Source organism: Corynebacterium sp. UBA2622, assembly GCF_002339505.1.
Classification (GTDB): domain Bacteria; phylum Actinomycetota; class Actinomycetes; order Mycobacteriales; family Mycobacteriaceae; genus Corynebacterium.
The window spans coordinates 1-44,510 of record NZ_DDJO01000018.1; the positions used below are offsets into that span (position 1 = coordinate 1).

Genomic DNA, 44,510 nt, shown 5'->3' on the forward strand with positions numbered 1-44,510 from the left:
ATCCCACCACCACAACCAGGCCAACCCCCGAAACCCGGGAACAACCTCGCCGCGGCGACGAGAAGAAACAATAACCACCACACCCACAACCACGCAAACCGGCTGCTTATCGCCCCTTTTAGGCCGCGCCAAGTTCAGTGATAAGTGGCGATCGGGCCGTGCGGCCCCTCGATGACCCGCACCTCGGTGTCAAAGATGGCGGTGAGCAGTTCGTCGCGCATGACCTCCGCAGGTGTTCCAAAGGCCGCGATGCGTCCGTCCTTGGCCGCGCAGATGTAGTCCGCGTACCGGGCGGCGAAGTTGATGTCGTGGAGAACGATGACGATCGTTCGCCCCAGCTCGCTGGCGGCGCTGCGGAGATGCCGCATCATGTCGACGGAGTGCGAGATGTCCAGGTTGTTCAGCGGTTCGTCGAGGAGCACGTACTGGGTTTCCTGGCACAACACCATCGCCACGTACGCCCGCTGGCGCTGCCCTCCTGAGAGCTGGTCGAGGTAGCGGTTCTCCAGGGGTGTGAGCCCGAGGAAGTCGATGTACTTCGAGATAATGCGCTCGTCGTCAACCGTGAGCCGGCCGCCCGTGTACGGGAACCGGCCGAAGCCGACGAGCTGGCGCACGGTAAGGCGGGTGACAAAGTGGTTTTCCTGGCGCAGGATTGAGACGATTTTCGCCAGGTCCCTCGAATTCGCGGTGGTCACGTCCATCTGCCCGATTTCGACGGTGCCGGAATCGACCGCGAGGAGACGGCCGATCATGGTGAGCAGGGTAGACTTGCCGGCACCGTTCGGCCCGATCAGCGCGGTGATGCCGCCGGCGGGGATCTCGAGATCGACGGGGCCGATGGAGGTTTCTTTCCCGTAGGTTTTTTGGACGTCGTGAAGCGCGATCACAGCCGGCCCTTTCTGAGGATGACGACGAGGAAGGACAGGCCCCCCACCAGCTCGATGATGATGGAGACCACCCCCTGGGCGTAGAAGATGTGGTTCATGAGGAAGTAGGCGCCGGCGAGGATGACGAACGCGAGCAGGAAGGCCATTGGGAAGACGTACCGGTGGTCGTAGGTGTCCGTGAACAGGTACGCCAGCGTCGCGACGAGGAATCCGAGGAAGGTCATCGGGCCGATCAGCGCAGTGGAGACCGCCATGAGCACCGAGACGAGCACGAGGGTGGCAACCGCGTTCCGCCGGTGGCTGACCCCCAGGTTCACCGCTACGTCCCTGCCCAGCGCCAGGATGTTGAGCCTCTTCGAGTTGAGGACCAAGAGCAGTGCCGCCACACCCACCAGCGGCATGGCCACGGGATAGAAGTGCGGGTCCGCGTTGTTGACGGAGCCGAACATGCGGGCGGTGAGCACGTCGAACTCGCTTGGGGTGAGCATGCGCTGCATGAACGTCGACAGTGACCCGAGACCTCCCCCGATGACGATGCCCACGAGCAGCATGGCGTGCATGTTGTTCGCGGAATCCGCCAGCAGCCAGGTGTAGAGCACGAGGGAAAGGCCGACCATCACCGCCACCTGGGCGAGGAACATCGGCAGCGTCCGCGCGTTATTCAGCCCGGCGACCCCGAGGAAGTAGACGGTGGCCGTGTGGATCGCGACGTAGAGGGATTCGAAACCCATGATCGACGGTGTGAGAATGCGGTTGTTGGTCACCGTCTGAAAGGCCACGGTCGCCAGCGACTGGCACAGGGCGACGATGAACATGGCGATCACCGAGTTCATGCGCCGCCTCGCGATGAGCCAGTAGCCGCGGGTGCCGTAATCCACGGGGTTGCCGTATGCAATCAACCCCGCGACAAACGCAAGCGCGAGCACCGCCAGGACCCCAAGCGCGAGCCAGTATCGCCGCATGCTTTGCGACGTCTGGAACGCGCCCACGTGTCTTTCGTCGCGCACCGGTTTCATCACCCCTGCCCTACCCACGGCGCGTCTGCCTCACGATGAGCGCCACGAAAACCGCCGCGCCGACCACCCCGAGGATGACCGAGACCGGCATCTCGAAGGGCGCGATGATGATGCGACCGAGGAGGTCACACACGGTGACGATGCCCACGCCCAGGACACACACCCAGGGCAGGTTCGAGCGGATGTCGTCGCCGCGCACCATGCTCACCACGTTGGGGACGATGAGACCGAGGAAGGGTAGGTTGCCCACCACCACGGTGACCACACCGGAGGCGACGGCGACCAGGCCGGTGCCCACGAGCACGACCCTGTTGTAGTCCAGGCCGACGTTCGTGGCCACATCCTGGCCCAGACCCGCGACGGTGAGCTTGTCCGCGTAGAGGAACACGGCGACCACCACGGCGAGCACAATCCACAGCACCTCGTACTGGCCGGCGATAACGCTGGTAAAGGAGCCCGCGAACCACACACCGAGCGACTGCAGCAGGTTCGTCTCCAGGGCGAAGAACGTCGAGACCGAACTGACCACCGCTCCCAGCATGATCCCAACGATCGGTACCACGAGCGAGGACCGCAGGGTCACGCGCCGCAGGAAGAGGAAGAAGACCATCGTTCCCGCGAAGGCGAAGGCGACTGCGACGAGCATGCGCACGAGGATCGGGGCGTGCGGAGCGACAACCAGCGTGGTGAGGAGCCCCAGCCCGGCCCACTCCGTGGTGCCCGTCGTGGTTGGTTCCACGAAGCGGTTCTGGGTGAGCATCTGCATGATCAGCCCGCTCATCGCCATCGCCGCGCCGGCCAGCACCAGCGCAATGGTGCGCGGGACGCGGGTGGCCCGGAACATTTCCCAGCCGTCCGGGCTGCGCCAGATGTCGTACTGCCCGACGAACAGAGAGGCGGCCAGGAGGGCGGCAACAATGGCGGCACCCGCCAGGAGCCTCCAGTCGAGGAGCGCCGGGCGGGTGGCGGTGGAGGTCGATGGCATCTACTTGGCGGCCTCGAAGGAGTCGGCGAGCTGGTTAAGGATCTCGGTGTAGGTGATGATCGACTCGTTGGTGTAAGTGTCGGCCGGCGCGACGTAGACGTGGTTGTCCTTGACCGCGGTGACGTTCTTCAGCGGCTGCGAGTCGGCGATCACGGTCTGGGCGGAAGGTGACCCCTCGTCGGAGCGGGTGCCTGCATCACGGTCGAGCACGAGAATCCAGTCCGGGTTGGATTGGGCGATGGACTCGACGGAGATGTCGTCGCCCTGGTGGTCGTTGGTCGCGTTGTCCACCTTCAGGGCGGGCTTCATTCCCAGCATGTCGAAGACGGGGCCCCAGACCCGCCCGATGCCCGGAGCGACGTAACCGAGCTCACCGCCGGAGGCGTTGAGCGCCATGACGGTCTGGTCCGGGTTGTAGGCGGACTTGGCGCGGTCCCGGGCGGCGGTGAAGTCGTCGACAAGCTTTCTGGCGTCGTCCTGCTTGCCGAAGACCTCGCCCAGAGCCTCGGTCTGGCGGATGAGCTCTTCGTCGAGGGGCTTGCCGTCGCGGGGTTCGAAGTCGAGGACGGCGGCGTCGGGGACGAGTTTGCCGATCTCGCCGTCGTACTTCTGGAAGCGCTGGCCCGAGACGACGACATCCGGGTCGGCCGCGACAATCGCCTCGAGATTGGGCTCGCGGTGGCTGCCGATGTCGACGATGTTCTCGTCATCACCGATGCCCGGGATTGTGGTGGGGACGAGCTGGCGGGCCGCTGCGACGGGCTTGATCCCCCACTGGTCGACGATCTCGAAGGAGCGGTTGTCCAGGGCCACGACGCGCTTCGGCGGGCTGGGAACGACCTTCTGGCCCGTGTTGTCCTCCACGGTCACCGAGTCGGTGGCCGCCGTCGCGCTCGCGGAGCCCGCAGCCCCGTCGGCGGAGCTCGAGGCACCGGTTGCGGTCGAGGCCTTCTCCCCGGTCGAGCACGAGGCGAGGCCCAGGGACGTGACGGCGGCCAGCGCGACAACGGCGGTGCGCGCGGTGAAACGGGACATGGGATCCGCTCCTTTGATTCATCCAAAAGTAGGTAAGGCTTACCTGGGTCAAGGTACAAGTTGCAGTTAAGTAAGCCAATCCTTACCCCCGCCCCGTTTCACGCGCCCCGCGTATTTACAGCACACAAGTGTTTTCTAATTCGCGGCCGGGGGTATCGCGGGGGTGACCCGCAGGCCCCCAGACATGGGAGAACCCCCGGCCACATGTGGCCGGGGGTTTAACGGTGGAGATGCCGGGAATTGAACCCGGGTCCTCCATTACCGCACCAGGGCTTCTCCGTGCGCAGTTCGCGCTACGCCTCTGCTCGGCCCTCCGGATCAGGCAAACATGTCCGGATGACGGGCCCAGTCAGTGTGAGAAGTCCCTTCCGAACCCCGCTGACAAGGCCGGAAGGCAAGTCCCCTGAGTCGATGCCAGGTACCGGGACGGGGACGGGCCCGGCCTGACAGACACGCGGTCGCTACTTAGGCAGCGAGGGCGTAGTCACGCTGAGAGTTCTTCTCTGCGTTTATTGTTTGCTGCGACGCTCACGGTGGTCTCCAGCCTGCACCGGCACGCTTCCCCTGGATTGATCAATGGAGTCGAAACCAAAATCATCCCCATTGCGCTACGGCGGGAATCTGCTTGAACCGTAGGAAAGGTAAGCTTAGCCCTCCCCTCCCCCGGCCCGCAAGAGGCCCCGGCGCGCGGCTACCCCAACCCGGAAGGCGCCACGCGGAGAAACTCGACGGTGGCGCCAGGGCCCGCATCGACCGCCAGGCGCACCGCGCGCGCCACGGCTGAGGGGGCCATCTTCGGGGCATCGCCGTGCTCATTGCCGGAAATCATGTCGGTGTCCGTCCGCCCCGGGTGGATGGAGGTGACGCGGACGCGGCCCTTCTCCTCCAGGCTCAGCGCGTCCGTGAAACCCTTCAGCGCGTACTTCGTGGCGCAGTAGGCCGTGCCCTCCTCCACGCCGTGGAACCCGGCCCCGGAGTTGATGGTCACCAGCAGGCCCGAGGAGCGTCGTAAAGCGGGCAGGAGTGCGCGGGCGAGATCGACGCCGGCGAAGACGTTGACCTCGAAGGCCTCCATCCATTGGGCGCGGGTGAGGTCCTCGAAGCGACCCTTCGGGAAAAGGCCGGCGGCATGGACGAGCACGTCGAGCTCCCCGATGCGCCCGGCGGCGCGGGCGAGGGCTTCGGGGTCGCGCAGGTCCACCTCGAAAGGCTCGGCCGAGGGGAGCTCTGCGACGACCTCTGAGGCGTCGCTGCTCGCGCCCACGTAGACGTGGTGGTCTCTCCCCAGCTCCTCTGCGATGGCCCGGCCGATCCCCCGGGAAGCGCCGGTGACGAGTGCCTTCTTCACGCCTTGATCCCCTTCAGCTTCCGGCCGAGGTCGCGGGCGATTTCCCGGTCCTCGGTGCGCCGCTTGATGCTCTGGCGCTTGTCGTAATCCTGCTTGCCCTGCGCCAGGCCGAGCTCCACTTTGGCGCGCCCGTCCTTGAGGTAGAGCGACAGCGGGACCAGGGTGCGGTTTCCGTCCTTGATCCTGCCCTCCAGCGAGTCGATCTCCCGGCGGTGCATGAGCAGCTTGCGCGTGCGGCGCGGGCTGTGGTTCGTCCACGACCCGCGCGAGTACTCCGGAATGTGGAGGTTGCGCAGCCACACCTCGCCGTTGTCGATGGTGGCGAAGGCCTCGACCAAGCTCGCCTTGCCCTCGCGCAGCGATTTGATCTCCGTGCCCACGAGGGCGATGCCCGTTTCGTAGGTGTCGAGGATCGTGTAATCGTGCCGCGCCTTGCGGTTCGACGCGACGACACCGCCGGGGGTCTGCTTTTTCTTCTTCTTGGCCATAACCCCTAGCAGTCTAGCGCGCTAGTTTCGCACGTAACTACGAAGCGCCACCTGCGCGGCGATGCCGCCGAGCGCGACCGCCGCGAGGGTGACAAGCGGCATGACAACCCACACGGTGGAGTCGGGCACGCGCGCGATCAGCTGGGATGAGTAGAGGTCGCTCAGCATCGGGTCGACGACGAAGCGCTTGCTTGCCCACGCCACGAGCGTGCCGACGATCCCGCCGACGAGGACGGAGACGACGGCCTCCAGCACGAACGGCGCCTGGGTGAACCAGCGCGACGCGCCCACCATCCGCATGATGCCGATCTGCTCCCGGCGGTTGAACGCCGCGAGCTGGACCATGTTGGCGATGAGGAACACCGCGGCGACGGCCTGCGCGCCCGCCACGAGGAAGGCGACGTTGCGGAAGGTGTCCATCGTGCCCGCCGCGTGGCGGACGGTGTCGGCCTGGTCTGTCACCACGGCCACCTGGGGCATGTCGCGGATCTCGTCGATGGGCGAGGCATCGGCGGGATCCTTCAGGCGCACGTGGAGCGCGGCCGGAAGGGCGTCCGGGCTGGTCTCGCGGACCAGCTCCGGCTCGGTGTCCTTGAACAGCTCGACGAAGCGTTCGTAGGACTGCTGGCGGGAGCGGAACGTGACCTGCTCGACGCGGTCGTCGGACTGGAGCTTGTCGCGGACCTCCTTGCACTCGGTGCTGGAGCAGTCGGTGTCCGAGGAGGAGATCTGCTCGTCGAGCTCCACCATCACCTCGACGCGGTCGAGGTAGAGGTCCTTCGTCTCGGCCGTGGCCTGCGAGATCATGATGCCCGCGCCGACCAACACCAGGGAAAGCGCGGTGGTGATGATGAGCGCGATGGTCATGGTGATGTTGCGTCCGAGCCCGCGCAGGCCCTCGCGGAAGATAAATCCCCAGTTCATGCTTAGCGCCCTTCCGTTCCGTACACACCGTGGCTGTCGTCGCGCACCAGCTTGCCCAGGTGCAGCTCCATCACGCGCTGACGCATGTCGTTGACGGCGCGCGCGTTATGGGTGGACATCACCACCGTCGAGCCGAGGCGGTTGATGCGGGCCAGAAGGCCCATGATCTCGTCGGCGGTGGCGGGGTCCAGGTTGCCCGTCGGCTCGTCGGCAAGCACGAGCGGGGGCCTGTCGACGAAGGCGCGCGCGATGGCCACGCGCTGCTGTTCGCCGCCGGAGAGCTCGTTGGGCATGCGCCGGGCCTTCGAGTCGAGGCCGACGAGCTCGAGCGCCTCGGGCACCAGCTTGGCGATCTTCGTCTTCGACTTGCCGGTGACCTCCAGGGCGAACGCGACGTTGTCGTACACGTTGAGCTTGGGCAGGAGGCGGAAGTCCTGGAAGACGTAGCCGATGGACTGGCGCAGCCGGTTGATCTCCCGGCCCTTCAGGGCGTTGACGTGGAAGTCGTTGAAGTAGATGTCGCCGCCGGAGACGTTCTCCTCGCGGATCATCAGCTGCAGGAAGGTCGACTTGCCCGAGCCGGAGGGGCCGATGAGGAAGACGAACTCGCCGTCGCCGATTTCGAAAGAGACGTTGTCCAGCGCGGGGCGCGTGGAGGTCGGGTAGATCTTGGTGACATCCGAAAATCTAATCACCCGTCACACCCTACCTGTTACGGGTGTGACACAAAACCACTCGGGAGCACGCCTGTTGCGCTGTCGCGCGTGGGTCGCTCACTCCCCCTCCGCCTGGGACTGCGCCATCCGCCAGCGGATGCCCGCCTCGAGGAACCCGTCGATGTCGCCGTCGAGAACTTTCTGCGGGTCCCCCACCTCGTAGTTCGTGCGCAGGTCCTTGACCATCTGGTACGGGTGCAGGACGTAGGAGCGCATCTGGTTGCCCCACGAGGCGTTGCCCCCGGCACCGAGCGCATCCATCTCCGCCTTTTCCTCCTGGCGCTTACGCTCCAGGAGCTTGGACTGGAGCACGTTCATCGCGGAAGCCTTGTTCTGGATCTGCGACTTCTCGTTCTGACAGGTAACCACGATCCCGGTCGGGAGGTGCGTGATGCGCACGGCGGAGTCGGTGGTGTTGACCGACTGCCCGCCGGGGCCGGAAGAGCGGTAGACATCCACGCGGATGTCGGAATCCGGCACGTCGATGTGGTCAGTCTGCTCCACCACGGGCAGCACCTCCACCTCGGCGAAGGACGTCTGGCGCCGACCCTGGTTGTCAAAGGGCGAGATGCGCACAAGGCGGTGCGCGCCCTGCTCCACCGAGAGCTGGCCGTACATGTACTCGCCGTGCACCGCGAAGGTGGCCGACTTGATCCCCGCCTCCTCGGCGTAGGAGATGTCGTAGACGTCCACCTTGTGGCCGTTCTTCTCCGCCCAGCGCACGTACATGCGCATGAGCATCTCGGCCCAGTCGGCGGCGTCGACCCCGCCCGCGCCGGAGCGGATGTTCACCACGGCCTCGCGCTCGTCGTACTCGCCCGAAAGCATCGTCTGCACCTCGAGCGACGCCACGGCCTCCTCGAGGTCCGCCAGCTCGTCGGCGGCGAGGGAGGGATCCCCCTCCTCCTCGGCGAGCTCGTACATGACGGGCAGGTCGTCGACCCGCGAACGCAGGCCCGTGATCTTGCGCAGCCGCCCCTGGACGTTTGAGAGCTCCGTGGTGACCTTCTGCGCGTGCGAGGGGTCGTCCCACAGGGAGGGGTCGTTCGCCTGCTGCTCCAGCTCGCGCACCCGCGCCCCCATCTCGTCGAGGTCCATCACCTTTTCAATGGTGGTGAGCGTCGAATCGAGGTTTTGGATGCGCGATGAAGTCTCGGGATGCATAACGCCCCACTTTAGCGGAGCGCCGGGAACCCGCCGCCACCGCGAGCCGGGCCTCTCCACCACGCTGACACGGGCTGGCGGCGCGCCCATAATGGAGCCCATGCCGACCACCGAAGAATTCATTCACGCCCACCGGGAATCCAGCGACACACAGCTTGCCGACGCCCTCGTCAAGCACGCGGGCGACCTCGCCCTGCGCATGAGGGGCGAGGGTGTGACCACGGACTACAAGACATCCGTCTCCGACGTGGTCACGGACGCCGACCGCGCCGCAGAAGGGTTCGTCGCCGGGGCCCTCGAGGCGTTGCGCCCGGACGACGGGATCCTCGGGGAGGAGGGGGCCGCCCGCGACTCCGCCAGCGGCCGGACCTGGGTGATCGACCCCGTAGACGGTACGTTCAACTTCTCCCGGGGCTCCGACTACTTCTGCTCCGCGCTCGCCCTCACCGACGGAGAGGACGTCATGATCGGGGCGGTGAACCGGCCGGCGACGCGCACGACCTGGCTGGCGGCGGACGGGCGGGCAACGCGCAACGGCATCGAACTGGGTCGCCTCGAGGGGGCGTCGATAAGCGAAGAGGCGGTGGTGACCTACCTCCACCCCACGTTCATGCGCGACGACGGGGTGCGCGAGACCTGGCTGCGCGTGGTGCGCGACGCCGCGACGATCCGCATGTGGGGCGCGGGCTCGGTGGACCTGGCGAACATCGCCTCCGGCCAGCTCGGGGCGTGGCTGCAGCACAGCGTGGCGGACTGGGACTGGCTGCCCGGCAAGGCGCTGATCCAGGCCGTGGGCGGCGAGGCCGTCAAGGTCGAGGCGGGCGGCGTGACCTGGTGCGTCGCCGGGAACCCGCAAATCGTCGGGGATATTAGGGCTAGGCTTGAGGGCCATGTCTAACTACGCCGACGACCTCGCCCTGGCCCTCGAATTGGCGGACATCGCGGACTCCGTCACCATGGACCGCTTTGAATCCGCCGACCTCAGCGTCGAGTCCAAACCGGACATGACGCCGGTTTCCGATGCCGACCTCTCCGTCGAGGAGGCGCTGCGCGGCAAGTTGGAGGAAACCCGGCCCAGCGATGCGGTGATCGGCGAAGAGTTCGGCGGCGACGCCGTGTTCGAGGGCCGGCAGTGGGTCATTGACCCCATCGACGGCACCAAGAACTTCGTGCGGGGAGTGCCCGTGTGGGCCACGCTCATCTCGCTGCTCGTCGACGGCGAGCCGGTGGTCGGCGTCATCTCCGCGCCCGCCCTCGCCCGGCGCTGGTACGCCTCCGAGGGCTCCGGGGCGTGGCGCACCTTCAACGGCGGCGCGCTCAAACGTCTCTCCGTCTCCGGCGTGGGTGATCTCGCGGACGCCTCGCTGTCCATGTCCTCCCTGGCCGGGTGGGAGGAGCGCGGCTTGCGGGAGCGCTTCCTGGAGCTGACGGAGAAGACCTGGCGGCTGCGCGGTTACGGCGACTTCTTCTCCTACTGCTTGGTCGCCGAGGGCGCGGTGGACATCGCCGCCGAGCCCGAGGTCTCCCTCTGGGATCTCGCGGCCCTTGCGGTCCTGGTGACCGAGGCCGGCGGCCGATTCACCTCGCTCGCGGGTGAGGAAGGCCCCCACGGCGGCGACGCGGTGGCCACCAACGGCCGGCTTCACGGCGCCGCCCTCACCGCCCTCGGCACCCTCGGCGAGGGGTAGCCAACCGGGTGACCGGTGCCGCTGCCGGGGCACTTTTCCCGGTCATCCCCTGACGCGCCGGTGTTAGGGTGACCGGGTGAATCACGCGCAGCAGCCCCCGAGACTCATCGTCCCCGACCTGGCCCGCGGCCTCGCGCTGCTGGGCATCGCGACCGCGAACGCGGCGCAGGCGTGGATCATCAACGACTACGACACGCCCGGGGGGCTCGGCTGGACCCTCGGCGGCGTGCGGCCGGGCAATCTCCCCGATCAGGCGCTCGCGGTGTTCGCCGCGATGTTCGTCCACGTCCGTGGCCTGCCGATGTTCTCCACGCTGCTGGGCTTCGGCATCGGGTTGATCGCCGCAAGCCTCTACCGCAAGCACTACCCGCCGGCCGCGGCCCGCAGGGTGCTCGTGCGGCGCTACGCCTTCCTGGCGCTGTTCGGCCTCGCCCACCTTTTCCTGCTCTTTTACGGCGACATCATGGTGATGTACGGGACCATCGGCGTGATCGTGGCGCTACTTTTCACGCAGTCAACGCGGGCGCTGCGGATCGTCGCCTACTGCACGCTCGGGGCCTCCGCCCTGCTCTCCGCCCTCGCAGCGGCGGGGTCCTTCTTCACGGACGACGGCATGGGCCTGCACGGAACACCCACCACCGATCTGCTCACACCGGCCGAATACGTGCGCGAAAACGTGGCCCAGGCGGTGTCCATGCTGGCCAGCGTTCCATTCGGGGCTTTCTCGCTCATCGGCCTCGTGCTCATCGGCTACGTCTGGGCGCGGGAGGGTTACCTCGTTGACGTGGACAGGCACCGCCGCATCCTGGTCACGTGGGTGTGCGTCGCGGCGGCCGTGGTGGTCCTCCTCGGGCTGCCCCTCGGGTTGTCCGCCATCGGGGTGATCGACCCCGCTTGGGAGGGCCCCCTCTACATCCTCAACACGGGGCTGGGGTCCTTCACCGGGCCCGGCATCCTGGCCGGCCTGACCCTCGTGGCCGACCCCGTGCAGAAGCGGATGTACCGCCGGTACGAGGAGGTGGGAGACCCTTCCGCGCCGGCGTGGGCACACCCCTTCGTCGCGCTGGGGAAGCGCTCCATGACGGGCTACCTCGCGCAGTCGTTCCTCTTCATCGCTTTTACCATGCCCTTCACCCTCGGCCTGGGCCTGCACGCCTCCATCACGGGCAAGACGGGGGTCGCCGTCCTCGTGTGGCTGGTCACCCTCGCGCTCGCCTCCGTCCTGGAGAGGTACGGGATCCAGGGGCCCTTCGAGAGCCTGCACCGGCGCCTCTCCTACGGGCCGACCAAGCGGCTGGAGCCCTACTCCCCCGGGCCCGGCGCTCCCGTGGCCGGCACTGGCGGGGTGCGCGGGGAAACCTCTCCCGAAACCCGCTGAAACCGGATACGCTGAACGGCACGACCTAACACGGGCGCCCCATGGTCAGGGGCTGAGACCGCGCTGAATCCCGCGCGGGCACCGTTTGAACCTGTCTGGTTAGCACCAGCGAAGGAAGTTGAAGGAGTGTCATGACAGACATTTACGCGCGCGAAATCCACCCCAAGCACCGCTACGCACCCATCGTGCGCGACGGCCTCGAGATCCCCGAAACCGCCATCCAGCTCGACGATTCCCCCACCGGGCCTAATCCCGACTTCTCCATCTACCGCACCCGCGGGCCGTGGGCCGAACCCGAGGACGGCCTGCCGGGCCTGCGCACAGGGTGGATCACCGGACGCGGGGATGTCGAGGAGTACACCGGCCGCGAGCGCAACCTGCTTGACGACGGCACCCGCGCCGCCAAGCGGGGGGCAGCCAGCGAGGAGTGGCGCGGGGTGCGCCGGGCTCCCCTGCGCGCCCGCGGGGGCAGGCGCGTGACGCAGATGCACTACGCCCGGCAGGGCGTCGTCACGCGCGAAATGGAGTTCGTCGCGCTGCGCGAGCACTGTGACGTGGAAAAGGTCCGCTCGGAGGTCGCGGCGGGCCGGGCGATCATCCCCAACAACGTCAACCACCCGGAGAGCGAGCCGATGATCATCGGCAACGCGTTTTTGACCAAGATCAACGCGAACATCGGCAACTCCGCCGTGACCAGCTCCATCCGCGAGGAGGTGGACAAGCTGCGCTGGGCCACGCGCTGGGGCGCGGACACCGTGATGGACCTGTCCACCGGCAACGACATCCACACCACCCGCGAGTGGATCCTGCGCAACTCCCCCGTGCCCATCGGCACCGTGCCCATCTACCAGGCGCTGGAGAAAGTCGGCGGGATGGCCGAGGAGCTGACGTGGGAGATCTTCCGCGACACCGTCATCGAGCAGGCCGAGCAGGGCGTGGACTACATGACGGTCCACGCCGGCGTGCGCCTGCCCTTCGTACCGCTGACCTCCCGGCGCGTCACCGGCATCGTCTCCCGCGGCGGCTCCATCATGGCCGGCTGGTGCCTCGCCCATCACAAGGAGTCCTTCCTGTACGAGAACTTCGACGAGCTCTGCGAGATCTTCGCCGCCTACGATGTCGCCTTCTCCCTCGGTGACGGCCTGCGCCCCGGCTCCATCGCCGACGCGAACGACACCGCCCAGTTCGCTGAGCTGAAGACCATCGGCGAGTTGTGCAGGCGCGCCTGGGACTACGACGTCCAGGTGATGATCGAGGGCCCCGGTCACGTACCGCTGAACAAGATCCAGATCAACAACGACAAGGAGGAGGAGTGGTGCGGCGGCGCGCCGTTTTACACCCTCGGCCCCCTGGTCACCGATATCGCTCCGGGTTACGACCACATCACCTCCGCCATCGGCGCCGCCAACATCGCCGCCGGCGGAACTGCGATGCTGTGCTACGTCACGCCGAAGGAGCACCTCGGCCTGCCCAACAAGGACGACGTGAAGACGGGCGTGATCACCTACAAGCTCGCCGCCCACGCCGCGGACGTGGCCAAGGGCCACCCCGGGGCCCACGAGTGGGACGACGCGATGAGCAAGGCGCGCTTCGAGTTCCGCTGGAACGACCAGTTCGCGCTCTCGCTCGACCCCGACACCGCTCAGGCCTACCACGACGAGACCCTGCCCGCCGAGCCCGCGAAGACGGCGCACTTCTGCTCCATGTGCGGCCCGAAGTTCTGCTCCATGCGCATCAGCCAGGACATCCGCGACGAGTTCGGCGACAAGCTCGACGAGGCGCTCACGCCGGAAAACCAGTCCCTCATCGCCGACCTCGGGATCCCCACCTTCACCCCGTCGGTGACCCGGCGCGAGGGCGAGGAGAAGATGGCCGAGGAATTCCGAGAGCTCGGTTCCCAGGTCTACCTTCCGGAGGGGGCGAATTCCTAGGGGCGCGCCCCTACACTTGAGCACCATGGCTGAAGACAAGAACCCGGAAAAGACCCCCGGCGGCCCGTCCGTCAAGGACGGTGAACTCTACGAGAAGCTCCGCGAGGAGGGCAACTCCAAGTCCAAGGCCGCGGCCATCGCCAACGCCGCCGCCAAGTCCTCGCGCTCCAAGGTGGGTGAGAAGGGCGGGAAGTCCGGTTCGTACGAGGACTGGACCCGCGACGAGCTCTACGAGCGCGCCCGGGAGCTGGAAATTGAGGGGCGGTCGGACATGAACAAGGACGAGCTGATCAAAGCCCTGCGCAATGACTGACGGCCGCGCCGGTCTCGACCTGCGCTGCTACTTTGTCACGGGCGCGGGGCCGGACGTCGTCAAGCGCGCGCGGGAGGCGGCCCTCGGCGGCGCCGGGGTGATCCAGGTGCGCAGCAAACCGATCTCCGCGCGGGATCTGTACCTCCTCGCGCGCGAGGTGGCCCGCGAGGTGCATAAGGTCAGCCCCGGGACGCGGGTGCTTGTCGACGACCGCCCGGACGTCGCCCTCGCCCTTCGCGGCGAGGGGGTCGCGGGCGTGCACGTGGGCCAGGACGACCTGGACGTGCGCGTCGTGCGGGACCTGCTCGGCCCCGATGCCGTGATCGGCCTGACCACGGGCACGCTCGAGCTGGTTGAACATGCAAACGAGGTGGCCGACTGCATCGACTACATCGGCGCGGGCCCCTTCCGCGCGACCCCCACGAAAAACTCGGGCCGCCCGCTCCTCGGGCTCGAGGGTTACCCGGAGCTCGTTCGCGCGTCCCGGGTGCCGGTAGTGGCCATCGGCGACGTGACGGCGGAGGATGCCCGCGACCTGGCGCGCACGGGCGTGGACGGGGTGGCGATCGTGCGCGGGATCATGAACGCCGCGGACCCCCGCGGCTACGTCGAGCGGGTGATCCGTGAATTCGACCGCGGCGCGGCCGGGTAGGGGCACGCATGGCTAACCGGCGTGTCTTCGCCAGCGTCATCCTCTTCCTGGTGACGGCGGGGTGGTCCGCCAACCACTTCGCCTCCGTGCTGGTAGTGCTGAGGGAGCGGCTGCACCTGTCCCCCCTGCTGGTCAACGGCGCCTACGGCATCTACGCACTGGGGCTGCTGCCCTCCCTGTTGGCCGGTGGCGCGGTCGCGGACCGGGTCGGGGCGCGGCCGGTGGTGATGTCGGGCAGCCTCGTCGCGGCGCTCGGCAACCTCGTGCTGCTCGTCTTCCACGGCCCGGCGGGGTTGCTGTGCGGGCGGTTCGTGGTGGGCCTCGGCGTGGGCCTGGTGGTCAGCGCCGGCACCGCCTGGGCTGCGCGCCTGGGCGGAGCCGGCGGTGCGACGCTGGCCGGTATCGTGCTCACCTCGGGTTTCGCGCTCGGCCCGTTTTTCTCGGGCGTGGTGGCGGAGACCTTCGCACCTGTGTGGGTCCCCTTCGCCCTCACCATCGGGTTGTCCCTGTGCGCCGTGGTGTACTCGCTGCGCGCGGGTGACGTGCCGCGGGTGATCGCGCCGGCCGCCTCACCGGGAAGCGGTGCGGCCCCCGGCGGGCGGTCCGCCGCTCGGGCGCTGGCCACCGCGGTGCCGGTGGCGGTGTGGGTCTTTGCGTCCATCACGACCCCGATGGTGGGGTTGTCCGCCCGCGTCGCGGAGTACTTCTCCACCGGTGTCTTCCTGCCGGGGCTGGCGGCCGTCATCGGCTTCGGCACCGGCCTCGTAGTCCAGGCGCTGGGCAGACGTTTCGACTGGGGCCCGCGGGCCGGGGTCACCGGGGCTGTCCTGGCGGCGGCCGGAATGCTGCTCGCCGGGCTCGGGGGCGCGACCCCGCCACTGCCGCTCTTTTTCGCCGCGACGGTCCTGCTCGGGGCGGCGTACGGCCTGTGCCTGCGCGACGGCTTGCTGGATGTGAACACCTACGCGCCCCCGGCGCACCGCGGGCGCGTGATGGGCATGTACTACGCGGCCACTTACGTCGGCTTCGGCCTCCCGCCGCTGATCCAGTGGCTGGAGCCGCGCGTCGGCCCGTCCTTGCCCTTCTTCGTGCTCGCCGCGCTGGCCGTGGTCTCCGCCACCGTCCGCGCGGCTCAGATCCGGTCGCGTTACCTCAACCGCGCCTGAAACCGCAGACAGGAGATCCTGATGATTGAATTCAGAACCCTCGGGGAGCTCACGGGCCCTCAGGCCTACGCCCTCTTCCGGCTCCGCGTCGACGTCTTCGTCGCCGAGCAGAACTGCCCGTACAACGAACTCGACGACATCGACGCCGACCCCGAAACCCGGCACGTCCTCGCCTGGGGCGAAGACGGTGCACTGCTCGCATGCGGCCGCGTCTTCCCCGCGGGGGACGGGCCCCACTTCGGGCGTTTCGTGGTCGCCCCCGCCGCGCGCGGGACGGGCCTGGGGCACGAGCTGCTGGGGCAGGCCATCGACTACACCACACGCTGGGAGGGGGACCTCGTCATCGAGGCGCAGGCCGGCCTGGTGGGGTACTACAACCGGTTCGGGTTCGTGGAGGAGGGCGAGGAGTTCCTCGATACCGGTGTTCCCCACAGGCGGATGAGGATCCGTCGCGGAGCGGGCGCGTGACCGCGACCGGAGCACTCACCGTTTCCGTCGTTGGGGCGGGCATCGTGGGGCTGGCCACCGCACTCACCCTCGCGGACCGGGGCCACGCCGTCACGGTGCACGACCCGGAGCCGCTGTCCGGTGCCTCCCACCACGCGGGCGGGATGCTCGCGCCCACGGCGGAGATGGTCTACCGGCAGGACCCGCTGTTTCCCCTGATGAACCGCGCCGCCGAGTGGTACCCCGAGCTCATCGCCCTCACCGCCAGGTTCTCCAACCTGCCCACCGGTTACCGCACGGAGGGCACCCTCGTGGTGGCGCGGGACAGGGCGGACCGCGCCCACCTCGAGCAGCTGCGCGCCTACCAGCGCGAACGCGGCATGGACGTCGATTCCCTGACCACCCGCCAGGCCCGCACCCTCGAACCCGCCCTCTCCCCCTCGCTGGCCGGGGTGGTGCGCATCGCCGGGGACCACCAGGTCCAGCCGAGGCTGTTCACGCGCGCGCTTTACGACGCCTGCCGCGCCGCCTCCGTCACCTTCCGCGAAGAACGGATCACCGACGTTTCCGCCCTCGAAGCGGACCAGGTGATCATCTGTGCCGGTCTCGGTGCCCGCGACATCATGGGCTGGTATTCCGGCGAGGCCCCGCTGAAGCTGCGCCCCGTCTACGGCGACGTGGTGCAGCTGCGCGTGCCCGAGCACCAGTACCCGCTGGTGGACCGGGTTATCCGCGGCTTCGTGGAGGACCGCCCTGTCTACCTCATCCCCCGGGAGGACCACACTCTGACCATCGGCGCCACCAGCCGCGAGGACGACCGCCCCACGCCGCAGGTCAGCGGGGTGTTCCAGCTGCTGCGCGACGCCATCGAGATCGCCCCGGGAATCGAGGACTGCGACTTCCTGGAGACCACCACCGGCGCCCGCCCCGGCTCCCCCGACGACCTGCCCTACCTGGGGCGCGTGAGCGACCGCGTCGTCGTCTCCACCGGGTATTTCCGCCACGGCATCCTGCTGGCCTCGCTGGCCGCCAGGTGCGGTGCCGAGGTCGTCGAGAAGCGGGAGCCCTCCGTAGACTTGACCGCGTGCGACCCGATGAGGCACTCAGACCGTGGGAGGAACCGATGAAGATCACGCTGAACGACGAGCCCCGGGACACCGCCGCGGACACCGTGGAGGCCCTCGTGGTTGAGGCGTGCGGCGAGGTGCCCGCCGCGGGTACCGCCGTGGCCGTGGACGGCGAGGTGGTCCCCCGCTCCGCCTGGGCGGCCACCGGGCTCGCCGAGGGGGCGCGCGTGGACATCCTCACAGCGGTCCAGGGAGGTTAACCGTGCTCGAGATTGCCGGACGGAAACTCGGCTCGCGGCTCATCATGGGCACCGGCGGCGCGAGCTCGATGGACATGCTGGAGCGCGCCCTCGTGGCCTCGGGCACCGAGCTGACCACCGTGGCCATGCGCCGCCACGCCGCGAGCGCGCCCGGCGGGGAGTCCGTCTTCGAGATGCTCACCCGCCTCGGCATCGCCGCTCTGCCCAACACCGCGGGTTGTCGCACCGCGCGCGACGCCGTGATCACCTCTCGGCTCGCCCGCGAGGCCCTGGGCACCGACTGGGTCAAGCTCGAGGTCATCGCCGACGACCGCACGCTGCTTCCTGACGTGGTGGAGACCGTCGACGCCTGCGAGCTGCTCGTCGACGACGGGTTCACCGTCCTCGCCTACACCTCCGACGACCCCGTCGCGGCGCGGCGCCTCGAGGACGCCGGAGCCTCCGCGGTCATGCCCCTGGGGGCGCCGATCGGCACGGGGCTGGGGATCCTCAACCCCCACAACATCGAGCTGATCTGCTCCCGCGCCGGGGTCCCGGTGCTCATCGACGCCGGGGTGGGCACCGCCTCCGATGCGGCCCTGGCCATGGAGCTCGGGTGCGCCGGGGTCCTTCTGGCCAGCGCCGTGAACCGCTGCCAGGACCCCGTGGCCATGGCGCGGGCGATGAAGCTCGCCGTGGAATCCGGTGAGCTCGCCCGCGGTGCCGGGCGCATCCCCCGCCGCGAGCACGCGGTGGCCTCCTCCAGCTTCGAGGGACTGGCCAGCTGGGCCGACCAGGTCCTGTGAGCCCGCGCGGGTCCGACCTGCCCCGCGGGGAGCTGGAGCGCACCGCCCGGCAGATGAACCTCCCCGGCTTCGGCCTGACCCAGCAGGAGGCCCTCCACCGCGCGCACGTGCTCGTCATTGGCGCCGGCGGGCTCGGCTGCCCGGTGATGCAGGCCCTCGCCGCAACCGGTGTCGGGCGCATCACGGTGCTTGACGACGACACCGTCGACCTCTCCAACATCCACCGCCAGACCCTCTTCAGCGCCGCGGACGTGGGCCGCGCCAAGGTTGAGGTGGCCCGCGGGCGGCTGGAAGGGCTGCAGCCGGGGATCACCGTCACCGCGCTGGCCGAGCGGTTCACCGCCGCCAACGCCCTGGATCTTTTGGGCGATGTCGACGTGCTCGTCGACGGCTCCGACACCTTCGCCACCAAGTTCCTCGCCGCCGACGCCGCGGAGATCACCGGTACCCCCCTTGTCTGGGGCTCGGTGCTGCGTTACAGGGGGGACATCGCCCTGTGGTGGTCCGGGCCCGGCGCGCCCGCCGACGGCGCGGGAATGCGCGACCTCTACCCCGCCCAGCCCGCAGCCGGCTCGGTGCCGGACTGCGCCACCGCGGGAGTGCTCGGGGTGACCACCTCGGTCGTCGGCGGCCTCATGGCCACGGAGGTGGTGAAGCACCTCACGGGTGTCGGCGAGTCCCGCGTCGGCGGGCTGCGCATCTACGACGCGCTGACCGGGACTATCAGGGCCTTCGCGGTCGCCCGCGATCCGGGGCGCGCGCCGGTCACGGACTTCGGCGACTACGGGGCGGGCGCGTGCGCCGTGCCCGCCGGGGGTGGCCGGGGCGGGGACGGGGGCGCCGCCAAGCTGCTCGCGCGTGGACTTCCCGCGATCGACGTGCGCGAACCCCACGAAAAGATGCTGCGCGACCTCCCCCGCCCCGGTGTGAGCCTGCCGACCTCGGTGTGGGAGGACCGCCCGGAGCGGGCCACGGAGCTGCTTGCCGGCTTTGGTGCCGGGTCGGAGGTGCTGGTTTACTGCGCCTCCGGTGCGCGCTCGCGGCGCTTTGTGGAGCGCTTCGCCGGGGAGGCGGCCCGGCGCGGCATCACGCTGCACGACCTTCCTGGCGGGGCGAACGCGCACGGACTAGATTCGGGCCAATGAAATTCCTCGCAGTATCCACCAGCACCCACCGCTACCAGTCCACCGGCATCCACACCGGCATGTGGCTCGGCGAATACACGCACTTCTACGACGTGATGGAGAAGGCCGGGCACCAGGTTGACCTGGCCAGCATCGCCGGCGGTTCCGTCCCCATTGACCCGGTGAGCCTGCAGGGCCCCTACCTGCTCATGGGCGGCACCAACAAGCGCTACGAGGACGCGACGTTCATGGAGCAGCTTGACTCCACCCCGGCGCTCGCGGACGTCACCCTCGACGACTACGACGGCATCTACCTCATCGGCGGCCACGGCACGATGTTCGACTTCGACGACGAGTCCCTCAAGGCGGCGCTGGCCCACTTCACCGAGAGCGGCAAGATCGTCTCCGCGGTGTGCCACGGCCCGAACGGGCTTCTCGACGTCCCGCTCTCCGACGGCACCAGGCTTCTCGACGGCAAGCGCGTCACCGGTTACACCTGGGCCGAGGAGAAGCTCGCCCGTCGCTCCAACGAGGTGCCCTTTTCCCTGGAGGAGCGCCTTACCGAGCAGGCCGGTGAATTCTCCAAGGCCCGCGTGCCCATGACCAAGCACGTCGTGGTGGACGGCAAGCTGGTCACCGGCCAGAACCCGACCAGCGCCGCGGGCGTGGCAGAGGCGATCCTGGAGAACTTCTAGGCTTCACCCGTTTTGTTCCCGCCCGGCTACCGGGGCCGGATCAAAGCACCCGCCGCCGAGGACGTGGCGGCCGAGCCGACGAGCACGAGGATTGTGTAGAGGATCCCCGTCACGCCCAGCATGTTCAGGACCCACCCGAAGAAGAGCGCGCCGATCACGGCCCCGGCAATTGCAACAATCCAGCGTCCCACGGTGGTACTCCCCTCAGTCATCGGTCTCATGCGTACCGGCGCCAGCCTACCGGCTCGGCCCAGAGATCCAAGGGCGCGTGCTAGGCTGTCCGGCGATGAAGGGGAGTAGATCCGCCTCGCGGCAGCCAGCCGCGCGGTCGTGGCAGGTCGACACACTGGTGGTCCCCCACCCGGCCTGTCAGCTCTGAGAAAGAGTGAGCGAGACCTTCGACCCCGCAAACAGTGCGGCGTCGAACGGTCTCTTTTTCATGGCCCGCCGGCGCCCCCTCCGGAGGCCCGAACATGTCAGACACCACCCCCACCACCGATGCGCCGCGTAGCCCCGCACAGGAGCAGACACTGCTGGAGCGCTTCATGTGGCTATCCATCGCCGCGTCCATCGCCACCATCGCCCTGAAGCTCGCCGCGGCGCTGATCACCGGGTCGGTGGGCTTTCTTTCCGACGCCATCGAGTCCGTGATCAACGTCGTCGCCGCGGTCGTGGGCCTGTGGGCGCTGAAGATCTCCGCCAAGCCGGCGGATGACAACCACCCCTTCGGCCACGCCAAGGCCGAGTACTTCTCCGCCCAGGTCGAGGGCGCGATGATCTTCGTCGCGGCCATCGCCATCATCTACACGGCGGTGGAGCGCATCCTGCACCCCCAGCCCATCGAGCAGGCGGGCCTGGGCCTTCTGCTCTCCACGATCGCCTCCGTCCTGAACCTCGCGGTGGGGCTCCTGCTCATCCGAGCCGGCCGACGCTACCGCTCCGCGACCCTCGACGCCGACGGCCACCACCTCATCACGGACGTGTGGACCACCGTGGGTGTTCTGGTGGGCATCGCCCTCGTGGCCCTCACCGGCTGGGAGATCCTCGATCCCGTCATCGCCCTGGCCGTGGGCGTGAACATCCTCTTCACCGGCTACAAGCTGCTCAAAAGCGCGATCCTGGGGCTCCTCAACCAGGCCCTGCCCCGGGAGGAGCTGGACACCATCGACGGTTACCTGAACGCCTTCGCCGCGGAGAAGGGCGTCGCCTTCACTTCCGTGCGCGCGGTCGCCTTCGGCCGCGACCGCCTGGTGAACATCGTGATGCAGGTGCCCGGTGACTGGTCCGTCGAGCGCTCGCACTCCTACGCCGACCTCATCGAGGAGGGCATCGCCCGCTCCCTCGGAGGCGCCGAGACCGTGGTGCACATCGAGCCCCTCGGCACCGAGACGCGGGTCGGGGGGCGCTGGGGGTAGGCGCGCNNGGCGCGCTGGGTGTAGGCGCGCTGGGTGTAGGCGCGCTGGGTGTAGGCGCGCTGGGTGTAGGCGCGCTGGGTGTAGGCGCGCTGGGTGTAGCGGAAGGGTTAGAGCATCTTCCCGTGCACGTCCCACCCGTGCTCCTGCGCCTGCCGCAGCGCGGCCATGCGCCGGAAACCGACGGCGTGGTCCGCCATGAAGTTCACCGCCTTGAGCCAGAACCCGTCGGAGTGTTCCTCCACCGCCTCGTAATACGCATCGGTATCGATCTCCGGGTACATGTTCTTTCCCGCGTAGAGGATCATCATCGAGGGTGCCCCCTCCATGGCGTAGTAGCACGCCGCGCGGTCCGCGGTGTACTCCTGCGCCCGTGACAGCGACGGGCTCAGGCGGGTGAGCGTGAGAACTGGGTTGACGATCAGCCTCCAGAAGCTCACGTGCCCGCACTTGATGTGGCCGAGCTCGTGGGCGAGCACGAACCGCAGGCCCGAGAAGTCGTCGTGGCGGTACGCCATGTCCACCAGGTCGCTGTAGACCACCACGTAGGCCGCCTGGGTGCGGCATTTCGCCGAGTACGCGTTGAGCGTCCCGTTCCCGTTGAGGAGGTACAGCGGGGGAATCTGCCGCATCCGCCTGGGAACACCCTTCCCCGGCGCGCCGAAGCCCATGTCCCGGGCGAGCCGCTCGTACTCGTCCCACAACCGCGGCAGCTGGCGAGGGGTGACCTCCACCCCGTTCGCGATCTTGCTCCAGTACTGCCACCTGCCCAGCACCGCCCACGCGATCACCGGGGCGAGCAGCCCCAGAAGGGCCGCCGCCGCCCAGTCGGGCAACGGGGTGTCGGTGAGGGTGAGGTAGAGGATCACCGCGACCATCGCGGCGGTGAGGACGAGCCCCAGCACCAGCATCGGGATCTCCGCACGGTGCCGCAGCTTGGCGACGCCCGGCCCGCTCCCCTGTACGTCCTCGACGGCCACGGACAACTCGGGCCCGGTGGTGGATTGCGGGGATGCAGCGGGAAGACGGGAGGCCATGGGCGCTTTCTGGTCGGCTGGCACAGGTGACCCACCCAGGCTATCCGCCGCTCCCCGCACCGACAATGTGGCACCGGCAGAGCGCGCCGTGACCTGTCCACAGGAAAAGGCCCCCAGCTTAAAGCTGGAGGCCTTTCCTTTTAGTAGCGGGGGCAGGATTCGAACCTACGACCTCTGGGTTATGAGCCCAGCGAGCTACCGAACTGCTCCACCCCGCGACGGGTGATATTCACTTTCACCTGCTGCCATCAACTGGCAACGAAGAAGAACTATATAGACTTCCCTCCCCAACACCAAATCGGCTGGTGAGGGGTGTCGCCAAGCGAATAAAGCGGGGCCCGGCAGGTCTCCCCGCCCGGCCCCGCTTCCACCCTGCCCTACTTGGCGTTCTTGTAGCTTTCCACGGCCTTGTCCAGGCCGTCGAGGGCGCGGCCGTACTCCTCGAAGGAGCCGTTGCGCGCGCTCTGGACCTGCTTCAGGGCGTCGTCGATCTGCTTGAGCGCGTCGTCGCGGCTGCCCGAGGCGGGGGCGTTGCCACCCTGCTGGGCAGGCGCGGGCGCGTTGTTTCCGCCGTCGTTCGCGATGTCGATGTCCTGGGCGGCGTCGGAGTTGATCCCCACCTGGCTCAGAGCCTGCGAGATCGTCGGGGCGTAACCGACCTGTCCGCGGTAGAAGACCAGCACCCGCAGCAGCTTCGGGAAGGCCGAAGCTTGGTCCTTGCGCTGCGAGTAGATCGGCTCGACGTAGAGGATCTCTCCCCCGCCCACCGGCAGGGTGAGCAGGTTGCCGTTCTTCAGGTCGTTCGTGCCCTGCCACAGGGTGCGGTCGCGGGCGACCTGGTCGGAGGACATCAGCGCGTCCTGCGCCTGCTTCGGGCCCTGCGTCTGCGTGTTCGTGGGCAGCACGCGGACGGTGATCTTGCCGTAGTTGTCCGGGTCGGACGACACCGACATGTGCGCCGAGAGGAACTCGCGGCTCAGGCCGCGGAACGGCGTGATCAGCTGGAAGGAGGGCTTTTGCGTCTCCGGGTCCGCGGCGACCACGTAGTACGGAGGCTGGTTCAGTTCCTGGCGGCCCTCGGGAGCCGTCGGATCGTTCGGCACCGACCAGAAGGCGTCGTTGTTGAAGAACACGCCCGGATCGTTGACGTGGTAGCGGGCAAGCAGCTCGCGCTGGACCTTGAACAGGTCCTCGGGGTAGCGCAGGTGCTCCCGGAGGTCCGGGGAGATGTCGCTGCCGGGGTGGACGGTGTCGGGGAAGGCTCCCATCCAGGCCTTGAGCACCGGGTCGGACTCATCGAAGGCGTAGAGGTCCACGCTGCCGTCGTAGGCGTCCACGGTGGCCTTGACCGAGTTGCGGATGTAGCCCAGGTTCTTGTTCACCAGGCGCTGGGTGGTGCCGTCGGGGTTGAGGGCGTCCTGCGTGGTGTCTGTGAGCGAGGTGCGCGTGGCGTAGGGCATCTCGGCGAGCGTTGTGTAGCCGTCCACGATCCACTTCACGCGGCCGTCCACGACGGCCGGGTAAGTCTTCGAATCGGTGGTCAGCCAGGGAGCGACCTTCTGCACGCGCTCGCGCGGGTCCCGGTCGTAGAGGATCTTCGAGTCGGAACCGACCCGGTTGGACAGGATCATGTTCAGCTCGTGGAACTTTACGGCGTAGGCGGCCCGGTTGACCCAGTTGCCCACGTTCACACCGGCGCGCCCGGAGTAGGTGTAGGAGGAGGTGTCGGTGTCGTACTCCACCGGGCCCTGGCCGTTGTCTCCGACAATGGCGTAATCCAGGCCGTCCTTGGCTCCGGCGATCACCGGCCCGTAGTAGATGCGGGGCTCGTCGACGCGGATGCCCAGCTGCTCCGCTTCACTGCTGGCCTCCGCCTGGGCGTTGGCCTGAAGGTCGGAGACGGAGAAGATGGGCAGACCGCCACGGGTGGAGCCGGCGTCCTGCGCCGCCTCGTCGACGGTGTTCGCCTGCGCCGCGACGAAGCCGTTGCCGTGGGTGTAGACGGTGTGGCGGTTGATCCAGTCACGCTGGTTTTCCTGCAGGGAGTTCGGGTTCAGCTCGCGGGCCGCGACGACGAAGTCCCGCATCTCGCCGTTTACCTCGTAGCGGTCCATGGCAAGGGTGTCCGGGAAGCCGTAGAAGTTGCGCAGCTGCTGGTTCTGGGTGAACGTCGGCGAGATGATGTCCGGGTCGAGCAGGCGGATGTTCGCGATGGTCGCGGCATCCTTGGCCACGTCGTTGTTGGAGACGTTGCCGCCCCAGTTGTCGTCGTAGGTGACCTTGTCGTCGGTCAGCCCGTAGGCCTGGCGGGTGGCCTCGATGTTGCGGCCGATGTACTCGTTTTCCTTGGCCTGGCGGTTCGGCCTGACGGAGAACTGCTCGAGCAGCGCCGGCCACACGCCGCCGATGACGACGGCCGAGAAGAGCATGAGCACGGTGGCCAGGACCGGGACGCGGAAGTCCTTGTAGACGATGGACGCGAAGAACGCCGCGGCGACGATCACCGCGATGACGGTGAGGATGATCTTCGCCGGCAGCGACGCGTTGATCGTCGTGTAGGACGCACCAGTAAAGATGTCGTTCTGCTGGAACAGGAGGCTGTAGCGCTCCAGCCAGTAACCGACCGCCTTGAGCAGCATCCACAGGCCCGCGGTGAGAGCGAGCTGGACGCGCGCGGGACGGGAGATGAAGCCCTTCACGCCGGCGACGTTGCTGCCGATGCGGATGCCGCCGAGCATGTAGTGCGCCACCAGGCCGACGATGAACGCAACGATGAGGAGCATGGACAGCAGATCCACGACAACGTTGAGGGCGGGCAGGGTGAATGCGTAGAACCCGAGGTCGCGGTGGAACTGCGGGTCGGTGGTGCCGAAGTCGGAGCGGTTGAGCCACAGCATGAACGTGCGCCACATCCGCTGGCCGATCAATCCGCTGAAGAGCGCCACCGCCACCGGAATCCAGATGAGCAGCGTGCGCACCCCGGCGTTGATCGATGCCCGGTACGGGTTCGGACCGGAAGCGAAGGGGTCATCCGCGCCGAGGTCGCGGGGCCGCCCGCGCCACGCGAAATGCGCCGCGAGATAGCTGATTGCTCCGCCGATGACCGCGAAGACGAGGAAGAGCACCACGCGGGAGATGATGACCTTGCTGAACACGCTCCGGAAGTCGAGCTCCCCGAACCACAGCCAGTCTGTGTAGAAGCTGATGATCAGCGGAACGAGGAAGATGAGGGCGCCGACTATGAAAATGGTCGTGGCCAGGCCTTTACTCGGCTGGCTTGGGCGCGGGCGAGGCTGGGTTAGGCGGGTAGCCAATCCTGCTCCTTAGAAAGAGTTTCAAATAACGCGTACTAGAGTCTTAGCTTAAAGTGACCAACGCCCGAGCGGCCAGAAGGGTTCCCCCATGCTTTCCCAGCCAGCACTCAATAAAGCCATGATGGAAGCCGTGGAATTCGTCCACGCCGAGGGGTGGGATGCCGGCCCCACCCTCTTCGCCCTCGTGCCCACGGATCTGCTGGTGGACCAGTTCGACCGTCTCGACACGGAGGGCGCGGACTCGCCGCTGACCCTCGTGGTCCAGGACAACCTCCCCGAGACGATCCTCCCGGGCTCAGAGGAGCTCGCGGAGTACGTCGCGCGCCTCGCCTGGCCCCGCGAGGTCGAGGGGGTCGTGCTCGCGCAGGAGATTGTCTTCCGCGACGCCTCCGCGCCCGACACCGCGGAGCCCCGCGCCGCGCGCCTGTTCTCCGGGGTGCTGCGGGGCGAGGATCTGGAGCTCACCCTCCTGCAGCTGCGCCCCACCGAGGAGGAGCTGGAGGCGAAGGGGCCCTTCGCGCAGGACGACATCGAGCTGCGCGGCGGCCCCGGTGTCGCACCCCACGTCATCGCGGCGCTGCGCTTCGGCCTCGAGCAGGACCCCGACGAATTTGAATTAAGCTAACCCCCGACACCTCCCCCACCCCAAGGAGACCCCGAGTGCACCGCATTCACCCCGCCCGTCTGACGGCCATCGCCGCCGCGTGTTCCGCGCTCGTCCTCACCGGTTGCGCGAGGAACGAACCCGCCCAGCCCAAACCCGGCGCCGGGCAAACCACCGCCGGGGAGTCCACCACCACGGAGACATCCACCGAGGTTTCAACCAGCCCGGAAACCTCCTCCACGGCGGCCAGCGGGACGTCGACAAGCTCGCGCGGGGAGCGCTCGCAGAACAAGCAGCTTGTCGACGACGTGTCCAAGCGCTTCTCCACACTCGCCCCCGCGTCCCTGTTCGCGCAGCTGGAGACGTGCAGCCAGACGGACATGGCCGGTTCCTACGACTGCTCCGGCCCCGAGATCGGGCAGTTCCAGCTCTTCGACTCGGACGCCAAGGCCGCCTCGACGACCCAGCTGCTCACGGAGCTGCGCAGCTCGCGCATCGTGGAGGACAACGGGACGCGCGTGGTGGGCTGGTCCACCCTGGGCACCTCGGCCATCATCACCGTCGTGGACAACGAGAAGGGCCAGGTGCTGCAGCAGCTCATCTCCTCCGACCAGGAGGACCCGCGCGAGCGGATCCACAAGCTGGGCCTGTCCCAGAGCGCGGAGCCGACCTCGGGGGAGGCGACGGCGACGGGCTCGACCACGCCACGCGCAACGGCGGCGGAGAAGCCGGCCTCCTAGCCGTTGGCGGGGCAGGCTGCGACATCGCGGCCCGCGCTGTAGTCCTGCATGGCCTTGACGGCGTCGTCAAGCGTGCTCACGCTGGCGACCTTCATGTCCCCCGCCTTCGCCTTGACCACCTCATCACAGTTGCCGGAGGGCGCGAGGAAGAGCTGGGCGCCCGCCTGGCGCGAGGCCTCCATCTTGTGCGCGATGCCTCCGATGGGCCCGACCTTGCCGTCCTCGTCGATCGTGCCGGTGCCGGCGACGAACTTCCCGCCGTTGAGCTCGCCCGGGGAAAGCTTGTCGATCACCGCCAGCGAGAACATCATGCCGGCGCTCGGCCCGCCGATGTCGTTGAGGTTGTAGGAGACGTTCACCCCGTCCGCGGGCTCGGAGCTCATGAGGATGCCGAGCTGCGGGACCTTCGCGTCCTCTTTGCTCTGCCCCAGCTTCACCGCGAGGTCCTGGTCCGCGCCGTCACGGCGGACGGAGAGCTTCAGCTCGTCGCCCGGCGCGTGGGAGCGGACCGTGTCCTGCACCTCACCCGGCTGGCTCACATCGCGCCCGTCGACGGAAGTGATCACGTCCCCGGCGTGCAGTACCCCGTCGGCGGCGGCCCCGCTGACGGTGTCGTGCACGACGACGCTCGTGGGCCTGCCCAGGTACTTCATCGCCGCAACGGTGGCGGAGGCCTCGGAGGCGACGAAGGATTCCTTGTTCTGCTCCTGCATCTGCTCCTCGGTGGCGTCCGGGGGAATGACCTGCTCGAGGGGAACGATCGTGTCGTGGGAAACGGCCCAGCGGCCCAGGGCCTGCGTCAGGGTCATGTTGGTGCGCACCGACACCGTGGTCATGTTGAGGTTGCCCGCTGTCGGGTCCAGGGGCGCGCCCTCGACGTCGACAACGGGAGTGCCGTCCACGTCGCCGAGCGTGTTGAACGTCGGCCCCGGGCCCTCGGCGGCGTAGGGAACCGTCAGGGCAATATCCGTGAAGGGGATGTGGGAGACCGACAGTGCGAGCGCTAGCGCGGCGACGGGCAGGGCACCCAGCGCGAGGGTGGCGCGGCGGCGGGAGCGGTGCTGGCGGTGAGGGGCTGCCGGGTCAGTGGCCTCCGGGTGCCCGGCGGGATCCTCCCCCTGCGGGCCCTGCCCCTGTGGCAGCGGGGCTTTCGCCGGGCGGTCCGCGCTACCGGGGTTCTGGGGGCATCTCGAACTTCCGGGGGTTCCAGGTTTCACGGGGTGTCATCTTAACCCAGGGCCGCGGGCGGACTGAACCGAACGGGCGGGAGGTGTTCGCTCTCAGCGTCGCCCTTCGCGGCGGTGAATCCTCGCGTCGGCCGGAGGGCCGTATGTACGCTTGGGCGCATGAGCAACGGATTCGGGTTCTCCTTCCCCTTCAATGGCCGCGGCGACGACGGCGACGGTGACAACGGCGACGGCCGCAATGACCGCGACAAGGGTGGCAGCGGTGACGGCGGCAACGGCCGCGCCGACAACCCCTTCGCGGCGTTCAGCTTCGGGCTCGGCGACTCCGCGGCGGGGTCGGGTCAGGGTGGGAACCTGGGCGACATCCTCAACCAGTTCGGCCAGATGCTCTCCGGAATGGGCTCGACGATGAACAACCGTGACGAGTCCGACGCGGTGAACTTCGACCTCGCTCTGCGCATGGCGCGCCAGCGGATCACTGAGACGAAGCCGGTTCCCGAGACCGACTCCAACGCCGTCGCCGAGGCCCTGTGCCTGGTGGATCTGTGGCTGGACGAGTCCACCACCCTTCCCGCCTCCGGGGCGCAGGCCGCCGCCTGGGGCGCCGGGGACTGGCTCGACAACACCATGCCCACCTGGAAGCGCCTGGTAAACCCCGTGGCCGAGAACATGGGCCGCGCGCAGATGGAGGCCATGCCCGAGGAGGCCCGCGAGATGATGGGCCCCATGGCGGGAATGTTCAACCAGGTCAACGCCATGAACTTCGGAATGCAGCTCGGCCACGCGCTGGGCGACCTCGCCCAGCAGGCGCTCACCGGCACCGATTTCGGCCTGCCCGTCGCCCCGGCCGGGGTCGCGGCGATCCTGCCGCGCAACGCGGCGGGCGTGTCCAAGGACCTCTCCGTGCCGGCGCAGGACGTGCTCGTCTACCTTGCGGCGCGTGAGGCGGCCCGCCAGCGCCTGTTCAAGCACGTGCCGTGGCTCGTCGAACGCCTCGTCTCCTCCGTCGAGGAGTACGCCGCCGGGCTCGAGCTGGACACATCCCACCTGGAGGAGATCGCCCGCTCCCTCAACCTGGAGGCGGGCGACCCGCAGCAGATCCAGGACAAGCTCAACGAGCTGCAGGGCCAGGACCTCTCCCCGCGGGTGACCTCGCGCAATGCCGCGGCCGCCTCGCGCATGGAGACCCTGCTCGCGCTCGTCGAGGGCTGGGTCGACGTGGTGGTGGAGGACTCCCTCGGCTCCCGCATCCCCTCCTCCGGGCAGCTGGGTGAGGCGTGGGCGCGCCGCCGCGCCACCGGCGGCTCCGCCGAGAAGGCCTTCGCCAACATCGTCGGCATCGAGCTCGGAGCCCCGAAAGTCCGCGAGGCGGCGGAGCTGTGGCGCCGCGCCAACACCGCGGTCGGGCAGGAGCGGCGCGACGCCGTGTGGGACCACCCGGACTTCCTGCCCACCGCCGAGGACCTGGACAACCCGGCCGCGTTCATCGACACGCTTCTCGACGACTCCCCCGACACCAACCTGGACGAGGAGTTCGCCAAGCTGGAGGAGGAAATGCGCAACAACCCCGAGCTGCGCCGCGAGGACGGCGACGGCGGGGACGACGGCAGCCAGGACGGCACCGAGCTCTAGGAGGGCCCGTTCCGCTGGCTCTCCCGCACCTGAGAGAGGCCCTTCAGCCCTGCCCTCCGCGCAGGCGCTGGAGGGCCTCCAGGTATCCCCGCGCCCTTTCCGCCCGTGGCGCCCTGTCGGCCCACGCCCAGAACTCGGCCGAATGCCCCTGAATGAATGTGTGCGTGAGCTCGTGCACGATGACGGAGTCCAGCACGTAGTCGGGGGCATCACGCAGCCTGTCGCTGATGCGGATGTCGCCGGTGGAGACGGTGCACGAACCCCACCTTGTGTTCTGGTTGCCCACCCAGCGGATCGACCCGGGACGCGCTCGCCCCTCCAGGACCGAGCGGTTGAGCTCGCGCGCCCGGCGCTCGAGGTCCGTGTCCGAGCGGGCGGATGAGGTGGACTTCCTGCGGAGCCGCGCCACCATCTCTTCCACGGCCTCGCGCTCCTGCGCCGCGGTGAAGGAGGCGGGGATGCGCACCTCTACGACCCCGCCGACTTCGCGGGCCTGGATCGTTCGTGTGCGGCGCGCCGAGCGGATCACCCGCACCTCGGGCACCGGCTGGGCCCCCGGCGCTCCAGCGGATTCGGTTCCCATGACAAGCCATCCTATCTGTGCTGCAATGGATCCCGATCGCCCCGCTCGTGGGGAGCCGGCCTGCGGGGCGGGTTTCGGGGCTGTGATTCGGGATGCGTTTCGGGGGGGGAGGCACCATGGCGCTCGAGGGATCGACGATCATGCGTTTCGCGCCCGGCGCCACCGTATTCGCGCGCGGCCCGGGCAGCCTGCAGTTCGGGGCGGACGCGACGCGCAGCGGGATCGTCGAAACGCCCGCCGCCGGGCCTCTCGCGGGGGTGCTGCGCACCCTGCGCTCCCCCACCCGCCTGGAGTGGCTCGTCGAAACAGCCCGCGCGGAATGCGGCCTTGAGCCGGAGGAGATCCTGAGCCTCGTGGCCGACCTGCTCTCCTACCGCGTGCTCGTCACCACCCCGCCGTCGGCGGCCCTACTCGTGGGGCGCACCCCGCTTGGCGACGCCCTCCTTTCCCTCCTGGCCAGCGCCCGCATGCAGGTGCGCACCCCGCTGCGCCGGGAGAGCCACGAACGCTTCCTCGCCAACAGCGACCGCTCGCTGCCGCTGTTGGTTGTGGACCAGCTCGTCTCCGCCACCCACCTCGCGCATCTGACGCGCCAGCGCTCGGGGCCCATCGTTCCCGTCTCCCTCGTCGACGCCCGCGTATTCGTCGGCCCCGTGGGGATGGACCGCAGCGGGCCGTGCCTGCACTGCGCCCACCTCTACCACGTGGACCGGGACGCGAACTGGGCCCGCGTGGCCCGCGCCATCCGCGACGACCCGCCGGAGCCGGACCCGCTGGTCATCGCCGCCGGGGCCGCCGCGGCGGCGCGGGTGGTGCGCCGGATTTGCGGCGCCCCCGACCCGCCCGGGGTGTCCGCGGAGCACCCGGCGCGGGGTCTGCGGCTCATTGTCGACCCCTTCGGTCCGGAACCGGAGATCCGGGAGGAAGTGCCGCCGCACCCGAGCTGCCCGGTGTGCTACTGAGGCAGCCCGGAAGCGCGCGGGCTCAGCGGAACTGGGCGATGGTCTCCAGGACCCCCTCGCCGAAGTTCTGCACCTTCGCCGGGCCGACACCGGAGATGTCCAGCAATTCGCGCGGCGTGGCCGGCAACTCCTCGGCGATGGAGAGGAGCGTGGCGTCCGTGAACACCATGAAGGGCGGGAACCCTCCCTCCCGGGCTACGTCGAGACGCCAAGCCTTCAGGGCCAGGAACGCGTCCTCGTTGTAGTCCGGCTCGCACTCGTTGTGCCGGCCCAGGGACTTCTCCGCCGGGGTGTCCAGGGGGTTGCCGCACACCCGGCACGCGCGGGCCCGCTTGAGGCGCTGCGGGGTGTTCTCCACCTCAAGGTTGGGGGCGATGCCGTCGAGGAAGCGCGAGCGGCTGCGGCTCTTGCGCCCGCCCTCCTGGCGGGCGAGGGACCAGGAGAGCCCCAGGTGCTCGCGGGCGCGTGTGACGCCGACATAGAAGAGGCGGCGCTCCTCCTCGATCTGGTCGTCGCCCGCCTTGATGGCGTGGGAGATGGGAAGGGTGTTCTCCACCAGCCCGACGAGGAAGACGGCGTCCCATTCCAGGCCCTTCGCGGCGTGAAGGCTGGCCAGGGTCACCCCGTCGACGGCGGGCGGCTGCTTCGCCTCCGCGCGCTGGCGCAGGGAGCGCAGGACGTCGACTAGCGTGGCGGCCTCACCGCGGGTCACGATCTCTTCGATGAGATCCACGAGCGCGGACAGCGTCTGCCAGCGCTCGCGGGCCTGGGCGCCCTCGGGCTCGGTGGGGGTCAGGCCGAGGGGCGCGAGCGCGGCCCGGGAGACGGTGACGGGGTCGTCCGGCAGGTCGGTGCGGCGGGCGGCGGCAACGAGGGCCGAGGTGGCCTCGCGGATTTCGGGGCGCTGGAAGAAACCCTCACCCCCGCGGACCTGGTAGACGATGCCGGCGTCCGAGAGGGCCGCCTCGAACGCGGCGGACTGGGCGTTGATGCGGTAGAGGACCGCGATTTCACGGGCGGGGACACCGTCGTCGAGAAGCTTGCGGATGGCCGCGGCGACCTCGCGGGCCTCGGTGGGTTCGTCGTCGTAGGCGTTGAATGTCGGTGCCGGGCCGTTGGGGCGCATGCCCTCGAGCTCGAGCCGGGTGCCCGCCACGCGGCCCGATGCCTTGCCGATGACCTCGTTGGCGAGCGAGGTGATCTGCGGCGTGGAGCGGTAGTCGCGCTGCAGCTTCACGACGGTCGCGTGGGCGTACGTGCGCGAGAAATTGAGCAGGTAGTCGGGGGTGGCCCCGGTGAAGGAATAGATGGTCTGGTTGGCGTCGCCGACGACGGTGAGGTCGTCGCGCTGGCCGAGCCACCCCTCGAGGACCCGCTGCTGCAGCGGTGTGACGTCCTGGTACTCGTCCACCACGAAGCTCTGGTACTGGGTGCGGAACTCCTCCGCCACCGCGGGCGCGTGCTCGAGGGCGCCGGCGACGTGGAGCAGGAGGTCGTCGAAGTCGAGGAGCATGCCCTCCGGGCTCGACTTCGCCTCCTCGTACATGCGGTAGACGTCCGCGACCTTGGCGGGGTCGGCCGGGGGTGTGCGTTTCGTGCCGGAGACCCGCTCGACGTACTCGTCGGCGCCGATCACGGAGGCCTTCGCCCACTCGATCTCGCTGAGCAGGTCGCGCACCATGTCCTTGCCGGAATCCAGACCGGCGGCGCGGGCGGCGCGGCCCACGAGGGGGAACTTGTTGTCCAGCAGCCGCCACGGCATGTCGCCGGCGATCTGGGGCCAGAAGTAGCGCAGTTGGCGCATCGCGGCGGCGTGGAAGGTGCGCGCCTGCACCCCGCCGATGCCCATGGTGCGCAGGCGGTCGCGCATCTCCCCTGCGGCGCGCTGCGTGAACGTGACGGCGAGGACCTTCTGGGGCGAGACCATGCCCTGGTCGATGAGGTGGGCGATGCGGTAGGTGATCGTGCGGGTTTTGCCGGTGCCCGCGCCGGCGAGGATGCATACGGGCCCGCGGGGCGCGGTGGCGGCGACGCGCTGGTCGTCGTCGAGGAGGGAGAGGTCGATCGTCATGGTGTCCTAGGAGTCTCGCGGGGTCTGGCGGCATCTGGCGGGTGCGGGTCGGCCGTGGTTTTACTCCCGCGGCACGACGGGGTCGCTGGACGTGGGCGATTCCTGGGTGTGGCGCACGTAGAGCAGGCGGTCTCCCGGCTCGACCGTCTCGGCCTCCGGCGAGTCGATGCGGTAGAGCTCGCCGGAGCGCACCACGCCGAGGACGATGTCGGCGAGGTGGCGCGGGTTCGCCCCGACCTCGTCGTCGCCGATGGGCCGCTCGGCCACGGTGAAGCCCTCGTCGGGGCTCAGCAGGTCCTCCATCATCGCCACCACGGGCGGGGTGACGGTGGCCAGCCCAAGGAGGCGCCCGGCGGTCTCGGAGGAGACGACCACGGAATCGGCACCCGACTGCATGAGCAGGTGCTGATTCTCACTCTCGCGGACGCTGGCGACGATCATCGCGGTGGGGGCCAGCTCGCGGACGGACAGGGTGACCAGCACCGCGGTGTCGTCCGAGGAGGGCGCAACGACCACGGAACGCGCCCGGCTCGCCCCGGCGATGTTGAGCACCGCCGACTTCGTGGCGTTGCCCTGCACGGTGACCAGGCCGCGCTTCTCGGCGCGGGAGAGGACGACGGGGTCGGCGTCGATGACGACGATGCTGGACGGGGAGGCACCGTCCGCGAGCAGGGCGTCGATGGCGGAGCGGCCCTTGGTGCCGTAGCCGATGATGATGGTGTGGTTGCGCAAGGTTCTCCTCCACTGCTGGATCTGGAGCGTCCGACGGGAATCCTCCGTCAGCACGGACAGGGTGGTGCCGACCAGGAGCATGAGGAACGCGATCCTGAACGGCATGATGACCAGGATGTTCACCAACCGCGCGCTCTGGGTGACCGGAGTGATGTCACCGTAACCCGTCGTCGACAGGGTCACGGCGGAATAGTAGACGGCGTCGATGAAGGTCAGCGGCTCGGAATAACCGTGGCGGTCGAAGTAGACGGTGATGGAGACTGCCACGACGATCAAAGTCGCGTACAGGAAACGCCGGGTGATCAGCTTCCAGGGCGTGGAGCGCTCGGAGGTGGGGATGCGCACGACGTCGAGAAGCGTGTGGACGGGCGTTTCCTCCATGCCGGGGTTTCCCTGAAACCTGTCGCGCCACGTCACCTGCGGCATGATGCTCCCGATCCGCTTCACCGTCGCGCCCCTTACTGTTGTGTTCCCTCACCGAACTTTAACCCGCCCGCGGAGGATTGCCGAAGCAGCTCCCCGAGCTGGTCGCGGTCCGGCAGGTCGGCGGGGCTGTAGTCCTCGCCCGTGCGCACGTAGAAGAACACGGCGCGCACCTCGCGGCCGTCTCCGGCGATCCGCCTCCACGCCTCCCGGTAGACGGCGAGCTGCAGCTTCGTGGCCTCCATCTCCCCCGCCGTGGGGCGGGCACCCGTCTTCCAGTCCACGACGGTCCACCCGTCCACATCCTCGAACACGGCGTCCATGCGGCCGCGCACCACGGAGTCGCCGAGCGCGAGCTCGAAGGGGTGCTCCACGTACGCCGGGGTGCGGTGCGCCCACGGGCTGGCCTCGAAGCTCGCCTTGAGCCGCTCGAGCGTCTGCTTGTCGACGTCCTCCTCGTCGCTTCCGGGCAACTCGTCCTCACTCAGGAGCGGGCGTGCGCCGTAGAACTCCTCCAGCCACTCGTGGAACGCGGTGCCGCGCTTGGCGTAGGCGTTGGGCTTGAAGGGAACGGGCCGGCGTGCGCGGCGGGCGAACTGCACCGGGTCCGCCTTGATGGCCACGACGTCGGAGGCGGTCAGCTCGCCCGGGATCACCACGGGCACCTCGGCGGCGAGCTCCGCCTCGTGCTCGTCGATGAGCGCGGTGGTGTCGCGCTCCCAGAGGGAGAACAGCTCCCCCTCCGCGGCGGGCGGCAGCTCCGTACGGGCGCGCTCGACCGCCGCGGCGGCCCGCGCCTCCCGGGGGTGCACGTCCAGGTGGGGCCAGAGGCCCTCCCGCGCGGGCGCATCCCCGCGCTCCCCGTCTGCTGCGCCGGCTTCGGCGTCCGGCCCCCAGCAGACGACGCGTTCCTCCGGCACGAGCGGGCGCAGGGACTCGAAATGACCGTAGGGGGCGTGGGATTTCACGTGCCCGGCGCTCCGCTCGGCACCGGTGATGAGCAGCTTGCGCGCCGAGCGGGTCAGCGCGACGTAGAAGAGGCGGGCGGCCTCCTCCCTCAACGTGTCGCGTTTTTCATCGATGTAATGCTTCCCGGCCTGCTCGAACTCCTTCCGGTCGCCCGCCTCCTCGAAGGCGGCGAACTCCTCCTCCGGCAGGTGCTTGATGAAGGTCAGGAATGTTTCCGCCTTGGCGTCGTAGGTGTCCGAATCGGCGTGGACGACGGCGACGGTGTCCCACTCGAGCCCCTTCGCCTTGTGGGCGGTGAGAATCTGCACCCTGTCCGAGCTGACCGCGACGGAACCGGGGGTCAGGCCGTCCTCGTGCGAGCGGGCGAGGTCGAAGTAATCCAGCAGGGAGTCGACGCTGGAGCCGGGGTACGCGGCGACCTCCTCGAGGAGGCGGTCCAGGTGCACCGTGCCGGTGGCCGAGGGGCGCACCATGGTCTCGGTGCGGATGCCGAAGGCGGAGATGATGTCGGCGAAGAGGTCGGGCAGGCGCTTGCCCAGACTGCCCGTGCGCAGGGTGCGCAGCTTCGATGCCAGCCGCCTCAACCGGGCGAGCCCCTCCTCCGTGTAGCGCTCGGGCTCGCCCAGATCGGCCACGGCGTCGGTGAGCCCCGCGGGGCGGTCCGCCGCGGCCATGATGTTTTCGGCGCCGGCCACCAGCTCGGCCAGCTGCTCCCTCAACCGTTCGACGGGGTCGATGTCCCCGGCCGCGGGCGCGTCCGGGGCCTGCTCCTCGGCGGGCGCGGCGGTTCCGTTCAGGTTGGTCGCCCGCCGGGCCAGGGCGTCCAGGTCCTTGAGCCCCAGACCGACGGCGGGACCGGCGAGGACGCGCAGGGCGGCGGCGGAGTCGTGGGGGCGAACCAGCATGGTCGCGATGGCGACGGTGTCGGCGACCTCGGGGACGTCGAGAAGCCCGGCGAGCCCGACGACCTCGTAGGGGACCCCCCGCGCCTCGAGCGCCTCGGCCACCTCCGGGGAGGTCTTGTTCTTGCGCACCAGCACGGCCGCGGAGAATTCCCTCCCGTGCTCCGTGCACTCGGCGTACTGGGCGGCGAGGTTATCGGCGACGAAGTCGATTTCCTCGTCCTCGTGGCCGAAAAAGCCCAGGGTGACGTCGCCGGCGCCGGCACCCTCGCGCGGCTGCAGCGGTGCTACCGCACGGTTCTCCCCCGTGCCCAGCAACGCGTCAGAGACGGTGTTCGCCAGGGTGAGCACCTCGGCGGGGTTGCGCCAGGACGTGGTGAGCTGTTTTTTCGGTGCGGGTGTTCCGTCGGGGAGGGGGAAGTCCTCCACGAAGGCGGCGAGGTTGGCCGCGGTGGCGCCGCGCCAGCCGTAAATGGCCTGCATCGGATCACCGACCGCGGTGACGGTCAGGGGGTGGGAATGGGGTTCGGCACCGTCACGCCCCTCGCCGAAAAGGCTGCGGAGGAGGACCCGCTGCGCGTGGGACGTGTCCTGGTACTCATCCAACATCACCACGCGGAACCGGCGGCGCTGGGACTCCCCCACCGACGCGTGGGCCTGTGCGAGACGGGCGGCCACGGACATCTGCTCGTTGAAGGTGACCAGCCCGCGCCTGCGCAGCTCCGCTCCGAGAGCCTCGGCCAGGGGCAGGTACCTGGCCCTCAGCTCCTGCTTGGAGCGCCACGTGCCCAGCGCCGCGCTGAACCCGGGTTTCTTCGGCGCCTCCGGCAACTCCTCGGTCTCCTTCAGGAAGATCTCCGCGTTCTCCCTGATCGCCTCCGGGTCCCTCAGCTCGTTGCCCATTGAGGAGACGAGCGCGAGCAGGTCCTGCACGACCGTGCCCACGGACGCGTTCTCGATCCCGTCGGGGAGGAGGTCCCCGCTGAACGATGTGACCACCTCGTGTGCGATGGCGTGCAGCTCGGCATCCGTGATCAGGCGAGCGTCGGGTTCGACGGGGACGAGAAGGCCGTACTCGCGGATCAGGTCCCCGGCGTAGGAGTCGTAGGTGGAGACGGAGGGGGCGATGACCGTGAGCGCTGCGGCAAGCTCGCCGCTGGGGTCCAGCCTGCGGATGAGCTCGGTGTTGGAGGCCAGCGTGGCCAGACGATCACGGATGCGCTTGCCCAGCTCCTGCGCGGCCTTGCGGGTGAACGTGAGACCGAGGATCTCATCCGGGCGGGCGTAACCGTTGGCCACGAGCCACACCACGCGCGCCGCCATCGTCTCGGTTTTTCCGGCGCCGGCGCCCGCCACCACGAGCAGCGGGCCCGGTTCCGCCCCGATGATCTCAGCCTGCTGCGCGGTGGGCGGGAACGCCTGGCCGAGGTAGCGCGAGAGCACGACGGGGCTCATGGGTTCGCGCGCGGCGGGGTTAACCATTGGTGATCACCTGTCCTTCGGGCTGGACGGGGCACAGGGCGCGCACCGCGCAGCGGTCGCAGTGCTGCCCCGTCCGGGCGAGCAGTTCGGGGCCGGCCATTGCGGCGGGCAGGGGGGCGATTGCCTCGGTGAACTCGACAAGCTCCCCGGGGCTTTTCGGGGCCTGGAGGCGCGTGGCGCCCGCCTTGTTGACCCGCGGGTAGACGAGGACCGCCCCGCCCACCTCCAGGGGATCCTCGCCGGGGTCCGCCGTGACAACCTCCCCGTCGCGCAGCACGCCGCGCGAGAGAGCCAGCTGGTACGCGGTGAGCTGGGCGTTCTCCCCCATCTTCGCGGACGAGGGCGCACTCCTTCCGGTCTTCAGATCGACGACGTGGTACGCGCCGCTCTCCTCCCGCTCGAGCCGGTCCATCCGCCCCACGATCCGCAGCTCCGGGGTGACCTGCACGTCCACGCCAGCCTCCACGGCCACCTGGGTGAACGCCGAGCGCGAGGACTCGAACCACCCGTTGACGTGGACGAGCATCTTCTCGAACTCCGCGATGTCCCGCTCCCCCTTCCAGCGCGGCGCGTCATCCGCGGCCCGGCGCGCCTCGACGGTGGCCCGGCGGGCGACGACCTCGTCAACACCGCGGCCCAGCGCCTCCAGGTACGCGTGGGCCATGGAACCCCACACCATGTTCAGCGAGGAATCCAGCCCGAGCATGCGCTGCAGAACAGAACGCATCGGGCATTCCAGCAGGCTCTCGATTCGGGACGGCGACAGCCGCCCGCGCACGGACAACGCCTCGCTTGACGACGGCTCCGTGACCGTCCACCACTCGCCCGGGTCCGCCCCGGGCACCCCGGCCTCCGCCAGCCTGGCCAGCTGGCGCGCCGCCTGCGCCCGGGTCACCTCGTCGGATTCTTCGGCGGCAAGCGCGCCCCGCAGCTCGGCGATGAGCTCGTCGTGCGCGAGCACCCGCAGAACGGGGGCCCCGCCCCCCTCCTCCCCCTTGCCGGTGGAGACGGTGAGCGTGCGGTCCTCAGCGAGCACCCGGTGGACGGTGATGCCGCGGTCCGCGGCGAATTCCTCGACGAAGCGCGAGGGTTCCACCACCTCCTCACCGTCCGGTTCGTCGACCGCGGTGACCAGCACCCGCTCCGTGGCGCGGCTGGTGGCCAGGGCGAACAACCGCCGCTCCTCAGTCAGTCGTTCGGCCTTGTGCGAGACCGGAACCGCCGGGTCCACGCCGTTGTCGATGAGGTCCACGAGGTCTTCCTGGCCGAACATCGTTCCCGTCTCCCCCAGGGCGGGCCACGTCTGCTCCTGCACCCCTGTGACGATGACGCGCCGGAACTCACGGCCCGCCACTCCGTGCGCAGTGAGGAGGGCGACGGCGTCGGGCGTGGCCGTGCGCCGGTCGCGCACACCCGTGGGCAGGACCTGCTCCAGGATGTAGGAGACGAAGGAGTCCACGCCCGCCGATGCCCGGCGTTCCGTGAAATCTCCCGCCGCGTCGAAGAGTGCCATGACGGAGTCGAGGTCCCGGTCCGCCTGGGAGCCGGTGGCCCCGCCGCGCAGCGCGATCGCGAGCAGGCGGTTCGCCAGGCCGGCGGCGTTCCACACGGCCCAGAGAACCTCTTCGACGGTTCCCCCGTCCTCCTGGGCGGTGCGCCCGGCATCGATGATGGCGCGGATGTGGGTGAGGATGTCCAGTTCGCGGTCGGTCAGCATGGTGCCAAAGTCGGGCAGGCCACCGCGGTCGAGCAGCAGCCCGCGCAGCGTCTCCTCGGCCCTCTCCCCGGGCGCCCAGCGGCGGATTTCCCGGAGCAGGCGCCGCAGCGTGACCGGGTCGGTACCACCGACCGGACCGAGGAGCAGGTCCCGCCATTCGGGCGCGGTGAGCTCCTCGTTGAGCGCGCGCAACCCGAGGAGCAGGGACGCGACAATCCGCTGCTCGCTGAGCACCACATCCGTCGGGTTGAGGGCGGCGGGGACACCGGCGTGCAGCAGCGCTCGGCGGACCGGTTCGAGCATGCCGGTGGAGCGCACGACCACGGCCATTTCCCGGTAATCGACCCCCTCCTCCAGGTGGGACCGCCTGAGGGTGTCCACAAGCACCGCGTTCTGCGCCGATGCCGAGGCCGCCACCACAACGGAGCACTCCGGGGTGCGCCGCGACCGGCCGAGGTCGATGAGCTGGTGCTCCAGGCCACCCAGGTTGTGGAGGAAATGGGGTGATGCACCCCGGAAATGGAACACGGACTGCTCCTCGTCTCCCGCGACAATTCCGAGGTCCGCGGAATCCACGAGGCGGCGGACGAGTTCGGCGGAGGCGGGATCGAGGTGCTGCGCGTCGTCAACGAGAACCGTGTGCCACGTCTGCCCGGACGGGACGCGCAGCGCCTCGGCCACGAGCTCGGATGCGGAGAGGTTTCGGGCGCCCGACAGGGCCATGACCTGCCGATACTCGCGGAGAAAGTCACCGGAGGCACCCCAGATCGGCCGACCGTGGATCTCCCCGAGGTCGCGCAGTTCATCAGGGCCGAGCTGGCGCTCGACGGAACGCAGGAGGAAGTCGCGCAGCTGCCGCGCGAAGCCGACGAGGGTCAGCGCGGGGCGCAGCTCCACCGGCCACGTCCCCCGCCCGTCGGCGGCGTTGCCCTGCAGGAGCTGTCGGATGACCGCGTCCTGCTCGGCACCCGAGATCAGGCGGATGGGCTCCTCTGAACTCTGGCGCACCAGTGCGAAGGCGAGGGAGTGGACCGAGCGAACCAGGGGGGCATCCGTGACGAACCCCGATCCGGCGAGACGATCCGAAAGCTCGACGCGCAGGCGGGAGGCGGACTCCTTCGACGCGGTAAGCAGGAGCACCCCGCGCGGATCCGCTCCCGCCTCGATCGCGCGCACCGCGGTGTCGACGAGGAAGCTGGAGACCCCCGATCCCGCCTCCCCCGTCACCTTCCAGGTGCCGGACAGGGGCGGGGCGACAGGCCACGTTCTCTCCGGACGCTCCCGCTCCCGGGGGACGAGAAAGGCCCGTGGGGTCGCGGGGACCGGCGCACCGGGGTTGGCGGCACCGGGGTTGGCGGCACCGGGGTTGGCGGAGGAGGTGGAGCGGGCGACATGCATGCCACCCATTGTGTCAGGCTAGGCGGACATCAACAGCGAACGCACGCGGGCGATATTCGAACGCATGTTCGACCCCTCTGCGTCGTCGAGGATTTCGCGGTAGTCCAGGGCACGCATCGCCAGGGCGGGCAGGTCCGCGATATGCGCCCACCGGGAGACCACGAGTTCGTCGACCGAGCGGGTGAGGAGGCCGTCGACAAGCACGAGCGCGGCCGTATAACCGACGGGTCGCGGCTCGGCGGTGGGCACGATGTCGGTGAGCAGGGGCGGGAGCATCCCCGAGAAGATGCAGGTGTGGAAGAAGTCGGCGTGCGCCACCTGCACCGGCCCCTCCGTCTCCGCGCCCTGCCAGGCTGCCCGGTCCGCCTCCGCCCAGCGGTCGGTGCGGTCCGCACCCGGCGCTGCCACGTCCGCCATCGCGTCGTCGAAGGCGAGCGCCGCGGCGATCACCTCGTCGACGCGCGACGTGACATCCCCCTCGGCGAAATCGCTGGCCTTGTAGCCGCCGACGACAAAGCGCCCGTCGGTGGCGCGCACGGGCCGGGCCACCCTCAGTCCCTGCGGGGCGAGTCGTTCCCGTACCTTGGCCGACCACGCGGCCGTCGGCCCCGCGTGCGCCACCACGAACCGGCCGAGGCGGGCGCCGTAGTCCCAGGCGGGGCCTGCTGGCGCAGCCACCTCACCCTGGATCTGGAACGCTGCGAGTACGTGCTCTGGTATGTCCACGCCTGCGAGCTTACAAAACCGCGGGCCGCGGGTAGGGCCACGGGTTTGCCAGGCAGGTCTCCCCGGTGTCGGGGTAGACCTCGGACGAGTCGAGGGCGTGGAGCTCGGCGTTGCTCAGACTCAGCGTCTGCTGCATCATCACCGGTGCCAGCTCCCCGTTGGCGGGGCAGGCCTCGTGGGCGGCGAAGCCCAGGGCGTGGCCGACCTCGTGGTTGATCAGGTACTGGCGGTAGCGCCCCAGGTCGCCCTCGAAGGGAGCGGCACCCCTCACCCAGCGCGACTCGTTGACCACCACGGTGCTTTCCCCTGTGATGGTGGTGCGGCAGCTCACCTCCAGGCCCAGATCGGCGCCGCAGCGCTCGCGGGTGGTGCCCACCGAGGTCAACTGGATGCGCAGATCGGGTTTATCCGCGCCGGTCACGCGCTCGAAGCGGAACCGGGGGTCGTTCGTCCATCCCCGGGGATCGGCGAAGGTGGCGTCGATAAGCGAGGCGAAGCCGTCATCTCCCCCGTAACTCGCCGCGTCCACGCCGTCCTCGATCTCGACAACGTAGCGGACAACCTGCTCCTCCCCGCTACCCGCCTTCGCCCCGGGCTTGCCCACCTCGTGGTAGGTGCCCCTGCCCTGCTCGGTGTAGGCACCACCCGGGGGAAGGTCGTTGGGGTTGAGCGCGCCCTCGGGCAAATCCGCCGGGGTGCGCGTGGCCGGGGTGGCGGTCGTTGAGCTGGCGGGGCCCGAATCTGCGACGGCGCTCTCCCCCGGGTTCTGCACCATGTTCGCCAGCACGAGGGCGGTGATCACCGCCAGCACCGGGATGGCGTAGGCGCGCCAGCCGTACTCCCGGGCGAAACGCACGAAGAAGGAATCGCGCCCTTCCGGCTTCCGCTGCTCCGGGGGTGTGGCGTGGTGTCGCGTCATAGCGACTTAATCTAACCCGCGCTTACGGCGTGAAGCCAACCGTACGGGCGGTGGTGTTGCCCACTTCGACGTAGGAGATCTTCTCCGTGCGCACGACGTATTTCCGGCCCCGGTCGTCGCTCATCGCAACGGTCGGCTCCCCGCCCTCGATGGCGCGGGTGACCTGGGAAATGATGTCGTCCTGGTTGCCGTCGCTCGCGATGACGAGTTCGCGCGGGCTGTCGGCGAGACCGATCTTGATATCCATGAGTGTGAATCACTGTCCTTCGTTGCGTTTCGCTGCAGTTTCCGCCCCCGCGTTCCCGGGCGGGGCCCGGCCCTCGGCGGGGCGGGGGTGGGGCGGTGCGCCCCGTGGTTGCTGCGCTGCCGTTGCGCTGTCGCAGCGGTGAGCCCATTGTAACGGCCTCCCGCTAAGATGATGGGGTGCCCTACTCAGACGACAGCCAGCGTCCGCGGCAGCAGGCCGAGCCGACGTTCGCGCAGCTCGGCGTAGCCGCGGAGATCGTGGACGCCCTCGCGGAGATCGGCATTGACCGCACGTTCTCAATCCAGGAGCTCGCGATTCCCCTCGCCCTCGACGGCCGCGACCTGATCGGCCAGGCCCGCACCGGCATGGGCAAGACCTACGGGTTCGGGGTTCCCCTGCTCGACCGGGTCTTCGACGATGCCGGCATTGACGAGCCCGACGGCACCCCCCGGGCGCTCGTCGTCGTCCCCACGCGCGAACTCGCGGTGCAGGTCACCAAGGACCTCGCGGCCGCGGCCCGCTACACGCCGCTCCGCTTGACGACGATCTACGGCGGGCGCCCCTACGAGGAGCAGATCGACGCCCTCGAATCGGGCGTCGACGTGGTTGTCGGCACCCCGGGGCGTCTGATTGACCTCCACGAGCGCGGGGATCTCCGGCTCGACCGCGTGGCCATTCTCGTTCTCGACGAGGCCGACGAGATGCTCGACATGGGTTTCCTCCCCGCCATCCAGAAGCTCTGGGTCGGGCTGGGCTCCCCCGTGCAGACGATGCTGTTCTCGGCGACCATGCCCGGCCCGATCCTCACCCTCGCGCGCTCGATGATGGACCACCCCATGCACATCCGAGCCGAGATGGAGGACGCCGCCCCCACCCACGCCACCACGCGGCAGGTTGCCTTTCTCTCCCACCGAATGGACAAGCCGGAGGTCACCGCGCGCATTCTGCAGGCGCGCGGGCGGGGTCGGACGATCATCTTCGCCCGCACGAAGCGCTCCGCCGCCGAAGTGGCCGAGGACATGGCCTCGCGTGGTTTCACCGTCGCCTCCGTCCACGGTGACATGGGCCAGGAGGCCCGGGAGCGCTCGCTGACCGCCTTCCGCACCGGTGAGGTCGAAATCCTGGTGGCCACCGACGTCGCCGCCCGAGGCATCGACGTGGACGACGTGACCCACGTGATCAACTACCAGGCCCCCGATGACCCGATGACCTACGTGCACCGCATCGGGCGCACCGGGCGCGCGAACCACTCCGGCATCGCGGTCACCCTGGTCGGGTTCGACGAGGGGCACAAGTGGGAGCTGATCAACAACGAGCTCGGCCTGGGAATGGCCGACCTCCCCTCTTGGTTCTCCACCTCCCCCGAGCTGCGCGAGGCGCT

40 protein-coding genes, 1 tRNA gene, 1 other RNA gene and 1 riboswitch are annotated in these 44,510 nt (G+C 69.2%); of the genes, 19 read left to right on the forward strand and 23 right to left on the reverse strand.

Annotated elements, in window-relative coordinates:
- Window positions 1–134: 134 nt before the first annotated feature.
- From B3611_RS08160 to prfB, 10 genes are all read right to left on the reverse strand, one after another.
- Entirely contained in the window at window positions 135–890 is a 756-nt protein-coding gene (locus tag B3611_RS08160; RefSeq protein WP_291314589.1) for an ABC transporter ATP-binding protein, read from the reverse strand.
- Entirely contained in the window at window positions 887–1,852 is a 966-nt protein-coding gene (locus tag B3611_RS08165; RefSeq protein ID WP_291314590.1) for an iron chelate uptake ABC transporter family permease subunit, read from the reverse strand. Before B3611_RS08165 ends, B3611_RS08160 begins: the two co-directional genes overlap by 4 nt.
- A gap of 64 nt (window positions 1,853–1,916) precedes the next feature.
- On the reverse strand, window positions 1,917–2,891 hold the full coding sequence (locus B3611_RS08170) for an ABC transporter permease (protein WP_291314591.1): 975 nt from the start codon (window positions 2,889–2,891) through the stop codon (window positions 1,917–1,919).
- A complete protein-coding gene (locus B3611_RS08175) occupies window positions 2,892–3,926 on the reverse strand; it encodes a siderophore ABC transporter substrate-binding protein (protein WP_291314592.1) in 1,035 nt (344 codons plus the stop codon).
- Window positions 3,927–4,148: 222 nt separating this feature from the next.
- Window positions 4,149–4,528: a transfer-messenger RNA gene (gene ssrA / locus B3611_RS08180) on the reverse strand.
- 89 nt (window positions 4,529–4,617) lie between these two features.
- A complete protein-coding gene (locus B3611_RS08185; RefSeq protein WP_291314593.1) occupies window positions 4,618–5,274 on the reverse strand; it encodes an SDR family oxidoreductase in 657 nt (218 codons plus the stop codon).
- The gene (smpB, locus tag B3611_RS08190) at window positions 5,271–5,762 is read right to left on the reverse strand and encodes an SsrA-binding protein SmpB (protein ID WP_291314594.1); all 492 of its coding nucleotides are present in this window, start codon (window positions 5,760–5,762) and stop codon (window positions 5,271–5,273) included. Before smpB ends, B3611_RS08185 begins: the two co-directional genes overlap by 4 nt.
- A 21-nt stretch (window positions 5,763–5,783) precedes the next feature.
- On the reverse strand, window positions 5,784–6,686 hold the full coding sequence (ftsX, locus tag B3611_RS08195) for a permease-like cell division protein FtsX (protein ID WP_291314595.1): 903 nt from the start codon (window positions 6,684–6,686) through the stop codon (window positions 5,784–5,786).
- Between the two features lie 2 nt (window positions 6,687–6,688).
- A complete protein-coding gene (locus tag B3611_RS08200) occupies window positions 6,689–7,381 on the reverse strand; it encodes a cell division ATP-binding protein FtsE (RefSeq protein WP_291314596.1) in 693 nt (230 codons plus the stop codon).
- Window positions 7,382–7,459: 78 nt separating this feature from the next.
- Window positions 7,460–8,566 carry a peptide chain release factor 2 gene (prfB, locus tag B3611_RS08205; protein ID WP_291314597.1) on the reverse strand — a complete coding sequence of 369 codons (1,107 nt, stop codon included), beginning with the start codon at window positions 8,564–8,566 and terminating at the stop codon, window positions 7,460–7,462.
- A gap of 100 nt (window positions 8,567–8,666) precedes the next feature.
- Here prfB and B3611_RS08210 point away from each other — a divergent pair, with 100 nt between their 5' ends.
- The 13 genes from B3611_RS08210 to B3611_RS08270 all read left to right on the forward strand — a co-directional run bounded on the left by B3611_RS08210 (window position 8,667) and on the right by B3611_RS08270 (window position 20,072).
- A complete protein-coding gene (locus tag B3611_RS08210; protein WP_291314598.1) occupies window positions 8,667–9,464 on the forward strand; it encodes an inositol monophosphatase family protein in 798 nt (265 codons plus the stop codon).
- The gene (hisN, locus tag B3611_RS08215) at window positions 9,457–10,254 is read left to right on the forward strand and encodes a histidinol-phosphatase (RefSeq protein WP_291314599.1); all 798 of its coding nucleotides are present in this window, start codon (window positions 9,457–9,459) and stop codon (window positions 10,252–10,254) included. Before B3611_RS08210 ends, hisN begins: the two co-directional genes overlap by 8 nt.
- A 76-nt stretch (window positions 10,255–10,330) precedes the next feature.
- Window positions 10,331–11,632: a DUF418 domain-containing protein gene (locus B3611_RS08220; RefSeq protein ID WP_291314600.1), complete on the forward strand. Its 1,302-nt coding sequence runs from the start codon at window positions 10,331–10,333 to the stop codon at window positions 11,630–11,632.
- 20 nt (window positions 11,633–11,652) lie between these two features.
- A riboswitch (TPP riboswitch) is annotated at window positions 11,653–11,766 on the forward strand.
- A complete protein-coding gene (thiC, locus tag B3611_RS08225; RefSeq protein ID WP_291314601.1) occupies window positions 11,764–13,563 on the forward strand; it encodes a phosphomethylpyrimidine synthase ThiC in 1,800 nt (599 codons plus the stop codon). Its footprint overlaps the riboswitch before it by 3 nt.
- Before the next feature lie 25 nt (window positions 13,564–13,588).
- Window positions 13,589–13,876 carry a DUF7218 family protein gene (locus tag B3611_RS08230; RefSeq protein WP_291314602.1) on the forward strand — a complete coding sequence of 96 codons (288 nt, stop codon included), beginning with the start codon at window positions 13,589–13,591 and terminating at the stop codon, window positions 13,874–13,876.
- Window positions 13,869–14,528 (forward strand): thiamine phosphate synthase, encoded by a 660-nt coding sequence (locus tag B3611_RS08235; RefSeq protein WP_291314603.1) that lies wholly within the window; start codon window positions 13,869–13,871, stop codon window positions 14,526–14,528. Before B3611_RS08230 ends, B3611_RS08235 begins: the two co-directional genes overlap by 8 nt.
- 8 nt (window positions 14,529–14,536) lie before the next feature.
- Window positions 14,537–15,694, forward strand: a complete 1,158-nt coding sequence (locus B3611_RS08240) for an MFS transporter (RefSeq protein ID WP_291314604.1) — start codon at window positions 14,537–14,539, stop codon at window positions 15,692–15,694.
- Between the two features lie 21 nt (window positions 15,695–15,715).
- Entirely contained in the window at window positions 15,716–16,162 is a 447-nt protein-coding gene (locus B3611_RS08245; RefSeq protein WP_291314605.1) for a GNAT family N-acetyltransferase, read from the forward strand.
- Entirely contained in the window at window positions 16,159–17,268 is a 1,110-nt protein-coding gene (gene thiO / locus B3611_RS08250; RefSeq protein ID WP_291314606.1) for a glycine oxidase ThiO, read from the forward strand. The genes B3611_RS08245 and thiO overlap by 4 nt, the downstream gene beginning before the upstream one ends.
- Entirely contained in the window at window positions 17,265–17,468 is a 204-nt protein-coding gene (gene thiS, locus B3611_RS08255) for a sulfur carrier protein ThiS (RefSeq protein WP_291314607.1), read from the forward strand. The genes thiO and thiS overlap by 4 nt, the downstream gene beginning before the upstream one ends.
- A 2-nt stretch (window positions 17,469–17,470) precedes the next feature.
- Entirely contained in the window at window positions 17,471–18,253 is a 783-nt protein-coding gene (locus tag B3611_RS08260; protein WP_291314608.1) for a thiazole synthase, read from the forward strand.
- Window positions 18,250–19,398, forward strand: coding sequence for a ThiF family adenylyltransferase (locus tag B3611_RS08265; protein ID WP_291314609.1), 1,149 nt, complete (start codon window positions 18,250–18,252; stop codon window positions 19,396–19,398). Before B3611_RS08260 ends, B3611_RS08265 begins: the two co-directional genes overlap by 4 nt.
- Window positions 19,395–20,072, forward strand: a complete 678-nt coding sequence (locus B3611_RS08270) for a type 1 glutamine amidotransferase domain-containing protein (protein ID WP_291314610.1) — start codon at window positions 19,395–19,397, stop codon at window positions 20,070–20,072. The genes B3611_RS08265 and B3611_RS08270 overlap by 4 nt, the downstream gene beginning before the upstream one ends.
- A gap of 26 nt (window positions 20,073–20,098) precedes the next feature.
- Here B3611_RS08270 and B3611_RS08275 read toward each other — a convergent pair whose 3' ends face one another.
- Window positions 20,099–20,293 (reverse strand): glycerol dehydrogenase, encoded by a 195-nt coding sequence (locus B3611_RS08275; protein WP_291314611.1) that lies wholly within the window; start codon window positions 20,291–20,293, stop codon window positions 20,099–20,101.
- A gap of 252 nt (window positions 20,294–20,545) precedes the next feature.
- Between B3611_RS08275 and B3611_RS08280 the strand changes: the two genes are divergently transcribed.
- Entirely contained in the window at window positions 20,546–21,487 is a 942-nt protein-coding gene (locus tag B3611_RS08280; protein ID WP_291314612.1) for a cation diffusion facilitator family transporter, read from the forward strand.
- 107 nt (window positions 21,488–21,594) lie between these two features.
- Here B3611_RS08280 and B3611_RS08285 read toward each other — a convergent pair whose 3' ends face one another.
- The 3 genes from B3611_RS08285 to B3611_RS08295 form a co-directional block, all read right to left on the reverse strand.
- Complete coding sequence (locus B3611_RS08285) at window positions 21,595–22,521, reverse strand: M48 family metallopeptidase (protein WP_291314613.1); 927 nt, start codon at window positions 22,519–22,521, stop codon at window positions 21,595–21,597.
- Window positions 22,522–22,665: 144 nt separating this feature from the next.
- Window positions 22,666–22,739, reverse strand: a tRNA-Met gene (locus B3611_RS08290).
- A 159-nt stretch (window positions 22,740–22,898) separates the two neighbouring features.
- On the reverse strand, window positions 22,899–25,835 hold the full coding sequence (locus B3611_RS08295) for a UPF0182 family protein (protein ID WP_291314614.1): 2,937 nt from the start codon (window positions 25,833–25,835) through the stop codon (window positions 22,899–22,901).
- An 88-nt stretch (window positions 25,836–25,923) separates the two neighbouring features.
- On the opposite strand from B3611_RS08295, the gene B3611_RS08300 reads away from it, so the two are divergent.
- Entirely contained in the window at window positions 25,924–26,460 is a 537-nt protein-coding gene (locus B3611_RS08300) for a PPA1309 family protein (RefSeq protein WP_291314615.1), read from the forward strand.
- Window positions 26,461–26,495: 35 nt separating this feature from the next.
- Complete coding sequence (locus tag B3611_RS08305) at window positions 26,496–27,179, forward strand: hypothetical protein (protein WP_291314616.1); 684 nt, start codon at window positions 26,496–26,498, stop codon at window positions 27,177–27,179.
- Here B3611_RS08305 and B3611_RS08310 read toward each other — a convergent pair.
- Window positions 27,176–28,210 (reverse strand): YlbL family protein, encoded by a 1,035-nt coding sequence (locus B3611_RS08310; protein ID WP_291314626.1) that lies wholly within the window; start codon window positions 28,208–28,210, stop codon window positions 27,176–27,178. The genes B3611_RS08305 and B3611_RS08310 overlap by 4 nt on opposite strands.
- A gap of 315 nt (window positions 28,211–28,525) precedes the next feature.
- On the opposite strand from B3611_RS08310, the gene B3611_RS08315 reads away from it, so the two are divergent.
- The gene (locus tag B3611_RS08315; protein WP_291314617.1) at window positions 28,526–29,998 is read left to right on the forward strand and encodes a zinc-dependent metalloprotease; all 1,473 of its coding nucleotides are present in this window, start codon (window positions 28,526–28,528) and stop codon (window positions 29,996–29,998) included.
- A 43-nt stretch (window positions 29,999–30,041) separates the two neighbouring features.
- On the opposite strand, the gene B3611_RS08320 is transcribed toward B3611_RS08315, so the two are convergent.
- Window positions 30,042–30,581 carry a M48 family metallopeptidase gene (locus B3611_RS08320; protein ID WP_291314618.1) on the reverse strand — a complete coding sequence of 180 codons (540 nt, stop codon included), beginning with the start codon at window positions 30,579–30,581 and terminating at the stop codon, window positions 30,042–30,044.
- Window positions 30,582–30,697: 116 nt separating this feature from the next.
- Between B3611_RS08320 and B3611_RS08325 the strand changes: the two genes are divergently transcribed.
- Window positions 30,698–31,543 (forward strand): hypothetical protein, encoded by an 846-nt coding sequence (locus B3611_RS08325; protein ID WP_291314619.1) that lies wholly within the window; start codon window positions 30,698–30,700, stop codon window positions 31,541–31,543.
- 22 nt (window positions 31,544–31,565) lie between these two features.
- On the opposite strand, the gene B3611_RS08330 is transcribed toward B3611_RS08325, so the two are convergent.
- The 7 genes from B3611_RS08330 to B3611_RS08360 are packed head-to-tail and all read right to left on the reverse strand — an operon-like array spanning window position 31,566 to window position 43,129.
- Entirely contained in the window at window positions 31,566–33,614 is a 2,049-nt protein-coding gene (locus B3611_RS08330) for an ATP-dependent DNA helicase UvrD2 (RefSeq protein ID WP_291314620.1), read from the reverse strand.
- Window positions 33,615–33,674: 60 nt separating this feature from the next.
- Complete coding sequence (locus B3611_RS08335; protein ID WP_291314627.1) at window positions 33,675–34,772, reverse strand: potassium channel family protein; 1,098 nt, start codon at window positions 34,770–34,772, stop codon at window positions 33,675–33,677.
- A gap of 32 nt (window positions 34,773–34,804) precedes the next feature.
- Entirely contained in the window at window positions 34,805–38,122 is a 3,318-nt protein-coding gene (locus B3611_RS08340; RefSeq protein WP_291314621.1) for an ATP-dependent helicase, read from the reverse strand.
- Window positions 38,115–41,237, reverse strand: coding sequence for an ATP-dependent DNA helicase (locus B3611_RS08345; protein WP_291314628.1), 3,123 nt, complete (start codon window positions 41,235–41,237; stop codon window positions 38,115–38,117). The genes B3611_RS08340 and B3611_RS08345 overlap by 8 nt, the downstream gene beginning before the upstream one ends.
- 18 nt (window positions 41,238–41,255) lie before the next feature.
- Complete coding sequence (locus tag B3611_RS08350) at window positions 41,256–41,963, reverse strand: hypothetical protein (RefSeq protein WP_291314622.1); 708 nt, start codon at window positions 41,961–41,963, stop codon at window positions 41,256–41,258.
- Between the two features lie 10 nt (window positions 41,964–41,973).
- Window positions 41,974–42,882: a DUF3152 domain-containing protein gene (locus tag B3611_RS08355; RefSeq protein ID WP_291314623.1), complete on the reverse strand. Its 909-nt coding sequence runs from the start codon at window positions 42,880–42,882 to the stop codon at window positions 41,974–41,976.
- A 22-nt stretch (window positions 42,883–42,904) separates the two neighbouring features.
- Complete coding sequence (locus tag B3611_RS08360; protein WP_291314624.1) at window positions 42,905–43,129, reverse strand: DUF3107 domain-containing protein; 225 nt, start codon at window positions 43,127–43,129, stop codon at window positions 42,905–42,907.
- Between the two features lie 176 nt (window positions 43,130–43,305).
- Here B3611_RS08360 and B3611_RS08365 point away from each other — a divergent pair.
- Window positions 43,306–44,510: DEAD/DEAH box helicase (locus tag B3611_RS08365; protein WP_291314625.1), on the forward strand; the 1,205-nt coding region annotated here is incomplete at its 3' end.

Excerpts from the sequence above, each read along its gene's own strand:
- thiC (WP_291314601.1), top strand. The coding sequence starts at position 11,764 with ATGACAGACATTTACGCGCGCGAAATCCACCCCAAGCACCGCTACGCA.
- B3611_RS08325 (WP_291314619.1), top strand. The coding sequence starts at position 30,698 with ATGGCGCTCGAGGGATCGACGATCATGCGTTTCGCGCCCGGCGCCACC.
- hisN (WP_291314599.1), top strand. The coding sequence starts at position 9,457 with ATGTCTAACTACGCCGACGACCTCGCCCTGGCCCTCGAATTGGCGGAC.
- smpB (WP_291314594.1), bottom strand. The coding sequence starts at position 5,762 with ATGGCCAAGAAGAAGAAAAAGCAGACCCCCGGCGGTGTCGTCGCGTCG.
- B3611_RS08300 (WP_291314615.1), top strand. The coding sequence starts at position 25,924 with ATGCTTTCCCAGCCAGCACTCAATAAAGCCATGATGGAAGCCGTGGAA.
- B3611_RS08340 (WP_291314621.1), bottom strand. The coding sequence starts at position 38,122 with ATGGTTAACCCCGCCGCGCGCGAACCCATGAGCCCCGTCGTGCTCTCG.
- B3611_RS08285 (WP_291314613.1), bottom strand. The coding sequence starts at position 22,521 with ATGGCCTCCCGTCTTCCCGCTGCATCCCCGCAATCCACCACCGGGCCC.
- B3611_RS08240 (WP_291314604.1), top strand. The coding sequence starts at position 14,537 with ATGGCTAACCGGCGTGTCTTCGCCAGCGTCATCCTCTTCCTGGTGACG.
- B3611_RS08245 (WP_291314605.1), top strand. The coding sequence starts at position 15,716 with ATGATTGAATTCAGAACCCTCGGGGAGCTCACGGGCCCTCAGGCCTAC.
- B3611_RS08345 (WP_291314628.1), bottom strand. The coding sequence starts at position 41,237 with ATGCATGTCGCCCGCTCCACCTCCTCCGCCAACCCCGGTGCCGCCAAC.
- B3611_RS08230 (WP_291314602.1), top strand. The coding sequence starts at position 13,589 with ATGGCTGAAGACAAGAACCCGGAAAAGACCCCCGGCGGCCCGTCCGTC.
- B3611_RS08170 (WP_291314591.1), bottom strand. The coding sequence starts at position 2,891 with ATGCCATCGACCTCCACCGCCACCCGCCCGGCGCTCCTCGACTGGAGG.
- B3611_RS08315 (WP_291314617.1), top strand. The coding sequence starts at position 28,526 with ATGAGCAACGGATTCGGGTTCTCCTTCCCCTTCAATGGCCGCGGCGAC.
- B3611_RS08360 (WP_291314624.1), bottom strand. The coding sequence starts at position 43,129 with ATGGATATCAAGATCGGTCTCGCCGACAGCCCGCGCGAACTCGTCATC.
- B3611_RS08335 (WP_291314627.1), bottom strand. The coding sequence starts at position 34,772 with ATGCCGCAGGTGACGTGGCGCGACAGGTTTCAGGGAAACCCCGGCATG.
- B3611_RS08275 (WP_291314611.1), bottom strand. The coding sequence starts at position 20,293 with ATGAGACCGATGACTGAGGGGAGTACCACCGTGGGACGCTGGATTGTT.
- B3611_RS08165 (WP_291314590.1), bottom strand. The coding sequence starts at position 1,852 with ATGCGGCGATACTGGCTCGCGCTTGGGGTCCTGGCGGTGCTCGCGCTT.
- B3611_RS08280 (WP_291314612.1), top strand. The coding sequence starts at position 20,546 with ATGTCAGACACCACCCCCACCACCGATGCGCCGCGTAGCCCCGCACAG.
- B3611_RS08175 (WP_291314592.1), bottom strand. The coding sequence starts at position 3,926 with ATGTCCCGTTTCACCGCGCGCACCGCCGTTGTCGCGCTGGCCGCCGTC.
- B3611_RS08235 (WP_291314603.1), top strand. The coding sequence starts at position 13,869 with ATGACTGACGGCCGCGCCGGTCTCGACCTGCGCTGCTACTTTGTCACG.
- ftsX (WP_291314595.1), bottom strand. The coding sequence starts at position 6,686 with ATGAACTGGGGATTTATCTTCCGCGAGGGCCTGCGCGGGCTCGGACGC.
- prfB (WP_291314597.1), bottom strand. The coding sequence starts at position 8,566 with ATGCATCCCGAGACTTCATCGCGCATCCAAAACCTCGATTCGACGCTC.
- B3611_RS08210 (WP_291314598.1), top strand. The coding sequence starts at position 8,667 with ATGCCGACCACCGAAGAATTCATTCACGCCCACCGGGAATCCAGCGAC.
- B3611_RS08355 (WP_291314623.1), bottom strand. The coding sequence starts at position 42,882 with ATGACGCGACACCACGCCACACCCCCGGAGCAGCGGAAGCCGGAAGGG.
- B3611_RS08270 (WP_291314610.1), top strand. The coding sequence starts at position 19,395 with ATGAAATTCCTCGCAGTATCCACCAGCACCCACCGCTACCAGTCCACC.
- thiS (WP_291314607.1), top strand. The coding sequence starts at position 17,265 with ATGAAGATCACGCTGAACGACGAGCCCCGGGACACCGCCGCGGACACC.
- B3611_RS08320 (WP_291314618.1), bottom strand. The coding sequence starts at position 30,581 with ATGGGAACCGAATCCGCTGGAGCGCCGGGGGCCCAGCCGGTGCCCGAG.
- B3611_RS08330 (WP_291314620.1), bottom strand. The coding sequence starts at position 33,614 with ATGACGATCGACCTCTCCCTCCTCGACGACGACCAGCGCGTCGCCGCC.